At 74.7% G+C, this 57,671-nt stretch carries 46 protein-coding genes (1 of these 46 cut by a window edge); 16 read left to right on the top strand and 30 right to left on the bottom strand.

The window, feature by feature from the left end:
* Together glyA and AB0P07_RS11335 are read left to right on the top strand one after the other, a co-directional pair.
* Positions 1–782 carry the 3' portion of a serine hydroxymethyltransferase gene (gene glyA, locus AB0P07_RS11340; RefSeq protein ID WP_365548435.1) on the top strand. It extends 481 nt beyond the left edge of the window, so the window shows 782 of its 1,263 coding nt (coding positions 482–1,263); its start codon lies off the left edge, out of view; the stop codon is at positions 780–782.
* 99 nt (positions 783–881) lie between these two features.
* A complete protein-coding gene (locus AB0P07_RS11335; RefSeq protein ID WP_365548432.1) occupies positions 882–2,249 on the top strand; it encodes an L-serine ammonia-lyase in 1,368 nt (455 codons plus the stop codon).
* Between the two features lie 106 nt (positions 2,250–2,355).
* On the opposite strand, the gene trxB is transcribed toward AB0P07_RS11335, so the two are convergent.
* The 9 genes from trxB to AB0P07_RS11290 form a co-directional block, all read right to left on the bottom strand.
* The gene (gene trxB / locus AB0P07_RS11330) at positions 2,356–3,312 is read right to left on the bottom strand and encodes a thioredoxin-disulfide reductase (protein WP_365548427.1); all 957 of its coding nucleotides are present in this window, start codon (positions 3,310–3,312) and stop codon (positions 2,356–2,358) included.
* Positions 3,313–3,358: 46 nt separating this feature from the next.
* Positions 3,359–4,885, bottom strand: coding sequence for an FAD-binding oxidoreductase (locus AB0P07_RS11325; protein ID WP_365548424.1), 1,527 nt, complete (start codon positions 4,883–4,885; stop codon positions 3,359–3,361).
* A gap of 103 nt (positions 4,886–4,988) precedes the next feature.
* On the bottom strand, positions 4,989–5,681 hold the full coding sequence (locus tag AB0P07_RS11320; RefSeq protein ID WP_365548421.1) for a serine O-acetyltransferase: 693 nt from the start codon (positions 5,679–5,681) through the stop codon (positions 4,989–4,991).
* A 422-nt stretch (positions 5,682–6,103) separates the two neighbouring features.
* On the bottom strand, positions 6,104–7,048 hold the full coding sequence (locus tag AB0P07_RS11315; protein WP_365548418.1) for a 2-oxoglutarate and iron-dependent oxygenase domain-containing protein: 945 nt from the start codon (positions 7,046–7,048) through the stop codon (positions 6,104–6,106).
* An 11-nt stretch (positions 7,049–7,059) separates the two neighbouring features.
* On the bottom strand, positions 7,060–7,746 hold the full coding sequence (locus AB0P07_RS11310; protein WP_365548415.1) for a class I SAM-dependent methyltransferase: 687 nt from the start codon (positions 7,744–7,746) through the stop codon (positions 7,060–7,062).
* Complete coding sequence (locus AB0P07_RS11305; protein ID WP_365548412.1) at positions 7,730–8,839, bottom strand: pyridoxal-phosphate dependent enzyme; 1,110 nt, start codon at positions 8,837–8,839, stop codon at positions 7,730–7,732. Before AB0P07_RS11305 ends, AB0P07_RS11310 begins: the two co-directional genes overlap by 17 nt.
* Complete coding sequence (locus AB0P07_RS11300; RefSeq protein WP_365548409.1) at positions 8,836–9,804, bottom strand: SUMF1/EgtB/PvdO family nonheme iron enzyme; 969 nt, start codon at positions 9,802–9,804, stop codon at positions 8,836–8,838. Before AB0P07_RS11300 ends, AB0P07_RS11305 begins: the two co-directional genes overlap by 4 nt.
* Positions 9,801–10,433 (bottom strand): GTP cyclohydrolase II, encoded by a 633-nt coding sequence (ribA, locus tag AB0P07_RS11295; protein WP_365548406.1) that lies wholly within the window; start codon positions 10,431–10,433, stop codon positions 9,801–9,803. The genes AB0P07_RS11300 and ribA overlap by 4 nt, the downstream gene beginning before the upstream one ends.
* Positions 10,430–12,313: a WD40 repeat domain-containing protein gene (locus AB0P07_RS11290; protein WP_365548403.1), complete on the bottom strand. Its 1,884-nt coding sequence runs from the start codon at positions 12,311–12,313 to the stop codon at positions 10,430–10,432. The genes ribA and AB0P07_RS11290 overlap by 4 nt, the downstream gene beginning before the upstream one ends.
* 335 nt (positions 12,314–12,648) lie before the next feature.
* On the opposite strand from AB0P07_RS11290, the gene AB0P07_RS11285 reads away from it, so the two are divergent.
* The 4 genes from AB0P07_RS11285 to AB0P07_RS11270 all read left to right on the top strand — a co-directional run bounded on the left by AB0P07_RS11285 (position 12,649) and on the right by AB0P07_RS11270 (position 19,926).
* A complete protein-coding gene (locus AB0P07_RS11285; RefSeq protein WP_365548400.1) occupies positions 12,649–16,680 on the top strand; it encodes an ATP-grasp domain-containing protein in 4,032 nt (1,343 codons plus the stop codon).
* Positions 16,677–17,213: an NADPH-dependent FMN reductase gene (locus AB0P07_RS11280; protein ID WP_365548397.1), complete on the top strand. Its 537-nt coding sequence runs from the start codon at positions 16,677–16,679 to the stop codon at positions 17,211–17,213. Before AB0P07_RS11285 ends, AB0P07_RS11280 begins: the two co-directional genes overlap by 4 nt.
* A 162-nt stretch (positions 17,214–17,375) precedes the next feature.
* Positions 17,376–18,671: an ATP-grasp domain-containing protein gene (locus AB0P07_RS11275; RefSeq protein ID WP_365548394.1), complete on the top strand. Its 1,296-nt coding sequence runs from the start codon at positions 17,376–17,378 to the stop codon at positions 18,669–18,671.
* On the top strand, positions 18,664–19,926 hold the full coding sequence (locus AB0P07_RS11270) for an MFS transporter (RefSeq protein WP_365548391.1): 1,263 nt from the start codon (positions 18,664–18,666) through the stop codon (positions 19,924–19,926). The genes AB0P07_RS11275 and AB0P07_RS11270 overlap by 8 nt, the downstream gene beginning before the upstream one ends.
* Before the next feature lie 217 nt (positions 19,927–20,143).
* Here AB0P07_RS11270 and AB0P07_RS11265 read toward each other — a convergent pair whose 3' ends face one another.
* The 3 genes from AB0P07_RS11265 to AB0P07_RS11255 form a co-directional block, all read right to left on the bottom strand.
* On the bottom strand, positions 20,144–20,800 hold the full coding sequence (locus AB0P07_RS11265; RefSeq protein ID WP_365548388.1) for a disulfide bond formation protein DsbA: 657 nt from the start codon (positions 20,798–20,800) through the stop codon (positions 20,144–20,146).
* Positions 20,787–21,245 (bottom strand): hypothetical protein, encoded by a 459-nt coding sequence (locus tag AB0P07_RS11260; RefSeq protein ID WP_365548385.1) that lies wholly within the window; start codon positions 21,243–21,245, stop codon positions 20,787–20,789. Before AB0P07_RS11260 ends, AB0P07_RS11265 begins: the two co-directional genes overlap by 14 nt.
* Positions 21,246–21,382: 137 nt before the next feature.
* Positions 21,383–21,826 (bottom strand): GNAT family N-acetyltransferase, encoded by a 444-nt coding sequence (locus AB0P07_RS11255; RefSeq protein ID WP_365548382.1) that lies wholly within the window; start codon positions 21,824–21,826, stop codon positions 21,383–21,385.
* Positions 21,827–22,048: 222 nt separating this feature from the next.
* Here AB0P07_RS11255 and AB0P07_RS11250 point away from each other — a divergent pair, with 222 nt between their 5' ends.
* The 9 genes from AB0P07_RS11250 to AB0P07_RS11210 all read left to right on the top strand — a co-directional run bounded on the left by AB0P07_RS11250 (position 22,049) and on the right by AB0P07_RS11210 (position 35,170).
* Positions 22,049–23,026 (top strand): NADPH:quinone reductase, encoded by a 978-nt coding sequence (locus tag AB0P07_RS11250; protein WP_365548379.1) that lies wholly within the window; start codon positions 22,049–22,051, stop codon positions 23,024–23,026.
* Positions 23,027–23,311: 285 nt separating this feature from the next.
* On the top strand, positions 23,312–23,866 hold the full coding sequence (locus AB0P07_RS11245) for an SRPBCC family protein (protein WP_365548376.1): 555 nt from the start codon (positions 23,312–23,314) through the stop codon (positions 23,864–23,866).
* Between the two features lie 105 nt (positions 23,867–23,971).
* Positions 23,972–25,540, top strand: a complete 1,569-nt coding sequence (locus tag AB0P07_RS11240) for a class I adenylate-forming enzyme family protein (protein ID WP_365548373.1) — start codon at positions 23,972–23,974, stop codon at positions 25,538–25,540.
* Between the two features lie 102 nt (positions 25,541–25,642).
* Positions 25,643–27,619: an FAD/NAD(P)-binding protein gene (locus AB0P07_RS11235; protein ID WP_365548370.1), complete on the top strand. Its 1,977-nt coding sequence runs from the start codon at positions 25,643–25,645 to the stop codon at positions 27,617–27,619.
* Entirely contained in the window at positions 27,616–29,004 is a 1,389-nt protein-coding gene (gene pcaB, locus AB0P07_RS11230; RefSeq protein WP_365548367.1) for a 3-carboxy-cis,cis-muconate cycloisomerase, read from the top strand. The genes AB0P07_RS11235 and pcaB overlap by 4 nt, the downstream gene beginning before the upstream one ends.
* A 71-nt stretch (positions 29,005–29,075) precedes the next feature.
* Complete coding sequence (locus AB0P07_RS11225) at positions 29,076–30,455, top strand: nitrate/nitrite transporter (protein ID WP_365548364.1); 1,380 nt, start codon at positions 29,076–29,078, stop codon at positions 30,453–30,455.
* Positions 30,445–32,565, top strand: coding sequence for a molybdopterin oxidoreductase family protein (locus tag AB0P07_RS11220; RefSeq protein WP_365548361.1), 2,121 nt, complete (start codon positions 30,445–30,447; stop codon positions 32,563–32,565). The genes AB0P07_RS11225 and AB0P07_RS11220 overlap by 11 nt, the downstream gene beginning before the upstream one ends.
* Entirely contained in the window at positions 32,562–33,959 is a 1,398-nt protein-coding gene (locus AB0P07_RS11215) for an FAD-dependent oxidoreductase (RefSeq protein WP_365548358.1), read from the top strand. Before AB0P07_RS11220 ends, AB0P07_RS11215 begins: the two co-directional genes overlap by 4 nt.
* Positions 33,956–35,170: an FAD-dependent oxidoreductase gene (locus tag AB0P07_RS11210; protein WP_365548355.1), complete on the top strand. Its 1,215-nt coding sequence runs from the start codon at positions 33,956–33,958 to the stop codon at positions 35,168–35,170. The genes AB0P07_RS11215 and AB0P07_RS11210 overlap by 4 nt, the downstream gene beginning before the upstream one ends.
* A 413-nt stretch (positions 35,171–35,583) precedes the next feature.
* Here the strand turns inward: AB0P07_RS11210 and AB0P07_RS11205 are convergent, their stop codons facing one another.
* From AB0P07_RS11205 to AB0P07_RS11125, 17 genes are all read right to left on the bottom strand, one after another.
* Positions 35,584–36,168 carry an NAD(P)H-dependent oxidoreductase gene (locus tag AB0P07_RS11205; protein WP_365548352.1) on the bottom strand — a complete coding sequence of 195 codons (585 nt, stop codon included), beginning with the start codon at positions 36,166–36,168 and terminating at the stop codon, positions 35,584–35,586.
* Positions 36,169–36,317: 149 nt separating this feature from the next.
* Entirely contained in the window at positions 36,318–37,895 is a 1,578-nt protein-coding gene (locus AB0P07_RS11200; protein WP_365548349.1) for a class I adenylate-forming enzyme family protein, read from the bottom strand.
* 189 nt (positions 37,896–38,084) lie between these two features.
* Entirely contained in the window at positions 38,085–38,732 is a 648-nt protein-coding gene (locus AB0P07_RS11195) for an NAD(P)H-dependent oxidoreductase (RefSeq protein ID WP_365548346.1), read from the bottom strand.
* Positions 38,733–38,874: 142 nt separating this feature from the next.
* Positions 38,875–39,258 (bottom strand): DUF4440 domain-containing protein, encoded by a 384-nt coding sequence (locus tag AB0P07_RS11190; protein ID WP_365548344.1) that lies wholly within the window; start codon positions 39,256–39,258, stop codon positions 38,875–38,877.
* 27 nt (positions 39,259–39,285) lie between these two features.
* Complete coding sequence (locus tag AB0P07_RS11185; protein WP_365548343.1) at positions 39,286–39,903, bottom strand: NAD(P)H-dependent oxidoreductase; 618 nt, start codon at positions 39,901–39,903, stop codon at positions 39,286–39,288.
* A 123-nt stretch (positions 39,904–40,026) separates the two neighbouring features.
* Positions 40,027–41,220 (bottom strand): MFS transporter, encoded by a 1,194-nt coding sequence (locus AB0P07_RS11180; protein ID WP_365548342.1) that lies wholly within the window; start codon positions 41,218–41,220, stop codon positions 40,027–40,029.
* 194 nt (positions 41,221–41,414) lie between these two features.
* Entirely contained in the window at positions 41,415–42,896 is a 1,482-nt protein-coding gene (locus AB0P07_RS11175) for an MFS transporter (RefSeq protein ID WP_365548341.1), read from the bottom strand.
* Positions 42,897–42,983: 87 nt separating this feature from the next.
* On the bottom strand, positions 42,984–43,469 hold the full coding sequence (locus tag AB0P07_RS11170; protein WP_176153686.1) for an Rrf2 family transcriptional regulator: 486 nt from the start codon (positions 43,467–43,469) through the stop codon (positions 42,984–42,986).
* Positions 43,470–43,615: 146 nt separating this feature from the next.
* Complete coding sequence (locus AB0P07_RS11165; protein ID WP_365548338.1) at positions 43,616–45,202, bottom strand: FAD-dependent oxidoreductase; 1,587 nt, start codon at positions 45,200–45,202, stop codon at positions 43,616–43,618.
* A 5-nt stretch (positions 45,203–45,207) separates the two neighbouring features.
* Positions 45,208–46,011 (bottom strand): arylamine N-acetyltransferase, encoded by an 804-nt coding sequence (locus AB0P07_RS11160; RefSeq protein ID WP_125628742.1) that lies wholly within the window; start codon positions 46,009–46,011, stop codon positions 45,208–45,210.
* A gap of 10 nt (positions 46,012–46,021) precedes the next feature.
* Complete coding sequence (locus tag AB0P07_RS11155) at positions 46,022–47,101, bottom strand: ketoacyl-ACP synthase III (RefSeq protein WP_365548335.1); 1,080 nt, start codon at positions 47,099–47,101, stop codon at positions 46,022–46,024.
* Between the two features lie 167 nt (positions 47,102–47,268).
* Entirely contained in the window at positions 47,269–49,197 is a 1,929-nt protein-coding gene (locus AB0P07_RS11150; RefSeq protein ID WP_365548332.1) for an anthranilate synthase family protein, read from the bottom strand.
* Entirely contained in the window at positions 49,194–49,817 is a 624-nt protein-coding gene (locus AB0P07_RS11145; protein WP_365548329.1) for an isochorismatase family protein, read from the bottom strand. The genes AB0P07_RS11150 and AB0P07_RS11145 overlap by 4 nt, the downstream gene beginning before the upstream one ends.
* Positions 49,818–49,956: 139 nt before the next feature.
* Positions 49,957–50,772 (bottom strand): 2,3-dihydro-2,3-dihydroxybenzoate dehydrogenase, encoded by an 816-nt coding sequence (locus AB0P07_RS11140; RefSeq protein WP_365548327.1) that lies wholly within the window; start codon positions 50,770–50,772, stop codon positions 49,957–49,959.
* 53 nt (positions 50,773–50,825) lie between these two features.
* Positions 50,826–51,995, bottom strand: a complete 1,170-nt coding sequence (locus tag AB0P07_RS11135; protein WP_365548324.1) for a 3-deoxy-7-phosphoheptulonate synthase — start codon at positions 51,993–51,995, stop codon at positions 50,826–50,828.
* Positions 51,996–52,337: 342 nt separating this feature from the next.
* Positions 52,338–53,978: a carboxylesterase family protein gene (locus AB0P07_RS11130; protein ID WP_365548322.1), complete on the bottom strand. Its 1,641-nt coding sequence runs from the start codon at positions 53,976–53,978 to the stop codon at positions 52,338–52,340.
* A 216-nt stretch (positions 53,979–54,194) separates the two neighbouring features.
* Positions 54,195–55,418 (bottom strand): transposase, encoded by a 1,224-nt coding sequence (locus AB0P07_RS11125; protein WP_365548319.1) that lies wholly within the window; start codon positions 55,416–55,418, stop codon positions 54,195–54,197.
* 448 nt (positions 55,419–55,866) lie between these two features.
* Between AB0P07_RS11125 and AB0P07_RS11120 the strand changes: the two genes are divergently transcribed.
* Positions 55,867–56,859, top strand: a complete 993-nt coding sequence (locus AB0P07_RS11120) for an LLM class oxidoreductase (protein WP_365548316.1) — start codon at positions 55,867–55,869, stop codon at positions 56,857–56,859.
* 81 nt (positions 56,860–56,940) lie between these two features.
* On the opposite strand, the gene AB0P07_RS11115 is transcribed toward AB0P07_RS11120, so the two are convergent.
* Positions 56,941–57,147 carry a hypothetical protein gene (locus AB0P07_RS11115; RefSeq protein WP_365548313.1) on the bottom strand — a complete coding sequence of 69 codons (207 nt, stop codon included), beginning with the start codon at positions 57,145–57,147 and terminating at the stop codon, positions 56,941–56,943.
* Positions 57,148–57,671: the final 524 nt, after the last annotated feature.

Here is a 57,671-nt window from a genome sequence, read left to right as displayed (position 1 = left end):
TGGCCAAGGAGACCAAGCCGAAGCTGATCGTGGCCGGCTGGTCGGCCTACCCGCGTCAGCTGGACTTCGCCGCGTTCCGCAAGGTCGCGGACGAGGTCGGCGCGTACCTGATGGTCGACATGGCGCACTTCGCCGGTCTGGTCGCGGCGGGCCTGCACCCGAACCCGGTGCCGCACGCCCACGTCGTCACCACGACCACGCACAAGACGCTGGGCGGCCCGCGCGGCGGTGTGATCCTCTCCACGGCCGAGCTGGCCAAGAAGATCAACTCCGCCGTCTTCCCCGGTCAGCAGGGTGGCCCGCTGGAGCATGTGGTGGCCGCCAAGGCCGTCGCCTTCAAGGTCGCCGCGAGCGAGGACTTCAAGGAGCGCCAGGGCCGTACGCTGGAGGGTGCCCGCATCCTGGCCGAGCGCCTGGTGCGGGACGACGCGAAGGCGGCGGGCGTCTCCGTCCTGACCGGCGGCACGGACGTCCACCTGGTCCTGGTGGACCTGCGCGACTCCGAGCTGGACGGCCAACAGGCCGAGGACCGCCTCCACGAGGTCGGCATCACGGTCAACCGCAACGCCGTCCCGAACGACCCGCGTCCGCCGATGGTGACCTCCGGTCTGCGCATCGGTACGCCGGCCCTGGCGACCCGCGGCTTCACCGCCGAGGACTTCGCCGAGGTCGCGGACGTGATCGCCGAGGCGCTGAAGCCGTCCTACGACGCGGAGGCCCTCAAGGCCCGGGTGAAGGCCCTGGCCGACAAGCACCCGCTGTACCCGGGTCTGAACAAGTAGACACCGCTCCCGGGGGTGGGGTGCCGCAGCCGCCACAAGCGGCCGGGCACCCCGCCCCTCGGCACCCCCTCCGCACCACCCCCGTTCTGAGGAGTCCCCGTGGCCATCTCGGTCTTCGACCTGTTCTCGATCGGCATCGGCCCGTCGAGCTCACACACGGTCGGCCCGATGCGCGCGGCCCGCATGTTCGCCCGCCGCCTGCGCAACGAGGAGCTGCTGGACTCCGTCGCCTCGGTCCGTGCCGAGCTGTACGGCTCCCTCGGCGCCACCGGCCACGGCCACGGCACCCCCAAGGCGGTGCTGCTCGGCCTGGAGGGCGACTCACCGCGCACGGTGGACGTCGAGACGGCCGACGACCGCGTCGAGAAGATCAGGACGTCCGGCCGCATCAGTCTCCTCGGCGAGCACGAGATCGCCTTCGCCTACGACGACGACATGGTCCTGCACCGCCGCAAGGCCCTCCCTTACCACGCCAACGGCATGACGCTGTGGGCGTACGACGCCGAGGGCGCCGAGGTGCTGACCAAGACCTACTACTCGGTCGGCGGCGGCTTCGTCGTCGACGAGGACGCGGTGGGCGCGGACCGCATAGTCCTGGACGACACCGTCCTGAAGTACCCCTTCCGCACCGGCGACGAGCTGCTGCGCCTGGCCCGCGAGACGGGCCTGTCCATCTCCGCACTGATGCTGGAGAACGAACGCGCCTGGCGCGACGAGGACGAGATCCGCGAGGGTCTGCTGGAGATCTGGCGGGTGATGCGGGCGTGCGTCGAGCGCGGCATGACCCGCGAGGGCATCCTGCCGGGCGGCCTGAAGGTCCGCCGCCGCGCCGCGAACACCGCGCGCAAGCTCCGCTCCGAGGGCGACCCACAGGCCCTGGCGATGGAGTGGATCACGCTCTACGCGATGGCCGTGAACGAGGAGAACGCGGCCGGCGGCCGGGTCGTCACCGCCCCCACCAACGGCGCGGCCGGCATCATCCCCGCGGTCCTGCACTACTACGTGAACTTCGTCCCCGGCGCCGACGAGGACGGCGTGGTCCGCTTCCTCCTCGCGGCCGGCGCCATCGGCATGCTCTTCAAGGAGAACGCCTCCATCTCCGGCGCCGAGGTCGGCTGCCAGGGCGAGGTCGGCTCCGCCTGCTCGATGGCGGCCGGCGCCCTCGCCGAGGTGCTCGGCGGCTCCCCGGAGCAGGTGGAGAACGCCGCCGAGATCGGCATGGAGCACAACCTCGGCCTCACCTGCGACCCGGTCGGCGGCCTCGTCCAGATCCCCTGCATCGAGCGCAACGGCATGGCCGCGGTCAAGGCGGTGACGGCGGCCCGCATGGCCATGCGCGGCGACGGCTCCCACAAGGTCTCCCTCGACAAGGTCATCAAGACCATGAAGGACACCGGCGCCGACATGTCGGTCAAGTACAAGGAGACGGCCCGGGGCGGGCTCGCGGTGAACATCATCGAGTGCTAGGAGACGGGCCCCGGCCGGCGCGTTCGCCGGCGACGGTCCCCACCCGGCCGGTGTGCTCCGGGTGGGGTTCGGCACGCACACCGGCTGCCCCGGCCCCTTGATGTGCTCAGCGCTCGCCGGCGTCCAGTGCGGCGAGGTGCCGCTCGGCGTCGAGGGCGGCGGCGCAGCCGGTGCCGGCGGCCGTGACGGCCTGGCGGTAGGCGTGGTCGACGGCGTCGCCTGCGGCGAAGACGCCCGGGAGGCTGGTGCGGGTGGAGGGGGACGCGACCCGGATGTAGCCGTCGTCGTCCAGGGCGAGCTGTCCCTTGACGAGATCGGTGCGCGGGTCGTGGCCGATGGCCACGAACAGGCCGGTGACCGGCAGGGGGCGCAGTTCGCCGGTGCGGGTGGAACGCAGGGTCAGGCCGGTGAGGCGGTCGTCGCCGTGGAGCTCGGCGACCTCGCTGTTCCAGAGGAAGCGGATCTTCGGGTCCTGGGCGGCGCGGTTCGCCATGACCTTGGAGGCGCGCAGCCTGTCCCGGCGGTGCACGACCGTCACCGACCGGGCGAACCGGGTGAGGAATGTGGCCTCCTCCATGGCGGTGTCGCCGCCGCCGACGACGGCGATGTCCCGGTCCTTGAAGAAGAAGCCGTCGCAGGTGGCGCACGAGGAGACGCCCCGTCCGCCCAGCGCGTCCTCGCCGGGCAGGTGGAGCTTGCGGTGCTGGGAGCCGGTGGCGACGATCACGGTGCGGGCGCGGTGGACGGCGCCGGCGGTGTCGGTGACGGTCTTCACCTCGCCGGTCAGGTCCACGGCGGTGATGTCGTCGTCGACGATGTCCGCGCCGAAGCGTTCGGCCTGGGCGCGCATGTGGTCCATCAGGTCGGGTCCGAGGACGCCGTCGGGGAATCCGGGGTAGTTCTCGACCTCGGTGGTGGTGGTCAGGGCGCCGCCGACGAGGAGGGAACCGGCGAAGACGAGGGGGTGGAGCTGGGCGCGGGCGGTGTAGAGGGCGGCGGTGTAGCCGGCCGGGCCGGAGCCTATGACGATGACGTCGTGCAGAGGGTCGTCCGTGCGAGTCACGGTGGGTCCTTCGGGGTGAGGGCCGCGGTGCGGCCGGGCCGGGAGGTCAGTCGACGGACTGGGCGAAGCGGAAGAAGCGGTCCGGGTCGTAGGCGCACTTGACCGCGCGCAGGCGGCGCAGGTTGCGGCCGTAGTACGCCTGCCGCCAGTTGGTGAGGGCCGGGTCCATGTAGTTCTGGTACGACTCGTGGTTGGAGTACGCGTCCATGGTGGTGTGGGCGGTGTCCACCCAGACGCGGGCGGCTTCGCGGGCCTCCGCGGCGGGATCGGCGGTGGGCAGGGTGACCGAGAAGCCGGCGTTGAACACCGCGTCGCGGTGGACGAAGGCGGTCGCGGTCGGGGCGATCTCGTTGATCCGGCCGCCGTAGGGGAACAGCCCGAGGAAGCGGAACTGGCCGGGGCGGGGGTCGGCGGTGAGGGCGTCCAGCGCGCTGCGCGCGGCGGCCGGGGTCCAGGGCTGGGCGTAGTAGAGGTTGCGCTGGGTGGTGTGGGACTCGCGCGGCAGCTGGGCCTCGGGGGTGAAGCCGACCCGGTGGCACTCGGCGACGGTCCGCTCCCCGCAGCCGTAGACCCGCATCATCGCCTGGGTGTAGGGCAGTTCGTCGACGGCGCGGCTGGTGCCCGGGTGGCCGACGGCGGTGGTGAGACGGTCGAGGAGCCGGTCGGCATCGCTCTTGGGTCCGTGGTAGGCGCCGGTGAGGACGACGGTCGGTTCGGTGCCGGCGGGCGCGTCGGTGGAGTGCAGGAACATCAGTTCGCAGGCGAGTTCACGGGGTGCGGAGGCCATCCAGTCCTGCCAGGCCAGGATCAGCGAGTGGGCGTCCGTGTAACGGAAGTTGAGGTTGAACAGGGTCAGGGACGGGATCCGCACGGGAGTGACCTCGTAGGCGGTGACGATGCCGAGGTTGCCGCCGCCGGCGCCGCGCAGCGCCCAGAACAGGTCGGGGTGCTCGGTCGCGCTCGTCCGCACGGTGCGGCCGTCCGCGAGGACGACCCGGGCGGAGACGAGACGGTCGGATCCCATGCCGTACTTGCGGGAGGTGTAGCCGAAGCCGCCGCCCTGGAGCCAGCCGCCCATGGCGACGGTGGGACAGGTGCCGCCGGCGATCTGCACACCGTACGGAGCGAGGGCGTTCAGGGCGTCGATGCCCTGGGTGCCGGGGCCGAGGTGGACGGTGGCGCCGTCGACGCGGACGGCGGAGAGCCGGGACACGTCGATGACCAGGCCGGGGGTGGTGGAGTAGCCGGCGGCGCTGTGGCCGCCGCTGCGGACGGCGGTGGCGAGGCCGTTGTCCTGGGCGAAGCGGACGGCGGTGGTGACGTCGGCCTCGGTGGCGCAGTAGGCGACGCCCTGCGGGTGGACGGCGTCGAACTGGGCGAGCTGGAGCTGTCTCGCGGTGTCGTAGCCCGCGTCGCCGGGCAGCACCAGGCGGCCGGTGAGGGCGTCGGCCAGGGCGGCCCAGGGGACGGTGGCCGTGCCGGCGGCGAGGACGAGACCGCCGGTGCCCGTGGTCAGGGCGGCCGCGGCGCCGGTGGCCGCGGAGGCGCGTATCAGGGAGCGTCGGGTGAGCATGCGGTTTTCCCTCTCCGTCGGAGGTGGTGGGCGGGTGGAGTCGTGGTGCGGGCCAGGGGGCGGGTCGTGGGCAGGTGGAGTCGAGGTGCGGGCCAGGGGCGGGTCATGGGGCGGTCAGGTCGCGCAGTACGAGGGTGTGGGCGGCGACGCGGCAGCCGTCGGCGACCGTGATCGGGCCGAGGACGGAGGCGCCGGTGCCGATCACGACCCGGTCGCCGACGACGGGGTGCCGGCGGCCCTGCCCGGCGCCGTCGCGCAGCCAGCCCCGGGAGCCGAGGGTGACCCCGTGGTACAGCGTCACGTCGGCGCCGACGACGGCGGTCTCGCCGATGACGACGCCGAAGCCGTGGTCGATGAAGGCGCGTCGTCCGATGCGGGCACCGGGGTGGATCTCCATGCCGGTCAGCAGCCGGGCCAGCCGGGTCAACAGGGTGGCGCGCAGCCGGTGTCCGCGGACGTGGCGGCGGTGGGCCAGCCGGTACAGGGCCAGCCCCTGCCAGCCGGGGTGCAGCAGCGCCTCGCGCCGTCCGGCGCAGGAGGGGTCGCGGGCCAGGACGGCATGCAGGTCCTCCCGGATGAGACGCAGGGTCGACGGGCGGGACGCGTCACCGCCGGGTCCCGGGCGACCACGGCCCCCCTCCGAGCGGCCCGGGAGGCCGGTGACCGCGGTCGGCCGGGAGGACGCCGGGGAGCCGGGGACCACGACGCGTCGGGAGAACACCGGAGGGTCCGGGGCGGGCCGGGGCGCGTCCGCGACGGCCTCCGGGGCCTGGGGACCGGCTGCGGAACGGGACACATCCGTACCCGCCCCCGAGGCCCGCGGACCGGGCGCGGGACGAGGCACATCCGTACCCACCGCCGAGCCCCGGGGATCGGCCGCAGGACGGGACACGCCCGTACCCACCGCCGACGCCCGCGGACCGAGCACGGGACGGGACACATCCGTACCCGCCCCCGAGGCCCGCGGACCGGGCGCGGGACGAGGCACATCCGTACCCACCGCCGAGCCCCGGGGATCGGCCGCGGGACGGGACACGCCCGTACCCACCGCCGACGCCCGCGGACCGGGCACGGGACGGGACGCCTCCACCGAAGCCCGCGGACCGGCCGCAGGACGGGACACATCCGTACCCGCCCCCGACGTCCTGGGACCGGACTCCTCCGTACCGGTCGCCGAGGGCCGGGGAGCGGGCACCGGACGCGGTGTGTCCGTGCCGTTCATCGGGCCGGGACCGGGGTCGGGGCGGAGTCCAGGCGGCGGATGCGGTACATCGTGCGCTGGAACAGCTCGTCGGCGGTCAGGGTGGCGAAGCGCTGCGGGCCCTCCTCCGCGCCGGGGACGCGCAGCGGGGTGAGGGTGGTCCAGGGGGCCGGGTGGCAGAACTGGACGATGGACAGCCGCCCTTCCCGCTGTCCGGGGGGCGCCACGACGCGGTGGACGGCCGCGCGGGCCAGCCCGTTGGTGAGGCGGTCCAGGACCATGCCGACGTTGACGACGGCGTGGCCGGGCGGCGCCTCGACCGACAGCCACTCCCCGTCGACCAGGACCTCAAGTCCCGCCGAGGTGGCCCGGGGCAGCATGGTGATCAGGTCGAAGTCCTGGTGCTCGACGGCCCAGACGTGACGGTCGGAGGGCGCCTCGGCCATCGGCGGGTACCAGGTGGCGCGGTTGACGACCGGGCCGTCCTCCAGCAGGTCGGTGAAGTAGTCGGGGTGGGCGCCGAGCGCGTCGGCGAGGGTGCGGACGACGTCGTGCTGGAAGCGCAGCATGCGGGCGTGCAGCTCACGCAGGGCCGAACCGATGCCGGGGACCAGGTGGTCGGGGAAGTAGGGGTCGGGGTAGCGGTCGGGGAAACGCCGGCGCAGCGGATGGTGGGCGGGGAGGGGCTCGCCCCAGTGGAAGAGTTCCTTCCAGTCCGGTACGGCGCCCTTCTCGGCATGCTCCACCAGCGGCGGGACGTAGCCGGCCTGGCCGTTGGTGCCCGGGACGCGGCAGGACCGCTTGGCGTCGGCGTCCAGGGCGAAGAAGGCGTGCAGGAAGTCGTACGCCTCGTCCAGCAGGCTCTCCGGCACGGTGTTGCGCACCAGGAAGAACCCGTCGTGCAGAGCGGCGCGCAGGTGCGTGTGACTGCCGGGCCGGTCCAGGTCTATCGCCTTGAGCATGTGAGGTCCCTTCACGGGTGGGGCTTGCGGAAGGACAGCGCCAGGTAGGCGAGCCGGTGGCCCCGGTACGCGAAATCGCGGTCGATCACCAGGCGGTCCAGCGGCGCGAGTCCGGCCGCGGTGTACAGGTCGGTGACGGCCCGCTCGGTGAGCCACCAGTTCAGCCGGCCGTCCTGCAGGGGAAGTGCCGTGATCTCGCCGTCGGGGCTGAGGAAGACGCTGACCACGAGGGTGCCGCCGGGCCGCAGCAGTCCCGCCCCGTGGGCCGCCCAGCCGGGCCAGTCCTGACGGCGCTGGTGGTGCAGACAGCCGTTGTCGACCAGGAGGTCCAGCGGCTCGTCGACGTGGTCCAGGAAGTCGGTCCGGCGGAAGCGGACGGTGCCGCGGGCCGGTGGCGGGGCGTCCCACACGTCGAGCAGGTCGAGGCCGGTGGTGTCGGCGTCGAGGCGTTCGGCGAACGCGGTGCTCTGGTGCCCCCGGCCGCAGCCCACGTCCAGGACCCGGCGCCGGACGCCGGCCGTGGGAGCCGGGCTCTGGTCGCAGGCGAACCGGGTGACGCGCTCGTTGGTGCCGGCGGCGGTCCAGGAGTCGCGTCCCGCGCCGTACCAGGCGCGGAAGGAGTCGGCGACGACGTTCCGGTAGGCGGTGTAGGCGGCGGGACCGGCCGGGCCGGTGCCCAGGTCAGTGGTCGGCGGCATCGGTCCACTCCTCCACGGTTCCGCGGCTCGCGGCGACGGCCACGGCGTGCCGGCCGCGCGGGCCCTCGTCCAGGGCGCGGGAGGCGGTCAGCCAGGCGCCGGCGGCGCTGGCGGAGATCGCGATCCGCTGGGTGCGGCGCAGCAGCCGCATGCCGTCCAGTGCCTCCCGGTGGCCGACCTCGGCGAAGGCGAACTCGTCCTCGTAGGGGGCGAGCAGGGGCTGGCGCAGGCCGTGGCCGAGACCGCCGGTGCCGTTCATGCGGGGTGCGGCCGTGGGCGCGTGCGGGTCGCCGTAGGGCGCCTCGGCGGGGAAGACGGCGTGGGCGGCGCAGTCCGGCCTGCGCAGCCGCAGAGCCTGTGCGGTGCCCACGAGGGTGCCGGCGGAGCCGACGGAGGCGGCGAGCGCGTGCGGCCGTACGCCTTCGCCGGTGAGCCGGGCGACGATCTCCGCGCCGGTGCGTTCGCGGTGGACGGCGACCGCCTCGGGGGCGCTGTGCTGGAGCAGCAGCCGGCGGCCCTCGTCCTCGGCGATGCGGGCGGCCTCGTCCATCGCGCCGAGGAAGCCGGTGCCCTCGGGGGCGCGGGTGACCCGGGCGCCGTCGCGGCGCAGCGCGGCCACCAGCCGCTCTGGGGCGCCGTGCGGGACGGCCAGGTGCAGGTCGAGGCCGAGCAGGGCGCACATGTGGGCGAGGGCCACGGCGAGGGAGCCGCCGGAGTACTCGGCCAGCCGCACGCGTCCGGAGCCGGCCCGTGCCACGGCGCCGCAGAGCAGGGCGTAGGCGGTGCGGGCCTTGACGGTGCCGGTGAGGTTGGCGGCTTCGGCCTTCAGCCAGACGGTGCCGCGGCCGCCCCGGCTGGGCACCGGCACGAGCGGGGTGGAGCCGACGGCGGGCCGGAGCGCGGCGAGGCCGGGGTGGAGCCGGTGGGCGGTCCGCTCCAGGGACGCGAACGGGGCCTCGATGTCCGCGCGGTCGGGGCGTCGGGCGGCCAGGGCGCGCAGGATGTGCGCGAACCGCGGGTCGGGGGCGGGGGTGGCGGCCGGGGTCGTCGAAGTCGTCGGGGCGGGGGCGAGGAGGGGCGGTGAGGTGGTCATGAGGGGCGCTCACTGGTGGCGAGGCGGAAGCCGACGGGGTAGAGCGGTCCCGGGAAGGCGCCGTGGCGGCGGCGGGTGCGGGTCAGGTCGCCGAAGCGGGCGAAGCCGCCGCCGCGCGCGACCCGGTAGGTGCCCATGGACTGGGTGAGGTGGTCGTCGACGGCGACGCCGCCCGGGTAGGGCGCGTAGTCGTCGGCGGTGAACTCCTCCACGTTGCCGCCCATGTCGTGGGCGCCGAACGGGGACTGGCCGTCCGGGAAGGCACCGACCGGGGTGGTGGTGTGCACGCCCGACTCACGGGTGTTGGCGGCGTCCGGGTCGAAGCCGCCCTCCCAGGGGTAGGGGCGTCCTTCCGGACCCTTGGCGGCGTACTCCCACTCGGCCTCGGTGGGCAACCGCCAAGGGTGCCCGGTGCGCTCGCTCAGCCAGCTCGCGTAGGCGTCGGCGTGCTCGGCGCGGACGCCCGCCACGGGGTGGTTGGAGCGGTCCCACGGATAGGCGCCGAGGTACCAGGTGGTGGGCCGGTCGGTGAGGCCCGCGTCGGCGAGGAAGTCCCGCCACTCGCCGTTGGTCACCGGATAGCGGGCGATCCAGAAGTCGTCGAGGCGGACGGGGTGTTCGGGGGTCTCCTTGACGATCCAGGACTCCTCGACGCCCTTGTCGGCCCAGTGGCGGACGACGTACTCGACCTCGTCGGCGGGCAGGCCGACGGGGACGGTGGCACCGGGGACGAAGCAGGTGACCGGTACGGGGGTGAGGCGGGGGTCGCCGAGCAGGCCCAGCATGCCGCCGGCGGCGAGCCGTTCGGCCAGCGGCAGTGCGGGGTCCTCCACGGCGGCGGCCAGCCGCAGCCGGTCGGCGCTCACCGGTTGCCCGGGGCCCGGTGCCCGGTGCACCCGGGCGGGGTCGGCGAGGTCGGCGTGCTCCTGGAAGTGCGGGGAGCGGGTGATGTCGTCGAGGTTCATGCGCTCGCCTCTTCCAGCAGGGTCAGGGTGTGCCCGCTGTCGGCCTTGGCGGCGAGGTAGCGGGCGTTGTGCTCGGTCAGATGCACGGAGGTGGGCAGGACGGCGTCGACCCGGATGCCGAGGTCGCGCAACTGGGCGACCTTGTCCGGGTTGTTGGTGAGCAGCCGGACACGGGTCAGGCCGAGGGCACGGAGCATCGCGGCGGCGGCCTGGTAGTCGCGCTCGTCCTCGCCGCGGCCGATGATCCGGTTGGCCGCGAAGGTGTCGATGTCCTGGTCCTGGAGGACGTACGTGTCCAGCTTGTTGAAGAGGCCGATGCCGCGGCCCTCCTGGCGCAGGTAGAGCAGGACGCCGCCCTGGTCGGCCATCGCGGCGAGCGCCTCGTCGAGCTGGGGGCCGCAGTCGCAGCGCGCCGAGCCGAACACGTCGCCGGTCAGGCACTCGCTGTGCAGCCGGACCAGGGGGACGGTGTGCGGGGCGTGCGGCAGGACGCAGGCGAGGTGTTCCCGGGCGTCGGGAAGGTCGTGGAAGGTGACGAGTTCCGCGGTGCGTCCGGCCGCCCGGTCGAGGGTGACCGGGACGCGGGCCCGCACGGTGGCGGCGCGTTCCGGGGGCGTGAGGGTGTTCATGCGGCCCTGCCTTCCGTCGCGTCGGCGGCGGCCGGGGCGGTCGCCGCGGGGGTGTGGAGCAGTTCCTCCAGGTGCAGGGAGCGCCGGACGGCGGGGCGGCCGTCGGCGTCGAGGCCGACCTGGAGGAGGCGGCCGTCCCAGCCGGCCACGGCGACCGTGCCGTCGGTGAGCCGGAGCATGCAGGACAGGCCCTGCCCGAACTCGGCGAAGAGCCGGCCCGAGGCGAGGGTGGCGGCCGAGTCGTGCCAGTCGACCTGCCAGGCGTAGAGACCGAAGTCGTAGGAGCCGGCCAGGACGACGGGCCGGTCGGCGTCGCCCAGCAGGGCCACGCACTTCACGGACTCGTCGGGGCCGAGGAGGGTCTGCACGTCCCGCGCGCGCCAGGCGCCGTCGGGCAGGCGGACGAGCCGGCCGGCCTTGACGGTGTGGTCGCGGGAGGCGCTGGCGGCGGCCTCGGTGCCGAGGGCGGCGACCGCGTTGACGAGGTTGCCGTGCTCCCACAGGGTGGCGCGGGCGTGCGGCCCGCCGGCCCGTACGGTGCGGTCGGTGGCGGCGGACAGGAAGCCGCCGTCGACGGGTGCGAGGGACTTCACGGAGCCGTCGTGGGCGGCGATCCGCTCGCGTTCGGCGAGGGAGACGGGGTCGAGGAGGACGAACTCCCCGTTGTAGGTGCCGGCGACGAGGGTGCCGTCGTGGACGGCGAGGGAGGGTACGGGGGCGCCGAGCGGGGCGCCGGCGGTGAGGGTGTGCCCGTCGTGGCGCAGGACCTGCCCGGAGTAGGTCCCCGCGTAGAGGGTGTCGCCGTCGCTGGCGAGGGAGAGGATCGGGCCGTCGGTGAGGTCGATCAGCCGGACGGAGGGCGTGGCGGCGGCGTCGGCGGTGACGGCGACGACGAGACCGGAGTCGGTGCCGACGAGGAGTTCGTCGCCGTGCTGGACCAGGGCGTTGGGGCCGTGGGTGGCGTCCTCGGGGGCGGCGATCGGCCGGGCGGTGGTCAGGTCGTACAGGTGGGGGCCGTTCCAGAAGGAGCCGGCAGCGACGACGCCGTGGGCGACGGCGACCGAGCGGGGCCACACCCGGCGGTCCTCGACCCGGTGCAGCCGGGTGCCGACCACGTCGAACCAGTGCAGGCCGCCGTCGTAGGCGCCGACGACGAACGCGGAGTCGTCCTCCGCCCAGGCGACGGCGCGCGCCGCCGAGGTGGAGACCGGGACGGTGCGTACGACGTCGAGGCCGGCGGTGAGCAGGTCCACGGCGCCGTCGTCGCGGGCGACCGCGAGGAGGCGGCCGGAGTGCGACCAGGCGCAGCCTTCTATGGAGGAGTCGTAGCGGCGGGTGGCCGGGGCGGTGGTGCCGTCGGGGTCGGAGACGGCGACCAGGCCGTCCTCGCCGACGGTGGCGACCAGGCCGTGCGGGCCGACCGAGACCATCATGCAGTGCGCCTCGTGGGAGCCGACCTCGGCGAGGAAGGTGCCGTCGGCGGTCGACCACAGGGTGGCGCGGCCGTCCTCCGAGACGCAGATGAGGCGTTCGCCGTCGGGCAGCCAGGCGACGGAGTTGATGTCGTCGGTGTGCCGGGCGAGCACGGTGCGCAGGGTGGTGCGGCCCTCCTCGGTGACCCGCCAGATCGCCACCGTCTTGTCGGCGGAGGCGGTGGCGAGCACCTCGGGGTCGACCGGGTTCCAGGCCGAGGCGTTGACCAGGCGGCGGTGGCGCAGCCGGGCCAGCGGGGCGGGGCGGGCCCGGTCGCCGGTGTCCCAGACGATCACCGAGCCGTCGTACGAAGAGGTGGCCAGCCGTTTGCCGTCGGGCCGGAATCCCACGTGGGTGAGGGGGGCGGAGTGGCCTGATCCGTAGGCCGGAAGGTCGATGGTTCGCACGCCGTCTCGTCCCTTTCTCGGGATGTCTGTGGGGTGTTTCTCGGGTTTCTCCGCGATCTTCCGGAGATCGTTCACGGGCATGTGCCGAACGAATGCGATGTGCGCCGAAATTAGGCGGGCGGCACGGCCCGGTGCGAGCCGGAGCCAGCAATCTGGCAACTCGCGGAATTACCCGCGGCGGTGTTGACGGACCGGGAAAAGGGTGTCGTGGCTCGTCACGGGCGGGCACGCGGCGGCTACTTGACCCATTCCCCCGAGGTGCCTTGAGAGGTGTGGACGGCCGGGCGGAGGCTGGCGCGGAACGCAGGACCTATCGGGCCGGGGAGCTGAGCGGCGTGCACATTGTTCTGGTGGAGACCACGTCCGTCCGCGGGTTCGACATGGTCGCGGAGATGGCGGACGCGGGTGTCGAGGTCAGTTTCGTCACCGGGAATCTCGACTCCTATCGGGGGAATCCCGGATTCGAGCTGGCCTCGCGCGCCGCCCGCCTGGTGGAGGTGGCGAATCCCGCCGCCGGACGGCTCGCCGAGCGGCTGCGCGGCCGGCTCGGACCGACCAGGCCCGACGGGGTGATCTGCCGCGACGAGGTGCACCCCTTCGCCGTTGCCGAACTGGCCCGGGACCTCGGTCTGCCCCACGAGTCGGTGGCGGCGGCGCGGATCCTGGCCGACAAGTCCGCGGTCCGCGCCCGCCTCACCGAACACGGGGTGGGCTCGCTGCGCTGGCGGGTCGCGGCCACGCAGGCCGAGGGGCTGGCCGCGGTCGACGAGATCGGCCTGCCCGTGGTGGTCAAACCCACCGCGGGCGGCTGGTCGGTGGGGGTCACCGTCGCCTGGAGCCGGGGGGAGGCGGCCCGCGCGCTGGCGGAGCTGCTCCGGGTGCCGGCGGGCCGCGACGGCGCTCCGCCGCGCGCCCTGGTCGAGGAGTACGCCGTGGGGCGGCACGTCAGCGCCGAACTGCTGGTGGCGGACGGGCGCGCGGTGCTGCTCGGTTTCGCGGAGCGGCTCCCGGCACCGACCGGGCAGACCGCCGAACTCGGCGGGCACTTCCCGGCCCGCCTCGACCAGGACGCGGCGGCCCGCGCCTTCGTGCTGGACGCGGTCCGCGCGCTGGGCCTGCGCCGCTCCGCCGTCCACGCCGAGCTCCTGCTCACGCCGACCGGACCCGAGTTGATCGAGGTCAACGGCCGGGTCGCCGGGCACGTGGTGACCCGGCAGATGTCGTACGCGCTGGGCCGTTCGCTCACCCGGGACCTGATGGCGCTGGCCACCGGGGAGCCGGTGGAGGAGGCGGGGCCGCCCGAGTCGGTCGTCGCGCTGCACCAGTTGTACAGCCCGGTGGCGGCCGTGGTGCGGGGCGGCAAACCGGCGGACGTGCTCGGGCCCGACGTCATCGAGACCCACCTCGCCGTCGCTCCCGGGGACCGGGTACGGGCGCTGCGCACCAATCACGACCGGATCGGCTATGTGCTGGCCCGGGGCGCCACGGCCGAGGACGCGGCGCGGACCGCCGCCGAGGCCGCGGGGCGGCTCCTCGCCTCGCTGGAGCTGGCTCCGGAGGTGGGCGGCCAGGCTCCGGGAGCGGCCGGGGACGCCGGTGGCGCGGAGGGGGTGCGCGGAGCCGCCGGTTCGGCGGCCGACCCCGTGACCGCCGCCGCACCGGCCGTCTCACCGGCCGCCTCCGAGGCCTCCCCCGTGGCCGGCTTCACGGGCGGGGAGCACCTCATGGTGCTGCTGGGCGCGGGCGACCCCGTCGAGGCGACGCTGACGGCCGTGGGTGCGGTGACGTCGCGGGTCAGCGTGGTGTGGACGTCGGGTCCGGAGGGCGAGGCGGAGGCGCGGGCGCTGTGGGCCCGCAACTGCGAGGGGCAGTGGCACACCGCCGACACGGGCCCCGGGATCCGGGCCGCTGCCCGCGCGGTGCACGCCGCCGAGCCGGTGCGCGGCGTCCTCACGCTCTCCGCGACGCCGTACGCCCGGCAGTTGCGGGACGGGGGCCCCGGCCCCGGCGCACGGCCGGGCGCACCCCCGGTGCCCGGACACACGGTCGTGGTCACCGCCCACCGGGACGAGGTACGGGCGCTCACGGTGATCGACGAGGAGCCGGCTTTACGGCTCTGCCCGACGGCACTCGACGCCGAGGCCCGCGCGACGCTGACCGAACGCGCCGTACGAGCCGTACGGGACGCCGGGCTCGACGGGGTGGTGCGGTGCTTCTTCCCCGCGGGGGAGACGCCCGACGCGGGGAGTGGGGACGCGGCGGCCGAACTCGCGCCGGGCCAGGTCACGCCGGCCAAGGCTGCGGCGGCCGAAGTCGCGCCGGGCCAGGTCACGCCGACCGAGGCTGCGGCGGCCGAACTCGCACCGGGCCAGGTCACGCCGGCCAAGGCTGCGGCGGCCCAGGTCGCGCCGGGCCAGGTCACGCCGACCGAGGCTGCGGCGGGCGGCGTGGAGACCGGCCGCACGGGGGCCGACGGCGGGGAGGAAGGCGTCACAGGGACCGGCGCCACGACGGACGACGGCACGGCAAAGGGCGGAGCAGAGGCCGGCGCCATGGCGGCCGACGGCACGGCGGACACCGAGACCGCGACCAGCCCCGCCGCACACCACGGCACGGCGGACAGCCACACCGGGCCCGGCACCACGGCGGGCCGGGGCACAGGAGCCCGTGTCGTGGCGGGCCGGGGCGCGGCGGACCGGGGCGCGGCGGACCGGGGCGCGAAGACCGATGTCGGAGCGGGCGGTGGGCCGGAGGGCGGCCGGACCGGGCAGGGCTCGGCCGGGCCCCTCGTGCTTCCCGGGCTCGACGAGGCCGTCATCGATCTCTACGACGCCGTGCACACCCGCGGTCTGGTCGCCGCGGTCGCCGAGGCCGCGCTCGGCCGGGTGCCGCGCGGCAGGGTCCGCGACCGGGTCGCCGTGCAGCGCGCCCTGGCGCTGCCCGCCGGGCCGCTGCGGGTGGTGGAAGCGAGCACCGCCGCCGAACTGGGCGCCCGGCCCGACGTGTTCCGGGCACGGGTCCTCACCGGCGCCGGACACGTCGCCGGGGCGGGCGGGCCCGGCACCTGGCTGCGCCACACCGTGGTGGCCGACGGGCGCGACGCGGCGCGGGCCGCGGCGGACCGGCTGGCGGACTCCGTGGTCCTGCGCACCGCGCCGCACGACCGCACCCACGTGCTGCTGCTGGACCGGCTCGGCGCGGACGCCTGGACCGGCGCCGACGGCTCCTCCCCGGTGCTGCCCGCGGACCGCTTCCGGCTGTCCGTCCTGACCTCGGCGCAGGACGCCTCCGGGCCCGCCGACCTGGTCGTCCGCACCGACCTGTACGACGACTTCGCCCTCGGCCACCTCGCCCGGGCCGTGCGGGCGGCCCACCCCGTGCACCGGGTCGCCGCGCTCTCGGAGCGGCTGTTGGAGCCGGCCGCCCGGCTGCGTCGGCTGCTGGGCGTGCCGGGCGAGGGCCCCGAGGCGGTGAGCCGGTTCATCGACAAGGCGGTGATGAAGCGTCTGGCGCGGCGCCACGGCATCCGCCACGCGGACGGGCTCCTCGCCCACACCGCCGAGGACGTGACCACCCTGTTCGGCCGGCACGGCCGGATCGTCGTCAAGCCGCGCGCCGCCTCCGGCTCGCAGGGCGTCGCCGTCCTGTCCACCCGGGCGGAGCTGGAACGCTGGCTGGGCGCGCACTTCGTGCCGGGCGCCTTCCTGTGCGAGGAATTCGTGGACGCGCCGATGTGCCACATCGACGCGGTCGTGCACGACGGCGAACCGGTGTGGAACGTCTCCGCCTACGTCCGCGACACCATGGCGCTGCGGCGCGGCCGGCCCCTGTCGTCGGCCACGGTCGCCGACCCGGCGGTGCGCGCGGCGGCCGGGCGGCTGCTCGCCCAGGTCGTGGACGCCTGGCGGGTGCGCTCGGGCGTCCTGCACCTGGAGGCGTTTCTCACCGCGGGCGGCCCGACCTTCTGCGAGGTGGCCGCCCGACCGGGGGGCGGCGGTGTCGTCGAGGCCTTCCTGGCCACCGACGGCGTGGACCTGCGCCACGCGAAGATCCTCGCGGACGCCGGCGAGAACCCCCTCGCCGGGCGCCGCGAACCGGTCGCCCCGTACGCCGGGTGGACGGTGCACTACTGCGGCGGCGGCCGGCTGCTGGAGTACGACGACTCGGCGGTGGCCGGTGACGCACACGCCCGCACGGTGCGGGCGCGGGTCGGGGCCGCCGTCCCCGCGTCGACGTTCTCCGGCACCGGGATCAGCACCCACGTCTTCGTGCACGACACCCCCGAGGGGCTGGCGGCGCTGGTGGACCGGGCCGAGCGCGAGGTGCGGATCGTGACCGGGCCCGCGGCGAGGGAGGCGGGGTCGTGATTCTCGGCATCCTCGGCAGCGCGGCGAAGGGCTCGGTGTCCCGCGAGATCCTGCTGCGGGCGGGCGAGCGGCTGACGCGGGGCGGGTCCCGGTTCCGGCTGGTGGACCTGGCGGTGGAGTTCCCCGAGGCGCACCGCCTGGAGGAGTACGACGAGCCGCCGCCCGGCAGCCAGACCGCGCAACTGCGGGCGCTCGCCGCCGGGTGCGAGGCGGTGGTGCTGGCGACGCCGGTCTACCACGGCTCGTACAGCGCGCTGTTGAAGAACGCCCTGGACCACCTGACCGGTGACGCACTGGCCGGCCGTCCGGTCGGCCTGATCGCCGCGGGCGGCGGTCCGCGCGGCGCGGGCACCGCCTGCGACCAGTTGCGCACGGTGGTGCGGGCGCTGGGCGGCTGGGCCGCTCCGACCCATGTGGCCACCACCGCGGCCGACCTGGTGTCCGGACCGCCGCTGGACTTCCTCGACGCGCGGCTCGACGCGCTCGCCGCCGAGCTCCTGTCCTTCCCGGCGCGTGCGCCGGACTCGTCCTGACCCGCCCGACCGCGCCCCGTCACCCCGTCCGCCGCGTCATCCCGTGTCCCCGTCCGCCCCGTCGTCCACCGTCACCCGTCACCCCGCGTCCGCCCTGTCCTGCCCCTTCGGCGGCTCGTCCGTCGGCCCCTTCGGTGGCCCCTTCGTGAAAGGTCTCCTCCCATGGCTTCCCCCCACCTCCTGCTCCTCGCCGGGATCGGCGGCCTCGCCCCCGACGAGGCCATCGACTCACTGTCCACCCTGACCGACACCGTCAGCGTCGTGTACGTCACCGCCTGGCGGCCCTCCGATCCCGTGCGGGCCTCCTGGGAGGAGCGCGGGCTGCGGGGCGAGTTCCTGGACGCGGCCGATCTGCCGGCCGCCGTCGAGGCCGCCGCCGCGCTGCACGGCCGGCTGCCGCTGGACGGCGTGGTCACCTACTCCGAGCTGCTGCTGCGCCCGCAGGCCGAGATCGCCGCCCGGCTGGGCCTGCCGGGCAACTCGCCCGAGGCGGTGACCGTCGCCCAGTCCAAGGCGCGCCAACGGCTGCTCTTCGCCGAAAGCGGCGTCCCCTCCCCCGGGTTCGAGGTGATCACCAGCGAACGCGACCTGGCGGCGGCCGCCGCCCGGGTCGGCCTGCCCGGCGTGTTCAAGCCCTCGCTGGGTGCGGGCAGCCAGAACGTGCGGCGGGTCTCCACGTACGCCGAACTGATCCACGCGTTCACGGCGGCCCGCGCCGAGAAGACCGCCTTCCTCCAGTCCGACGAGGCGTACCTGCTGGAGGAGCGGATGGAGCTGGAGGCGGACGGCGACAGCGGTTACGCCGCCTACTGCAGCGTGGAGTCGCTGCTGGTCTCCGGAACGGCGTACCATCTCGCCGTCTCCGACCGGCTGCCGCTGGAGCACGGTTACGCCGAGGAGGGCGTGGTGCTGCCCAGCCGGCTGGCCCCCGCCACGAGGGCGGCCGTCACCGACGTCGCCGACCGGGCGATCCGGGCGATCGGACTGACCTCGGGCGCGGTGCACACCGAGATCGCGCTGACCGACGAGGGACCGAAGATCATAGAGGTCAACGCGCGGGCGGGCGGCCCGCTGCCGGTGATGTTCGAGGCGGCGGCCGGGTACGACTACGCCGCCCAGATCGGGCGCAGCGCGCTCGGGCTGGCGCCCAGCGCGCTGCCGGAGTTCGACGGCGTCGCCCTGCTCCGGTTCCTGCCGATCCCCGTCGGCGTGTGGCGGATCGCCGCGCAGACGCCCGTCGAACGGGTGCTGGAGGCGTTCCCCGAACTGGTCTACGTCGCCCCGCGCTTCTCGCCCGGCCAGCGGGTGAGCCGGCACGGCACGCTGCACCTGGTCAGCTTCCTGGTGAAGGCGCCGGACGTGGCCACCGCCCGCGCGGTGACCCGGCGGGTCGAGGAGGCCCTGGACATCCGGCTGGTGCCGGGGTTCGACGCGCCCACCGGAGCCGACCGTGAGTGAGGCGGCCGTCCCCGGGTCCGCGCCGTCCGCCGCGCCCAAGGGCGGTACCGGGCGCGGGCTGTACGCCGTCGGGCTGTTCGACGCGGTCGGGCTCGGCATGTACCTCTCGCTGTCGGTGCTCTTCCTCGACCAGGCGGCCGGCCTGACCAACCACCAGGTCGGCGTGGTGCTGGGCACCTCGGGGGTGACCTCGCTGCTCGGTGCCATGCCCATCGCGCGGGCCGCCGAACGGTTCGGGGTGCGCGCCGTACTGGGCGTGCTCTTCGCGGTCCGGTGCGCGGCCTTCGTGGCGCTGGCCGCGGTCGCCTCCTTCGGGCAGGCGTTGCTGGCCGCCGCGGTCGCCGGGCTGCTCAGCCGCGGCATCGGTCCGCTGATCGAGTCGGGGCTGATCAGCCGGGTCCCGGACGGGCAGGCGGTGGGGGCGCTGGCGCGGCTGCGGACGCTGCGCAACGCCGGGATGGCGGCCGGGGCGTTGCCCGCGGGCGTCGCGATCGCCGCCGGGGAGGCCTGGGTGTACCGGGCGGTGCTGCTGGGGTCCGCGGTGCTGTTCCTGTGCTGCGCGGTGATCTGCCGGAGCTTCCCCGCCGAGGCGGTGGCGCCCGAGCGCCGGGCCGGCGACCGGCGGGCCGGGATCCTGCGCAACCGGGCGTTCCTCGGGATCACCGCCCTGTACGGTGCGTTCACGCTGTCGGCGCTGCTGCTGGGCATCGGCCTGCCGCTCTGGATCGTGCAGCGCACCCAGGCGCCGCCGTGGAGCGTGACGGTGGTGCAGTTGCTGAACACGGTGCTGGTCGTGGCGCTCCAGGTACGGCTGAGCCGGGGGTCGGAGCGGCTGCCGCGGGCCCGGGGTCTGATGTGCCGCGGCGGCCTGCTGGCCGGGCTCGGCGCGGCGGTGGTGCCGCTGACCGTGCTGGGCGGGAGGTGGCCGGACCTGGCCGTGGTGATCGCGGCGGCGGTGCTGCTGTCGCTGGGCGAGTTGCTGATCGTCGCCGGGTCCACGGGGGCGGCGCTGCTGCACATTCCGAAGGGCCGGCGCACCGCTCATCTCGCCGCCTTCAACATGGGGTTCGCCGCCACCACGGTGGTGGGCCCGCCGCTGATCAGCGTGGGGGTGGGCGGGAACTGGACGGCCTGGGCGGGGTGGGCGCTGTTCTTCGCCGTGCTCGGCCTGGTCGCCCTGCGGGTTCCGGCGCCGCCCGCGTCCGAGCCGGAGGCGGAACGCCGGCCGGCCGCGGCCGCGCCGGCCGGCGCATGAGACGCGCGCCCCGGTAGTGGAGGCCGGGGCGCGTCAGGCGGTCCGCGCCGCCCGGTACGGGGTCGGGGCGGCGCGGGCCGTGGGGGGCGGCTGCGGAGCCTTGGCTCGGGGCCCGTGGTCCGGGGCGGAGGCCCCGAGCCGCGTCGGCTGCGCTCCGCCGTCAACGGTCGGCCGGTCGGCGATGTGCGGTGGGCGGTCAACGCCCACGTGCCGCCGTTCAGTCGAAGACCGGCCCCTGGGTGCGGGTGCGCTTGAGTTCGTGGAAGCCCGGTGTGGCGGCCAGGAGCAGCAGGCCGTCCCAGAGCCGGGTGGCCGCCTCGCCGCGCGGGGCGGGGGTGACGACCGGGCCGAAGAACGCCCTGCGGGTGCCGTCGGGTCCGGGCAGCGCGATCACGGGGGTGCCCACCTCCTCCCCCACGTGGTCGATGCCCTCCTGGTGGGAGGCGCGCACGTCCGCGTCCCAGGTGTCGGCACCGGTCTCGTCGAGGAGATCCGGGGGCAGCCCGATGTCCTGGAGGGCCCCCGCGAGCGCCTCCCGGGTGGGGCCGAGGCCCTGGACGTGGATACGGGTGCCGAGCGCGGTGTAGAGCCGGCCGGTGACCTCGTCGCCGTACTTGCGCTGTGCGGCGGCGACCAGGCGGACCGGCGCCCAGCCCTCCGTCAGCAGGCGCCGGTACCGCTCCGGGAGGTCCTCGCGGCCCTCGTTGAGCACCGCCAGGCTCATGAGGCGCCAGCGGATGTCCAGGGGGCGCCGCTCGGCGACCTCCAGCAGCCAGCGCGAGGTCATCCACGCCCAGGGGCATACGGGGTCGAACCAGAAGTCGACGGCGACGGGGCGGCTCGGGGGACCGGTCGGGGTCTCAGTCACGGACACGGGTGTCGGTTCCTTCCTCGGCGAGGCGTTCGATCAGGGCGAGGGCGCTGACGCGGGCGTTCTCGCGGGCGTCTTCGGCCGCCTCGGCCGCGGTCCCGGGCACGGGCGGCGCGACGGGCGGGGGCGGCGCCGCGAGCGGGGGCCGCCCGCCGGGCGAGGGCGGGGTCGTGGAGGCCGCGAGCCGGGCGAAGAGGGTCGCCAGGCGGCCCTCCCCGGCGTGGGTGAGGGCGATGTCGCCCTCCCAGAGGACGGCGCGGAGACGCTCGGCGGTCAGGGCGCCGTCGCCCGCGCAGGCGTCGAGCAGGCGCCGGGCGAGCCGGCGCTCTAGGGGGCCGGGCAGCCAGGTGCCGGTGGTGAGGTCCCGCGCCAGCGAGGCCGTCAGCTCGGGGAGCCCGTCGGGGGCGGACTGCCCCGGCCGGCGCGGGGTGGTGGTGGGGTCGTTCATCGGGAGAGTCTTCCGCTTCCTGGTTCGAGTCCGGTGGGCCGGCAGCGCGGCTCGCTGCGGCGCGCGTACGGCGGCGGTGTGCCGTGCCGACGATCGGCGCGAGTGGTCGAGGTCCGGCCAAGGCGCGGCAAAGGCGCTCATCCGTCGGCGACCTCCAGGGCGAGGTGCAGGGCCGTGATGCGCATGCGGCGGGCGTGGTAGAAGCGGTGGGCGACGTGGTTGGTGACGCCGGAGTCCAGCTCCACGCGTGCGCAGTGGGCGTCGCGGGCGCGGGCGGCGAGGTGGGCGAACAGGCGGGCTCCGACGCCGGCAGAGCGGTGGGCGGGGTCGGTGACGAGGTCGTCGACGAAGAGGACGCGGCCCCGGCTGGTCGCCAGGACGCGGTGGGTGGCCGCCGCCACGCAGTGGCCGTGCTCGTCGTACGCGGCGGTGAAGACCAGGCCCTGTGCGTGCGCCTCGACGGCGAACCGGTCGAACTCGGCCTCGGTGAGCGCGGGCCGCAGGGCCAGGACCAGCGGCCGTACATGGGCGGCCATCCGCGGGTCGCCCGGCGTGACGTCCGTGGGCGGGGGGAGAGACATGGGCGGCAGCGTAGGAGCGCGGGGGCCGCCGGACGGTGCGGAGTTGACACACCGCCGGGCACGGGCAGCGCCCGCGGCGTTCCACGTCGACCGCACCGCGGGCCGCGGCCGGCCGCGGCCGCACGCCGAGTTGACACACCGGGGCCCCGACCTGACACACCCCGGCCCCCGTTCGCCGCCGTCCCGTCCGCCGGGGTCGCCCGGGTGCCAGACTCCGTGAACATGCGTGCCGCCTACATCACCCAGCTCGGCTCCCCCGACCTCATACGGTTCGGGGAGCTGCCGCCGCCCGCGCCGGGCCCGCACGATGTGCTGGTCGACGTCGAGGTGAGTGCCGTCAACCATGTCGACACCTTCGTGCGCTCAGGCGCCTGGCGCACCCCCGTGGAGTTCCCCTTCGTCATCGGCCGCGACCTGGTCGGGACCGTCGTCGCGGCCGGTGCCGCGGCCACCCGCTTCCGCGTCGGCGACCGGGTCTGGTCCAACAGCCTCGGCCACGACGGCCGCCAGGGCGCCGCCGCCGAGCGGGCGGTGGTCCCCGTGGACCGGCTCTACCACCTGCCCGACGGTGTCGATCCGGTCGACGCCGTGGCCCTCGCCCACCCGGCCGCGACCGCGCACCTGGCGCTGTTCACGCACGGCGGGCTCCGGGCCGGGGAGACCGTCGCGGTGCTCGGCGCCGCCGGCAACGTGGGCAGCGCCCTGGTGACGATGGCGGTCCACGCCGGTGCGCGCGTCGTCGCGGTCGCCGCCGCACGCGACGCGGAGTACGTCCGCTCCCTGGGCGCCGACACGGTCGTGGACTATCGCGCGGACGACGTCCCCGGACTGATCCGGGCCGCCGCCCCGGACGGTGTGGACGTCCATGTGGACACCTCCGGACGCAACGACCTGGAGACGGCGGTGGAGTTGCTGGCCGGCCGGGGCCGGATCGTGGTCCTGGCCGGTCTGCGCACCCGGCCGGTGCTGCCGGTGGGCGCCCTGTACCTGAGGGACCGCTCGGTGCGCGGCTTCGCCATCTCGCACGCGGACACCGCACAGCTCGCCGACGCGGCCCGCGGCATCGGCGGTCTGCTGGCGGCGGGGCGGCTGCGGCCCCGCACCACCGAGGTGCTGCCGCTCGCCGAGGCGGCCGAGGCGCACCGCCGGCTGGACGGGGGCAAGGTCACGGGCAAACTCGTGCTGCGTGTACGCGACTGAGAGCTTGTCGCCACGCCCGTACGCGACGCCACGCCCGTACGCGACGTCAGCACCGTACGCGACGCCGGGGCGGGCTCCGTGAGGCAGGACGTCTCGCGGAGCCCGCCCCGGCGCGCACCCCTTTCCGCCCGGGACTCGATTACCCGGCATTCGCCCCCCCCGAATTCCTCCGGCGCACCCGGCCGGCGCCCGGTGCGAAAACCGTCGCCGGGGCCGGAATTGAACTTGACGTACCCCGAGCGGCTCGATTGCAGGCTTTCCCGGCGCGTCGGCAGTATTGCCGCCATGACCGCCAACACAGAAACCATCATCGACAATTCCCCGCTCTTCGAACTCGACGCCCGCATTCGCGTCGCGGCGTCCCCGGGAAAGATCTACTCCGTCGTCAGCGACCTGGCCCGCTCCAAGGAGTGGAGCCCCGAGTGCATGGGCGGCGAGTGGATCGAGGGCGCGCCCTCGGCCGTCGGTTCGGTCTTCCGCGGCGAGAACCTGCGCAGCGAGGACGTCGTCGGCTGGGCCCCGCTGGTGCGCGGCACCTGGTACACCGAGGCCCGCGTGGTGGCCGCCGAACCCGGCCGGACCTTCCGCTGGATGATGCTCACCCACGCCCGTGAGGACCAGGAATCCGTGTGGGGCTTCGACATCGAGGACGCCGGCGACGGCACCTCCTGGCTCATCCACCACTTCCGGATGGGCAAGGCAACGGCCGGCATCCACAAGATCGTCGCGGACCTCGACGAGGACGGCCGCAAGCGGTTCGTCGTGGACTGGACCGCCAAGCTCGCCCAGGACCTCGACGACACGCTGGCCCGGATCAAGGCCGTCATCGAGGCCGGCTGACCCGCGTTTTGGGCCCCGCCCGGCACGGTCCGCCCGCACCGGCGTGAAGTTGAGCACTTCGCACTCCCCTCAGGATTCCGCAGCCATGGACGAGAGATCGGTTACATGTTTCTCCAGCGAATAGGAAGCAAGGGAATTCGACTCGGCACGCTTTTCGACCGGGCCGCCGCCAGGCATCCGGCGAATCTCGTGATCCTCGACCACGACCTCGACATCGCCCCGCAGCTCGGACGGCGCGCGACGCTGACCGAACTGGCCGACCTGGTGGACGACTTCGCCTCCCGCCTGTGGTCGGTCGGCGCGCGGCCCGGCGACCACGTGGTGGTGCACAAGAGCGACGGCTTCGACATCTCCCTCCTCGCCTGTGCCGTCGCCCGCACCGGCGCCATCCCGGTGCTGCTGTCCCCGAAGCTGGACGGCGCCACCGTCGCCGAGCTGCTCCGCCGGGTCGGCCGCCCGTTCCTGGTCACCGACCGGGACAAGCTCGACCACCACCTGCCCGCCGAGGTCTTCGACCTCTCCCGCGAGGTGCTCCTCGCCTCCGGCGAGCACGAGGGGGCCGTCTCGTTCGCCTCGCTGGCCGGTGTCGAGCGGGTGCCGGCGGTGTCGATGCCCATCGACCACCCCACGCTCATCACCCACACCTCGGGCACCACCGGCACGCCGAAGCTGGCCGTGCACACCGGCATGAGCTTCCAGGCCCGCTACCGCCCCCAGGCCACCGTCGTGAAGAGCGCGGTGCGCCGCAGCGAACCCGTCGCGGTGCACGTGTCGTTCGTGCACTCGCGGATGTTCACGGCGATGCCCATCTCGATCCTCCAGGGGCATCCGCTGATCGTGCTGCGGGACGACGACCCGGCGACCGTCGGTGACCTCTTCGCGCAGGTCCCGCCCGGGTTCATCGAGGCCCACCCGAACACGTTCCTGCGCTGGGAGGTGCTGGCCGACGACCCGCGCGGGCCGCTGGCCAACGTGAAGTACTTCTCCAGCACCTTCGACGCCATCCACCCGCGCACGGTGAACACCCTGCTGAAGGGGTCCCGCCGCAAGGGCCGGCGGTTCGCGCAGGCGTACGGCCAGAGCGAGGTGGGCCCGATCGCCGCGCGCACCTACTCGCTGAAGGACGGCACCGACTTCAACGGCCGCTGCGTGGGTGTGCCGTTCCCCGGCATGACCGGGGTGCGGGTGGTCAGCCGCAACGGCGCGCCGGTCTCCAAGGAGAACCCCGGCTTCATCGAGGTCCGCAGCGACGGGCGGATCGTCACCTACCTCGGGGAGCACGGCCGCTGGCAGAAGCAGGTCAACGACGGCTGGTGGCGCATGGGCGACCTGGGCTTCCGGACCCGGTTCGGCTGCCTGCACCTGCTGGACCGCGAGGTGGACGAGATCCCCGGGGTGCAGTCCACCCTGGAGATCGAGGACAAGCTGTTCACCCGGCTGCCGGAGCTGGTCGAGGTCATCATCATCCCCGGCCCGGACGGCCGCGCGGTGCCCGTGGTGTGCACGCGCGACGACGCGCCACTGGACGAACTGGCCTGGAAGTCCGCGGTCGTGGACCTGCCGACACTCGGCGCGCCCGTGCAGTGGCGGCTGGAGGACCTCCCGCAGACCGCCACCACCAAGATCAAGCGCCTGGAGCTGGCGCGTCTGGTCGCGGACGCCCCGGCCGGCTGACCTCCACCGCCGCACCCGTTCCCGCCCCCTTCCCGCCCCGGGACCGGCGGCCGCCCCCTTACCCGGCCGCCGGCCCCCCGCCCAGAAATGGATTCCACCCAGATGAACAGCACCCTCGAGGTCTGCATCATCGGTGCCGGCCCCCGCGGGCTGTCGGTGCTTGAGCGTCTGCTGGCCAACGAGCGCCGCTCCCCCGCCCACAGCAAGGTCACGGTCCACGTCGTCGACCCCTCGGCGCCCGGCGCGGGCACCGTGTGGCGCGCGGAGCAGTCGCAGCACCTGCTGATGAACACCGTGGCCTCGCAGATCACCGTCTTCACCGACGACAGCGCGGGCATCGACGGCCCCATCGAGCCGGGTCCGAGCCTCTACGAGTGGGCGCAGACGCTGGCGCTGCTCGGGGACCCCGCGCGGCACGACGCCACCACCCTGGCCGAGGCCGGGCGGCTGGGCCCCGACTCCTACCCGACGCGCGCCTTCTACGGCCGCTACCTGAAGGACTGCTTCGAGCGCATCACCGGGTCCGCGCCCGCCCACGTCGAGGTGCTGGTGCACCGTTCGCGCGCGGTCGCGGCAGCCGACACCCACGGCGTGCCGGGCGGCCCGCAGGGCATCCGCCTGGAGAACGGCACCCGGCTCAACGACCTGGACGCCATCATCATGGCGCAGGGCCACGTGCCCGCCCGGCTGTCGGCGCGCGAGGCCCGCACCGCGAGCCTGGCCCGCATCCACCACCTGACCTACGTCACCCCGGCCAACCCCGCCGACCTGGACCTCAGCGGCATCCAACCGGGCCAGAACGTGCTGCTGCGCGGTCTGGGCCTCAACTTCTTCGACCACATGGCCCTGTTCACGCTGGGCCGCGGCGGCCGGTTCGAGCGCCGTGCCGAGGGCGGGCTGGTGTACCGGCGCTCGGGCAGCGAGCCGAAGCTGTTCGCGTTCTCCCGCCGCGGCGTCCCCTACCACGCGCGCGGCGAGAACGAGAAGGGCGCCACCGGGCGGTACTTCCCGCGGCTGCTGACCCCCGAGTACATCGCCACGCTCCGCGAGCGCGCGGCCGCCGGCGCTCCGGTGAACTTCGGCACCGACCTGTGGCCGCTGATCTCCCGCGAGGTGCAGAGCGTCTACTACCGGGCGCTGCTGGCCGCGCGCGGCGAGCGGGAGCGCGGCGAGGAACTGGCCGAGCGGTACCTGGCGGCGGGCGCCGACACGGCGGCGGTGCTGGACTCGTTCGGCATCGCGGCCGACGAGCGCTGGGACTGGGAGCGGCTGTCGCGGCCCTACGGCGACCGCGTCTTCGCCGATCGCGCCGACTTCACCGGGTGGCTGCTGGACTATCTGCGCAAGGACGTCGCCGAGTCCCGGCGGGGCAATGTCAGCGGTCCGCTGAAGGCGGCCCTGGACGTGCTGCGCGACCTGCGCAACGAGATCCGGCTCGCGGTCGACCACGGCGGTCTGGAGGGCGGTTCGCACCGCGACGACCTGGAGGGCTGGTACACGCCGCTCAACGCGTTCCTGTCGATCGGACCGCCGGCCTCCCGGATCGAGGAGATGATCGCGCTGATCGAGGCCGGTGTGCTGACGGTGACGGGTCCGGGCACCCAGGTGCGCATCGACACCACGGCGCAGTTGTTCCTCGCGCACTCGGCCTCGGTGCCGGGCGAACCGGTGGCGGCCTCCGCGCTGGTGGAGGCTCGGCTGCCGGAGCCGGACCTGCGGCGCACCGACGACCCGCTGCTGCGGCACCTGCTCGACACCGACCAGGCCGCGCCGTTCCGGATCGCGGGCGCGGGCGGCGGTGACTACGAGACCGGCGGTCTGGCGGTCACCGAGCGCCCCTACCGGCTCCTCGACGGCCGGGGGCGGGCCCACCCGCGGCGCTTCGCCTACGGGGTGCCGACGGAGTCGGTGCACTGGGTGACCGCGGCCGGTATCCGCCCCGGGGTGGACTCGGTGACCCTGGGCGACTCCGACGCCATCGCCCGCACGGTGCTGGAGCTGCCGCCGGTGGCCCGGGTGCCTGACGGGGTACGGCCGGTGGACGCGGGCACCGGCCTGCCCGCCGGGGTGATCGTGTGAGCCCCTCGCCGTCCTGGGCCGACGACGGGCTGCTGTCGCCGGTGCGGGCCGGGTCGCCGGTCGAGGCGGCCACCGGCGACCGGGCCTGGCTCCAGGCCATGCTGGACGCGGAGGCGGCGCTGGCCCGGGCCCAGGCGTCGCTGGGGAGAGTGCCGAAGGAGGCGGCCGAGGCCATCACCCGGGCCGCCGACGCCGATCGCCTCGACGCTCGTGCTCTGGCGCTCGCCGCCCGGGAGACCGCCAACCCGGTGGTGGGCCTGGTGAAGGCGTTCACGGCGGTGGTGGCCGAGGCGGACCCGTCGGCGGCGGAGTACGTGCACCGGGGCTCCACCAGCCAGGACGTCTTCGACACCGGCGCCATGCTGGTGGCCCGCCGGGCCCTCGCGCTGGTGCGGGCGGACCTCGCGCGCACGGCCGGGGCGCTGGCGGCGCTGGCCGGGCGGCACCGGGACACCCTCGCGGTGGCCCGGACCCTGGCCCTGCACGCGGTCCCGACGACGTTCGGGCTGCGGGCGGCGGGCTGGCGGGCACTGGTCCTGGACGCCGACGCCCGGCTGGCCCGGATCCAGGAGGGCGGGCTCCCCGTCTCCCTGGGCGGGGCGGCCGGCACCCTGGCCGGGTATCTGGAGTACGCGGCGGACGGGCCGCGACCCGCCCCGGACGGGTACGCCGCGGAGCTGGCCGAGGCGTTCGCCGCCGAGACGGGGCTCGCCGTGCCGGTGCTGCCCTGGCACGCGCTGCGCACCCCGGTCGCCGACCTGGCGTCCGCGCTCGCCTTCACGGCGGGCGCGCTCGGCAAGTTCGCGGTCGACGTGCAGTCGCTGGCGCGTACCGAGGTCGGGGAGGTCGCGGAGCCGGGCGGTCCGGGACGCGGCGGTTCCTCGGCGATGCCGCACAAGCGCAATCCGGTGCTGGCGACCATGGTGCGTGCCGCGGCGCTCCAGGTGCCGGCGCTCGCCGCGGCGCTGACGGGGTGCCTGGTCTCCGAGGACGAACGGTCCGCGGGGGCGTGGCACGCCGAGTGGCAGTTGCTGCGGGAGTGCCTGCGGCTGTCCGGCGGCGCGGCCCGCACCGCGGCCGAACTCGCCGAGGGCCTGCAGGTCCGTACCGGGCGCGTGCGCGCCAATCTCGATCTGTCGTCCAGTCAGGTCGTCTCGGAGCGGGTGGCCGCGCGGCTCGCCCCGGTGCTCGGCAGAGCCCGCGCCCGCGCTCTGCTGACGGAGGCCGCGCGGGAGGCCGCGGAGACCGGCCGCCCGCTGGCCGAGGTGCTGGGCGAGCTGCCCGGACTGCCGCCCGAGGTGGCGGGCGCACTGCCCGCGCTGTGCGACCCGGCAGGGTACACCGGCGCCGCGACCGCCCTGGTGGACCGTGCCCTGCGGTCCTGACCCCCCTCCCCGCAAGCCGTCGCCCCAACCCGCCGGGCGACGGCTCGACGCCCCGGAAAGCCGAGGAGAAGATGACCCGCGCAGGTGCCGCCCGAGGGCGGTGGATCGAGAACTGGGATCCCGAGCACGAGCAGCGGTGGGAGCGCGGTGGACGCCGCGTCGCCCGGCGCAACCTCGTGCTGTCGATGGCCGCCGAGCACATCGGTATCTCGGTGTGGAGCATGTGGTCGGTCCTGGTGCTGTTCATGTCGCCGAGGATCGGGCTGGACTTCGCACCGGACGAGAAGTTCCTCCTGGTGGTGGTGCCCACGCTGTCGGGCGCGCTGCTGCGGCTGCCCTACAGCCAGGCGGTGACCCGCTTCGGGGGCCGCAACTGGACCGTGTTCGCCTCGCTGGTGCTGCTGGTGCCGACCGGGCTGACGACGTACTTCGTGCAGCGGCCCGGCACCCCGCTGTGGGTGTTCCTGGTGATCGGCGCGCTGGCCGGGGCGGGCGGCGGCAACTTCGCCTCCTCGATGAGGAACATCACCGCCTTCTACCCGCAGCGCCACCAGGGTTGGGCGCTCGGCCTGAACGCGGGCGGCGGCAACCTGGGCGTGGCCGCGGTGCAGCTGCTCGGTCTGCTGGTGATCTCCGCGTTCGGCGACACCCACCCCGCCTACGTGGCCGCCTGCTACCTGCCGTTGATCGCGCTGGTGTCGGTGCTGGCCGCGCTGCGGATGGACAACGTGGCCGTGATCCGCACCGAGCCGGGCGCGCAGCGCGAGGCCGTCGCCAATCCCCACACCTGGTGGATCTCGCTGCTGTACATCGGCACCTTCGGCTCCTTCATCGGTTTCGGGTTCGCCTTCGGCCTGGTGCTGCAGAACCAGTTCGGCTCCACGCCCCTCGAGGCGGCCTCGTTCACCTTCCTCGGGCCGCTGCTCGGCTCGGTGGCACGTCCGCTGGGCGGCCGGGTCGCCGACCGGTGGGGCGGGGCGCGGGTGACGCTGTGGGCGTTCGCCGGGATGGCGGGCGGGACCGGGGTGCTGCTGGTCGCCACCCGCAGCGATTCCTTCGCGCTGTTCGTGGCCGGTTTCACCGCGCTGTTCGTGATGAGCGGGGTCGGCAACGGCTCGACGTACAAGATGATTCCCGCGGTGTTCGCCCGGCAGGCGGAGGAGGCCGTCACCTCCGGGCGGGACGCCGCCGCGGCCTTCGCCCGCTCGCGCCGGCTGACCGGGGCGGTCATCGGCATCGCGGGGGCGGTGGGCGCGCTCGGCGGCGTCGCCATCAACCTGGCGTTCCGCTCCTCGTACGGCGAACTGGGCACCGGGGAGCCCGCGTTCTACGCCTTCCTCGGCTTCTACGGGCTCTGCGCGGTGCTGATCCGCGTGATGTACCTGCGCGGCGCGGGCGCGGCCGGTGCCCTGCCGGGCTCGGAACGAGTGCGGTCCTCCCATGTCCGGTGAGGCGGGCGGGCGCGGCCCGCGAACCCCGGCGGACCTGCCCGAGACGACGACGCACTGCCCGTACTGCGCGCTCCAGTGCTCCACCGAGCTGTCCGGCGGACCGGGCCGGGTGGGGGTGCGTCCCTCGCCGGACTTCCCCGTCAACCGGGGCGGTCTGTGCCAGAAGGGGTGGACCGCGCCCGCCCTGCTCGGCACCCCGGGGCGGCTGCTGACCCCGCTGGTGCGCGGCGCCGACGGCGTCCTCGCGCCGGCCTCCTGGGAGGCCGCGCTCGACCTGGTCGCCGGGCGGCTGCGCCGGACCCGGGAGCGGTACGGCGCCGACGCGGTCGCGGTGTTCGGCGGCGGCGGGCTGACCAACGAGAAGGCGTACACGCTGGGCAAGTTCGCGCGGGTCGCGCTGGGCACCAGCCGGATCGACTACAACGGCCGCTTCTGCATGTCCTCCGCCGCCGCCGCGACGGTCGCGGCCTTCGGCCTGGACCGGGGGCTGCCGTTCCCGGTGACCGACCTGGACGACTCCGACGTGGTGCTGCTGGCCGGTGCCAACCCGGCGGAGACCATGCCACCGCTGATGCGCCACCTGGAGCGGGCGGACCTCGTCGTCGTCGACCCGCGCCGCACCCGGACCGCCGAGCGCGCCGCGCTGCACCTCCAGCCGGTCCCCGGCTCCGACCTCGCCCTCGCCCTCGGCCTGCTGCACCTGGCGGTCACCGAGGGGCTGGTGGACAAGGAGTACGTGGACGCCCGCACCACCGGCTTCGAGGCGGCCTGGGAAAGCTGCGCCGCCTGGTGGCCGGAGCGCGTCGAGGCGGTCACCGGCGTGCCGGTGGCGGAGATGCGCCAAGCGGTGCGGATGCTCGCCGGGGCCCGCCGCGCCCACGTCCTGACCGGGCGGGGCGCGGAACAGCACAGCAAGGGCTCCGACACCGTCGCCGCCTTCATCGGCCTGGCGCTGGCGCTCGGTCTGCCGGGCCGGGCGGGCAGCGGCTTCGGCACCCTGACCGGGCAGGGCAACGGTCAGGGCGGCCGGGAGATGGGCCAGAAGGCCGACCAGCTCCCCGGCTACCGTTCGCTGACCGACCCCGCGGACCGCGCGCACGTGGCGTCCGTGTGGGGCGTCGACCCGGACGCGTTGCCGGGGCCCGGGCCCAGCGCCTACGAACTCCTGGACTCCCTCGGCACCCCCGAGGGACCGCGCGCGCTGCTGGTGTTCGGCTCGAACCCGGTGGTCTCCGCACCCCGGGCCGCCCATGTCACCGAGCGTCTGTCCGCGCTGGACCTGCTGGTGGTGGCCGACTTCGTGCCGTCCGAGACGGCGGCGCTGGCGGATGTGGTGCTGCCGGTGGCGCAGTGGGCCGAGGAGGAGGGCACGCTGACCGGGCTGGAGGGCAGGGTGCTGCGCCGGCGCGCCCACCTGAGCCCGCCGCCGGGGGTCCGCACGGACCTGGAGCTGCTGCACGCCCTCGCGGTCCGGCTCGGCCAGCCCCCCGAGCGCTTCCCGGTGCGCCCCCGGGAGGTCTTCGACGAGCTGCGCCGGGCCTCGGCGGGCGCCCCGGCGGACTACTCCGGGATCAGCTACGCGCGGCTCGACGCCGGGGAGGCGCTGCACTGGCCGTGCCCGGCCGTGCCCGGCGGCGACCATCCGGGCACGCCCAGGGCGTTCCTGGACCGGTTCGCCCATCCGGACGGCCGGGCCCGGTTCGCGGCCCTCGAGCACCGGCCGCCCGCCCGCGAGCCCGACGCCCGGTTCCCGCTGTACGGGACGACCGGCCGGGTGCTCGCCCAGTACCAGTCGGGCGCGCAGACCCGCCGGGTGCCCGAGCTGGCCGAGGCGGCGCCCGAGGCGTTCGTCGAGGTCCACCCCGACACCGCCCGGCGCCTCGGCCTGGCCGACGGGGCGCCGGCCGAGGTGGCGTCGGTGCACGGAAGCACCCGGGCCCGGGTCCGGGTGACCCGCACCGCGCGCGAGGACACGGTGTTCGTGCCGTTCCACTATCCGGGCGCGGCCCGGGCCAACCTGTTCACCGGGGACGCGCTCGACCCGCGCAGCCGCATGCCGGAGTTCAAGGTGTCCGCGGTGCGCGTGACGCCGGTGGGTGAGCGGTCGTGAGCCGGGTACTGATCGTGGGCGGCGGCCCGGCCGCGCACCGGCTGGCCGAGCGCCTGGTCCACCACGGCCACGGTGGCGGGATCACCGTGGTCGGCGCCGAACCGCGTGCCCCGTACCACCGGGCGCTGCTGGGCTCGGTGCTGGACGGTTCGCTGGAGAGCGGACGGCTCGCGCTGCCGGCGCTGCCGGGTCCGGTGCGGCTGCTGACCGGGGTGCGGGTGACCGGCGTCGACCGGGCGCTGCGCACGGTGCGCACCGCGGACGGCCGCGAACTGCCCTACGACACCCTCGTCCTGGCCACCGGTGCCCGGGCTCGGGTGCCCGCGGTGCCGGGGCTCACCGACCGGCACGGCCGGCTCGCGGAGGGGGTGCGCGTCCTGCGCGCGGCGGCCGACTGCCGGCCGCTGTCCGAGGGGCCGGTCGTGGTCGTCGGCGGCGGGACGCGCGGGGTGGAGGCGGCGCTCGCGCTGCGCCGGGCCGGGCGCGAGGTGGTGCTGGCGCATCCCGCGGCACACCCGATGGACCGGCACCTGGACGCGGCCGGCGGTGCCGTCGTGGCTCAGTGGCTGGCCGAACGGGGGGTCACCCTGCGGCTGGGCCGGCGGGCCGCCGAGTACGTGCCGGGCAAGGTCGTTCTGGACGACGGCGAGGTCCTGGCGGCGGGCACCGTGCTGGTGTGCACCGGCACCGCGCCGCAGACGCGGCTGGCGCGGGCCGCCGGGCTGCCGGTGGCCGAGGGGGTCCTCGTGGACGCCCGGCTGCGGACCGCCGACCCGCGCGTCCACGCCATCGGCGACTGCGCCGAACAGGACGGCACTCCCGGCACGACCGTGCTCGGGGCCTGGGAACAGGCGGACACGCTGGCCCGGATCCTCACGGGCGAGGACACCGTCCACCGGGCCGGACGGCACGCGCTGCGCCCGCGCCTGCCCGGCAAGGACCTCGTCGTGCTGCCGTCCGGCCGGGACGGCGCGGAGGGCGACAGGACCGTGACGCTGCGGGACCCGGCGCGGGGCCGGTACGCCCGGCTGGTGCTGCGCGAGGGCCGGATCCGCCACGGGGTGGTGGCCGGCTCGGCGCGGGCGGTCGCCGCGGTGACCCTGCTGCACGCCCGGGACGCCCCCGTCCCGGCCGACCTGCTGGCCCTGCTGACCGGCGCCGACGGCACCTACACGGGTGGCGGGGAACCGCCGGACGACGCCGTGGTCTGCCACTGCAACAACGTCACCAGGAAGCGGCTGAAGGACGCCTGGCACGGCGGCGCCCGGGACGCGGCGGCACTGGCCGCGGCCACGCGCGCGACGACGGGGTGCGGCAGTTGCGGCCCCGTCGTGCGGGAGCTGTGCGCGGCGCTCGGCCGGCCGGCCGACCCGGCCGAGGGAGGGACACGGTGAGGACACGCACGTTGGTGGTGGCCGGCTACGGCATGGCGGCGGCCCGGCTGGTCGAGGAGATGCTGGCCGGGGACCCCGAGGGGCGCTGGCGGCTGATCGTGGTCGGCGAGGAACCCCGGGCCGCCTACGACCGGGTGGCACTCTCCTCGCTGCTCGGCGGCGCCACGCCCGAGGACCTGGCCCTGGCCGGGCCGGAGGTGACGGCCGACCCGCGCCTTGAGCTGCGGCCCGGCACCACGGTCACCGGCGTGAACCGGGCGGCGCGGACCGTGACCTGCGACGACGGCACGGTGATCGGCTACGACGCGCTGGTGTTCGCCACCGGCTCGCGGCCGTTCGTACCGCCGGTGGACGGCCACGACCTGCCGGGGTGCTTCGTCTACCGGACGGTGGAGGACGTCGACGCGATCCGCGCGGCGGCCGTGCCGGGGCGGCCCGCGGTCGTGGTCGGCGGCGGGCTGCTCGGCCTGGAGGCGGCCGGCGGCCTGCGGTCGCTCGGGATGCGGCCCCGCGTGGTGGAACTGGCGCCGTGGCTGATGGCCCAGCAGATCGACGAGGGCGGTGGCCGGTTCCTGGCCGAGGCGGTCGGCCGGCTCGGTGTGGGGGTGCACTGCTCGTCCCGGCTCGACGCGGTCGGCGCGGGGCCGGACGGCCGGGTGGACCGGGTCGAGCTGGCCGACGGCACGGCCCTGGAGGCCGCCCTCGTCGTCTTCGCCGCCGGGGTCCGGCCGCGCGACGAACTGGCCGGGCCGGCCGGTCTGGCACGCGGCGAGCGGGGTGGTTTCCTCGTCGACGCGTGGTGCCGCACGGCGGACGAGCGGGTGTACGCCGTCGGTGAGTGCGCGGCCGTCGAGGGCCGCTGCCACGGGCTGGCGGCCCCCGGCTTCCGGATGGCCGAGACCGTGGCCGGGCAGTTGCTCGGCACCGCGGCCGGTCCGTTTCCGGGCGCGGACGCCTCCGCCGAACTCAAGTTGCTGGGTGTGCGGGTGGCCGGTTTCGGCGACGCCCACGCCCGCGAGCCGGGGGCGGTGGAGTACGTCCACGAGGACCGGCGGGCCGGGGTCTACGCCAAGGTGGTGCTGGCCGCGGACGGCCGGACCGTGCTCGGCGGCGTCCTGGCCGGCGACACCAGCGCCTACCCGACGCTGCGGTCGCTGACCGGCCGCGAACTGCCCGCCTCTCCCGAGGAGCTGCTGACACCGCAGAGTTGAGTGGACGGCCTGCGGCCGGACGGTTCGTCGCCTGTGCGGGCGTGGCCGTCCGGCCGCGGCCGGTTGAGCGGGGCCCGGCAACCCGTCCCTGTCGTGCCGGACCCCGCTGCTGTCGTGCACCGGCGTGCGAGCCCTCGTTCGGTGCGCCGGTGCACGCGTCCCGAGTGGTGCGCCCCCAAGACCTCGCCGGGCTCCGGGTGCGTGGGGGGCCGGGAGCCCGGCGGGGTCCTGCGCGGACCGCGCGAGGGGTGGAACGCGGTCCGCGGTACGGGGGTGGTCGGGCGGCCGGCCGGGGCCGCGCCGGGGATGGGGCGCGGACGGACGGCGGGTACGGCGGCGCCCCGGGATGGGGAGCGCGGCGCGCGCGGCGGTGGCCGGAGCGGGCGGGGCCCGGTGCGTGCCGGGCCGGCCCGTCAGCTGTCGTACGGGCGCTTGGCCCGCGCCTCCTTCGTGGCCTGCGCCCACCAGGTCAGCTTGTCCCAGAGGACCTTGGCCGCGGCCTCGGCGTCGGCGCCGTCGTTGAGGTTGCCCTCCGCGTCGAACTGCCCCCAGGGGCCGTGGAAGCTGACGGCGTCCCGGACGGTGACGGCGTGCAGCTCGTTGAAGATGTGGCGCAGCTGCTGGACGGCGCGCAGGCCGCCGGCGAGACCGCCGTAGCCGACGAAGCCGACCGGCTTGGCGTGCCACTCGTTCTGGGTCCAGTCCACGGCGGCCTTCAGCGAGGCCGGGAAGCTGTGGTTGTACTCCGGGGTCACGACCACGAAGCCGTCGGCGGCGTGCAGGCGGGCCGAGAAGGCGGCGAGCACCTCGGCGACCTCGGGCGAGGGCTCGTCGGTCAGAGCGGTGGGCAGGGGGAAGTTCGCCAGGTCGATCAGGTCGACCTCGACGTCGTCGCGCTGGTCGGCCGTGCCGACGAACCAGTTCGCGATCGTGGGCCCGAAGCGGCCCTTGCGTACGCTCGTCAGGATCACAGCCACACGGATGCGGTCACTCGGCATGTCAGCCCTTTCAACAGCGGTCGGTCCGTCCTCCCTCACCAGGAGAACAAACCCGCATGCGGGTTTCCAAGCCGTATCGAGAAAATCGATGCGACACACCTCCGCCGGACCCGCTCCAGGGCGGGTCCGGCGGACGGAATACGCGCGGGTCACTGGGCGGGGGCGAGTTCCTCCGCGAGCTGACGGGCCAGCTCCAGGCGCCGGATCTTCGCGGTGGCGGTGCGCGGCAGCTCGGACAGCCGGCGCTGGACGGGCTCGCCCAGGGTCGGCTGGTCGGCGACCGCGGCCCGCCAGCGCGCGGCGTCCAGCGGCTTGTCGCCGCGGGTGCAGACCACCGGCACCGGCTTCTTGTCCGGGCCCGGCACGACGACCAGCTCGGTCAGCTCGTCCAGCCGGTGGAGGACCGCGTCCTCGACCTCCAGGGTGGACTCGACGCCGGGGATCACGTCGACCTCGCGGTCGAGCAGGTGCAGGCAGCCCCACTTGGTGCGGTAGCCGACGTCTCCCCCGCGCCACCACTCGCCGCCGACGACCTGCTTGTCGAACCGCTCCTGCTCGCCGAAGTAGGTCAGGGCCCGCCCGGCGGTCGCCACGTCGATGTAACCGGGGTTCTCCTTGGTGGGGCGCTGCCCGCCGCGGGAGACCAGCCGGTACCTGGTCATGAACGGCGTGGGGTAGCCCTGGCATCGGCCGTCGGCCTTCAGGGCGTTGCGGCGCCGGTAGGTGCGGGCGGCCAGCGGCCCGCACTCGCTCTGCCCGTACACCTGGAGGAAGACGGGGCTGCGGCGGTCGGAGGCGTGCAGGAACTTGTGCATGGTGCTGGGGTGGATGGCGTCGAAGGTGCTGTTGAAGTACTTGACGTTGGAGATCGGCCGGCGCGGGTCGTCCAGCATCTCCTCCCACTCCAGGAACGAGTTGGGGTGGGTCTCCAGCACACCCGGCCGGTGCTCGGCGAGGACGTCGGCCACGTGGGCCGGGGTGGCGTCGTTCATGAACACCATCGGCATGCCGCGCGACTGGAGCACGGCGAGACCCAGGTACATCCGCGAGTGCACGTAGGAGACGTGCATGGCGACCGTCTCGCGCTTGCGGATGAAGGAGACGACCTTGTCCTGCCAGTTGCCGCGGGCGCCCAGCGAACGCGCCGAGTGCACCACCAGCTTGGGGACGCCGGTGGTCCCGGAGGTGTGGGTCATGAGGGCGGGCTGGTCGGGGGCGAGCAGCACCGGCCGCCGCACGGGCGCGCCGGCGAGGTCGGCGAGGGCGACGGCGTCCGGGTGGGAGCCGGTCGCGGTGACGACCCGCGTGGTCAAGTCGCCCAGCGGCAGCCCCGCGAGCGTGCCGGTCAGCTTCGCCTCGTCGGTGAGCAGGGTGGGCCGCTCCAGCCGCTCCAGGAGCTTGCCCACGGTCTCCCCGTCCAGGTGCGGGGAGAGCATCGCCGGCACGGCCCCTATGCGGGCCACGGCGCACGCCAGCACGGTGATGTCGAAGCTGGAGTTCTTGTGTACGGCCACGGCTTCGCTGGGGCGCACCCCGGCCGCCCACAGCCGGTCGGCGGTGCCGGCCACCAGGGTGGCGAATTCCGAGACGGTGAACTTCCGGCCCGTGCCGGGAAAGGCGTCCATCTCGTGGTCGAGGGTGATCGGAGTGTCGCCGTACTTCTTCGCGGCCTGCTCGGACACCACCCCGAGATAGAGGAACTTCTTGCTTTTCGGGACCATAAACATCAGGACTCTTCCTCCGAGAACCGTCACATGGAACAGGAATGAACAGGAATTCCCCTCTCTAAGTTCACACGTTCCGGACGACCCCGGAAAGACGGGAAAGGGAAATGCGTCATCTTGGATTCGCGCCACGAAAAAAAGGGGCCGGACCGTGCCGGTGCGGCGCGGTCCGGCCCCTGGGGGGCAGAGGGGTCAGCCCTGGGCCAGGCCCTTCCTCAGCGCCTCGGCGACCTTCAGGGTGCGGACGGTCTGGTAGCCGACCGCGGCGAGGTTGTCGTCGGTGACGTTCTGCGCGAGATGCCCCGGGATGGCCTGGAGGCCCGACGTGGCGCTCACCCCGTAGGGGTTGCCGTTGCTCGGCGTGAGCAGGATGTCGTCGGTCACGCCGGGCGGCACGATGACGGCTCCCCAGTGGTAGAACACGTTGCTCAGCGACAGGAGGGTGGACTCCTGGCCGCCGTGCGGCGTGCCGGTCGAGGTGAACGCGGACATCGCCTTGTTCATCAGGCCGCGCCGGGCGTGCAGCTCGAAGGTCTGGTCGATGAAGTGCTTGAGCGGGCCGGCGAGCAGACCGTAGCGGCCCGGGGTGCCCCAGACCACGGCATCGGCCCAGTCGAGGTCGTCGATGGCGGCGACGGGCACGTCCCGGCTGGCCGAGAAATGTTCCCGGTTGGCGTCGGACCACTCGGTGTAGTTCGGGGCGAGCGGCTCGTCCGTGATCTCCGCGACCCGGCGCAGCCGGACCTCGGCGCCCGCCTTCTCCGCCGCCTCGGCCGCGGCGACAGCCAGCTTGTGGATGTTCCCGGTGGCCGAGTAATAGACGATGGCGACATTGGTCATGGCCGTACCGCTCCCTCATGGATTGGGTGCTCAGATGCCGTTACCGGCGTTGTGCTGCCCATCCTGGCGCGGGCGCGGCGGAAGCGGCCAGCGGTATTCAATAGTCCGTCAGGTGACCTCCTCACCGAGGCTGCAGGGGTGTTCAGCCGCCGGCCTTCTCCACGCCGGGCGGGTTGTCGATGATGTAGCGCCACAGACCGTCGGGGCCGCGCCGGGCCACGTCGGTGGCGGTGCCCTCGATGTGCACCCGCTCGCCGTCCGGCTTGGTGCCGTCGATGACGAAGTCACCGATCAGCAGCGCGGTGTCGTCGTAGACGTAGGCGTGGCGCAGGCTGATCTCGATCGGCACGCCGAGCGCCAGGAAGCTGCTGGTCGCCGCGCGGCGGCCGTCGCCGACGACCACCTCGCCGGGCCGCAGCACCCGGACCGCCCCGGGTTCGAAGAGCCGGTCGATGGCGGTGAGGTCCTTGGCGTTGAAGGCCGCGACGAACGTGTCCGGCAGGAGGGCCGGGTCGATGACTGCCATGGGGGCTCCCTTCTCGCGCGGGCTCGGTCAGGCGGCGGCCACGGACGCCGAGCGGGCGGCCTTGAGCGCGGCGGCGACGTGGATGGTGCGGCGGGTCTGGTAGGCGATGGCGCCGGCGTTCTCCTCGTGGATGAAGCCGATCCGGTCGCCCGCGACGGTGCTGGCGCCGTACGGGTTGCCGTTGTTCTTCTCGTACAGCACCGGGTCGGCGGAGCCGGTGGCGACGACGACCGCGCCCCAGTGGCAGATGGCGTTGTGCAGGGCGAGGATCGCGGTCACCTGGCCGCCGTGCTCGGCGGAGCCCGAGGCGAAGGCCGAGACGGCCTTGTCGAGGAGCTTGCCGTGGATGGAGAGCGACGAGGTCGTGTTGATCCACTGCATCAGCTGCGGGGCGGCGAGCCCGAAGTGGACCGGCGAGCCCAGCAGCACGGCGTCGGCCCACTCCAGGTCCTCCAGGGTGGCCTCGGGGACCCCGGCGGCCTCCGCGGCGTGCTCCTGGGAGCCGGGACGGCCGGTGGCGGCGATCTCGGGCACCCGGCGCAGCCGCACCTCGGCGCCCTGCTCCGCCGCCGCCGACGCGGCGGCCTGGGCGAGACGGTGGGTGGAACCGGTGGACGAGTAGTAGATGACGGCGACGTTGGTCATGGTCGGGCGCTCCCTGGGCGTACGGGTGTGAGGATCGGTGGCTGTCGAAGCGGGACGTTCGGATGACTGTCCGCATCGTGGTCCGCGGCGCGGGGGCCGGACAACGCGTCGCCGCGGAGTGCATCAGGTCGTGCGGGGCCTGCGGGCGACGCCCAGGGTGGCGACCGCCAGGGCGAGCGCCAGGAACAGGGCGAGGTCGCCGAACCGGTCGAAGAGGGCGGCGATTTGGGCACCGGCTCCGGCGCCCACGTTCAGGGTGAAGCCGTACAGGGCGATGGCGGTGGTCTGGGCGGCGGCGCCGGCGCGCGCGCCGACCGACTGGATGAGCGCGGGGCCGAGGGTGGAGAAGCCCGCCATGAAGGCGAACAGGGCGGCGCCGAGGGTCACGGCGTCGTCGCCGCCCAGGGCCGCGGCCAGCATCGCCGCGGCGGTCACCGCGAGCGCGGCCACGGCCCGGCGGGGGGCGGGGACCCGGGCCAGGGCCGGGGCGATCAGCACGGCGCCCAGCAGGGCGGGCAGGGCGCTGGCGCGCAGGGCCAGCAGGGGTGCGCCACCGCCTGCCACGTCGGCGGGCCCGTAGAGCTGGACGCCGGTGTAGGCGGCGGTGAGACTGCCTGCTCCCACGAGGATGACCAGGTACAGCGGGATCACGCGCGGGCTCAGCGCGGCCCTGAGCGGGGAGCGGCTCCGCTCCCCCGCCGGGCCGGTCTCCCGCCGCCCCTCGGGAAGCAGGACCCGCCAGGAGACGGCGGCTCCGGCGAGCAGCAGGGGTACGGTCCCCCAGAACACCCAGACCCAGCCGGCCAGTGAGGCGACGAGCTGGGCCTCGACCTGGCCGATCACCACGGTGGCGCCCATGCAGGCGGATACGACGGTGAGCGCCAGTGAGGCGCGGCGGGGCTCGAAGCGGGCGTTGAGGTAGGCGTAGGCCATGGGGATGAAGGAGCCCGCGAACAGGCCCTGGAGCGCCCGCAGGCAGACGCCGGGGGCCAGCGAGCCCACCAGGGGCAGTACGGCGGTCACGACGGCCATGGCGAGGACGCTGGTGACCATCACCGTGCGCCGCCCGAAGCGGGTGGAGAGCGGGCCGCTGACGAGCGAGCCGACCGCGTGGGCGAAGGCGAACGCCGTGGTGGAGGCGGCGGCCGAGCCGGTGGACACGCTCCAGGCGTCGGCGAGCTGCGGCATGAGCGGGATGGTCACGTACATCTGGCCGACCACGAGCACGCCCATGACGGACACGGTCGCGACGGTGGCGGCGAACGGTGCGTTTCCCGACGTGGCCGAGGGCGCCTCGACCACCGATGAATTCGACATACATCGATGCTGCGAGCGCGGGGACCGCCGAGCCAAACGGCACGCGTCAATGCGTCAAGTCGACTGCACGCAGGGTTGTTTGACGGTGCCGCAAAGGGCGGAGAAAAGCCGGAACCCCCGCGCCGGCGGGGGATGTGCGGCGCGGGGGTCCGGTGACCGGCGCGCCCGTCGGGGGCGCGCCGGGGTCCTGCGGGTCAGACCTGGGCGGTCTGGGGCTCGTCGGTCGCGGCGGTGGCACCTCCCTGGGCGACCGGCTCGGGCTTGCCGGGCTTGCGCAGGCCGAGGGCGACCAGGGCGGTCAGCGCGATGCCGGCCGCGGCGATGAAGACCGCGGTGCGCAGGCCGTCCGTGGTGGCGGAGCGCAGCGCCTCGCCCTGGACACCCTCCAGGCCGGAGTTGGCGATGGCGACCAGGATGGCGAGGCCGACCGCGCCGCCGATCTGCTGGGTGGTGGAGGCCCAGCCGGAGGCGATGCCCTGCTCCATCGGGTCGACGCCGACCGTGGCGGCGCCGAACATCAGGGTGTAGCCGGCGCCCTGGCCGAGGCCCATGACGACCATGCCCGGGATCAGGGCGACGTAGGAGGCGTCGGTGGCCAGGGAGAAGCCGAGGATGACGGTGCCGACGAGACCCACGAGGAGGCTGGCGACCATGATGGCGCGCAGGCCGTACTTGGTGGCCAGCCGGCCGGCCGTCTGGGCGCCGATGGCGATGGCGACCATCGGGACGAGGAAGGCGAGGCCGGTCTCCAGCGCGCTGTAGCCGTGCACGCCCTGGAAGTAGACGGTCAGGAAGTACAGCAGGGTGCCGAAGGTCGCCATGTAGAAGAAGGTGACGCCGGCGCCGGTGCTGAGGTTGCGGTTGCGGAACAGGCGCAGCGGCATCAGCGGGTCGCTGCTGCGCTTCTCGATGAGCAGGAAGGCGACGAGCAGCGCCGCGCCGAAGAGGAAGGCGCCGACGATCTCGGCCGAGCCCCAGCCCGACTCCGGGCCCTGGACCAGGGCGAAGACGACGGAGGTGGTGCCGATCGTGGAGGTGAGCGCACCGGCCAGGTCGAAGGAGCGGCGGGAGCCGCCCAGCTGGTCGCGGGCGATCAGCGGGATGGCGACGGCGATGGCGACGGCGGCGAGCGGGACGTTGACGTAGAAGACCGACTCCCAGCCGAACGCCTCGGTGAGGACGCCGCCGAGCAGCGAGCCGAGGATCATGCCGGAGCCGCCCGCGGTGCCCCACACGGCGAAGGCCCGGTTGCGCTCCTTGCCCTCGGCGAACTTGGTGGAGACCAGGGTGAGCGTGGCCGGGAAGAGGAAGGCACCGCCGACGCCCTGCACCGCGCGGGCCGCGATCAGCACGCCCGGGTCGGTGGCCAGGCCGCCGACCAGGGAGGACACCCCGTACAGGGCGAGTCCGAGGATGAAGATGCGGCGTGGTCCGAACAGGTCGCAGGCCCGGCCGCCGAGCAGCAGGAACCCGCCGAAGGCCACCGCGTATGCGCTGACCACCCACTGGAGGCTCTGGGCGGAGAAGCCGAGTCCGTCGCCGATCTCGGGCAGTGCGACGTAGACGATGTTGTAGTCGATGGAGATGATGAGCTGGGCGAACGCCAGCAGCGCCAGGAGGAGTCCGGTGCGCCGGCGGGGCGTCTCGGTGGCGACGCCTGTGGCCGAAGACGGCATGACTGTGCCTTTCCCTACGGGGTCCGAAGGTCGGGAGGTTCCGGAACGGGGTTCCGGGAGCGGTGCGGGATCAGTGCGGTAGGTGGTTCAGGGTTGGTCGAACCAGCGGCGTACCTGGTCCGGGGCGGCCGGGTTGGCCCGCCGTACGGTGTCGGCGAGCTCGGCGATGGAACGGTCGGCGAGCTGTCGCCGCCAGGCCAGTTCAGCGGTGGAGAAGGCCTGGGCCACGGTGCAGGTGGTGCGGTCGGCGGCCGGTCCGGTGATGGTGCCGGCCGGGCCGTGGTGGCGGATGCCCGTGCACAGGAAGGCCTGTGCCGAGCCGTCTATCGCCGTCGCCACGTCCATCAGCGTGATGCGTTCGGGTTCCCGGCCGAGGCGGAAGCCGCCGCGGGGGCCGGAGCGGGAGGCGACGATGCCGACGCGTCCCAGGGCGTTCATCTGCTTGTTGAGGTAGGCCGTGGGCAGGTCGTGGAACGCGGCCAGTCTGGCCGCCGGCACCGCCCGGTCCGGGGAGATCCAGGACAGGTTGATGCAGCAGTGCACCGCCCACTCCACGCCCTCTCTCAGCTTCATGTCCTGGACATTACGCATCCGGGATGTCCGCCGGGAGGACTCGCTCCGTTATCCGTCAAGTCGGCGCAGGCGTAGATGTGTTCGCAGGTCGGAGGGGTTGTGCGGGGTGGTCGCGGCCCGTCCGCCGGGCGGGCCGCGACCGGCCGTCAGGAGCTGTGGGGCTCCGCCAGCAGCGCCACCCTCAGCTCGGCCTCCAGACGGCCGAGGTCGGCCCGGTGGCCGTGGGCGGCGATGTGCCCGTCCGGGCGCACCAGCCAGTAGCCGGCGCTGCGGCAGCCGGTGGCGAAGGCGGCCTCGCGGCGCCGCAGTTCCACCGTGCGCAGCCGCTCGCCGTAGCGGGCGGCGACGTGCCCGGCCTCGGCGCGCCAGGCGTCCGAGGCGGGCGCCAGGACCAGGGTCCAGGCGTGCGGGTCGGTGCCCGGTCCGCTGATGCCGTGCGCGAGGGCGTGGCGCCGCGGGAAGACGGCGCCCTCCTTGAGTCCGCCCGGGACGCGGCCCCGCACCCGGCAGGCGGCGAACCCGGAGGGGCGCTGGGTCTCGCGCTGCGGCGGATAGGCCAGCCGCCGTCCGGCCATGACCGGTGTGTAGTACCGCGAGACGGCGCCGGTGCGGTCGAGCAGTTTGAACGCGGCGTCCCGGGCCGCGACCTTGGCCCGGCTGTTCGCGACCCAGGCCCGGGTCTGCAGGTCGGTGTCACGGACGATCTGCCGGGTGGCCTCCGAACGTTCCGCGCCGTAGGTGGCGAGGAGGGAGGCGGGCGAGGTGCCGTGCACGACGGCGGCCAGCTTCCAGGCCAGGTTCTGGGCGTCCTGGAGACCGTTGTTCATGCCCTGGCCGCCGGCCGGGCTGTGCACGTGGGCGGCGTCACCGGCCAGGAAGACCCGGCCGACGGCGAAGTCGGAGGCGTGCCGGGCGTGCACCCGGAACACCGCCTGCCACACCGCCTCGGTCAGCCGCACCCCGCGCGGGCCCCGCTCGTCCACGATCTCCCGCATCATCTCCAGGGAGACCTCGCGGCGGCCCTGGGGCATGACGGAGAGGAAGCGGTGGACGCCGCCCGGCATCGGTACGACCACCAGTGCCCCGCTGGGCGCCTGGTAGAACAGGCACTCGTCGTCGGGCAGGTCGCCCTCGGTCCGGGCGTCGACGAGCGCGAAGGCCATCTCGTACGTACTGCCCTGGAAGCCGATGCCGAGCTGGCCGCGGACCGCGCTGCCGGCGCCGTCGGCACCGACCACGTAGGGGGCGTGGACGCGGTCGAGGCCGCCGTCGGAGGTCTCGACGACGGCGGTGACACCGTCGCCCGAGCCGACGCCGCCCGCGAAGTCGACCCCTTCCAGGGCCAGCAGCCGCACCCCGCGCTCGACCTTGCCGCCGAGCCCGGCGAACCGCTCGGCGAGCAACCGTTCGGTCACGTGCTGGGGCAGCACCCGGCAGGCGGTGTCCTCGCTCAGCGCGAAGGAGGCGAGCGGGGTGCGTTCGGAGAAGTAACTGAGCCGGTCGATCCGGGCGGACTCGCGGCGCACCGCGTCGGCGAGTCCGGCGTCCTCCAGGATGTCCAGGGCGCGGGGCCACACGGACAGTGCCTTGGGAGTGGTCGACGGTTCCAGGTTGCGGTCGATCACCCGCACCCGTACGCCGCGGCGCATCAGTTCCACCGCGGTCAGCAGTCCGGTCGGCCCGGCGCCGACGACGAGCACGTCGACGTCGGCGCCGGTGAGGTTCTCGCTCATCGTGCTCATTCCGTCCGCACGCCGGCGGTGACGCCCCCGGCGGGCTCCTCGGGCAGCTTGTCCAGGCTGATGCCGAAGTGGGTCCGGTACGCCTCGAACGACTCCTCCTCGCTCGCCAGCGTGTGCTTGGACCGCTCGCTCCCGGCGACCCTGCTCATCTGGGTGTTGCCCTTGAGGGTGACCAGGCCGTCGGGGGTGCGGATGGAGCAGAACAGGGCCTGGAGGAACGAGGAGTCGGGCGAGGTGCGGTACCACCACAGGGTCGGCGCGAAGTCCTCGATGCGCACCGGCCGGTCGGAGACCCGGTAGAGCGGGTTGCCGTTGAGGTACACGTCGACGGCCCCGTCTCCGGCGTCCTGGAGGCGGTACTCGCCGTGCGGGTCCTGCTGGGTCTCGCGGGAGGACAGGTCCAGCGGGAAGCGGCTGTTGCGGCCGAAGCCGACGTCGACCAGCCAGTCGCGGCCGTCGGCCTTGACGCGCAGCGCCAGATGGCCCTGGAAGGGGCCCAGGAGCCCGCCGGGCCGGTGCACCCAGCCGGGCAGGATGTCGACCTCGTATCCGAGCGAGGTCAGCAGGAAAGACAGGGCGGGGTTGACCTCGTAGCAGCCGCCGCCGCGGTTCTTGGTGACGATCTTCTCCAGGACCCGTTCGTCCATGAAGATGTCCTCGCCCAGGTGGTAGTCGAGGTTCTCGAAGGGCACCGACAGCAGGTGTCGCTCCATCAGGTGACGGAGGCCCGCCAGGTCGGGGCGGTCGGGGCGGGTGGCGCCGATCCGGTCGAGGTACGCGTCCATGATGCCGTCCTGCATCGCCGTCTCCTCAGCAGAAGGGGGTGGTGTGGGTGTAACCGGTGGGTGCGGTGTGGGTGGGCAGGGGGTGCTGCCAGCGCAGCAGCGACAGGCCCATGGCCATGCCGCCGCCGAATCCGGCGAGCAGCACCAGGTCGCCGTCGGCCAGCCGCCCGGAGCGGGCCGCGTGGTCGAGGGTGACGGGGACCGAGGCGGATCCGGTGTTGCCGAAGTCCTCGTAGGTGAAGTGGGTGCGGCCGGCGCCGATGCCGAGCGTGGCCGACAGGTCGTCGAGCATCCGCCCGTTGGCCTGGTGCGGCACGAAGTGGTCGATGTCGGCGGGGGTGAAACCGGCGTCGTCGACGAAGGTGCCGATGGCGGGGGTGACGACCTCGGTGACGAAGTCGCGTACGCCGCGCCCGTTCATGTGGAAGTACTGGAGCCCGGCCGCCAGGGTCTCGGGGGTGGTGGGCCGGCGGCTGCCGCCGGCGGGGACCTCGATGAGGTCGCGTTCGGCGCCGAAGCCGGCCAGCCGGGAGGCCAGCAGACCGCGCCCGGGGCGGGCGGGGCCGAGGACGACGGCGCCGGCGCCGTCCCCGAAGAGGATGGCGGTGCGCCGGTCGGCCGGGTCGAGGATGCGGGAGTAGACGTCCGCGCCGATGACCAGCGCGTAGGGCGAGTCGGAACCCGCCAGCACGTGCTGGGCGGTGTTCAGGGCGAACACGAAGCCGCTGCACACCGCGTTGACGTCGAAGGCGGCGGCGCCGTGCCCGGCGCCCAGGCCGTCGGCGACGATGCTGGCGGTGGGAGGTTGCGGCTGGTCGGGCGTCGAGGTGGCGACGACGATCAGCGAGAGGTCGGCGGCGGTGATGCCGGCGGCCTCCATCGCGGCCCGCCCGGCGGCGACGGCGAGGTCCGAGGTGGCCTCGTCGGGCTTGGCCCGGCGCCTGGCGGCTATCCCGGTCTTGCGCCGTATCCATTCGTCGCTGACCCCGGCTGCGGCTCCCACCTCGTCGTTGCCGACGACGTGGGAGGGCAGGCAGGAGCCCGTGCCCAGGACGGCGATGGAGCCGGACGTCCGGCCGTGCCTGGCGGTACCCGTACTGATCATGATCGTGCCCCTTCCGTGAAGGTGTCGGGCCTCCCCGCGCAAACCGATGCTCCCGAGGGCACGGGCCGGCGACAAAGGCCGCCGGCCGAACCCGTCAGGTCGCCGGGGAGTGCGTCAGATGGCGGCCGGTCCGGGGCGGGCGTCCGCCCCGGACCGGCCGCCGGGTGTCATGCGGCGGGCGCGAGCGGCAGGCCGGTCAGCAGTCCGCGGACCAGGCCGCCGGTGATCCCGACGCCGTTCTGGGTGAGCACGGACTCGGGGTGGAACTGCATCGACGCGAAGTGGGCCCCGCGCAGCGCGTGCACCTCCCGGCTCTCCTCGTCCCGGGCGATCTCCACCACCCCGGCGGCCTCCGTCTCCGCCTTGTCCTCGCCGCTGGCGGCGGCGAACGTGTTGTAGAAGCCGACGCGTTCGCGCCGCCCGAACAGGTCGATGTCGCGCTGGACGCCCTGGTTGGGGAAGGGGCGCCGCACCAGCTCGAGGCCGAAGCGGCGGCTGAGGACCTGGTGGCTGAGGCAGATCGCCAGAAAGGGGCGCCGCTCCCGCAGCAGCCGCGCGATCGCCGCGTCCAGGTGGGCGATCTTCGGGTGGGACAGGTCGCGCGGGTCACCGGGGCCGGGGCCCATGACCACCAGGTCGTGGCCGGCGACCGTGTAGGGCTCGTCGAACCGCCGGACCGTCACCTCCAGGCCGAGCGCGCCGAGCTGGTGGCCGATCATCGAGGTGAAGGTGTCCTCGGCGTCCACCACCAGGACCCGGCGGCCGGCCGGCAGGGCGGCCGGCCCGGCGGCGGGCACCTGCGGCCGGTCGGCCAGCCAGAACCCGGCGATGGTGTCGTTGCGCCGCTCCAGCGCCCGCCGCACCTCGGGGTGGGCCGCGAACCGTGCCGCCCCCTCCCCCTCCAGCGCGGAGAGCAGACCGGCCGCCTTGGCCCGGGTCTCGGCCACCTCCGAACGCGGGTCGGAGTGGCGTACGAGGGTGGCGCCGACGCCGATGCGGACCGTGCCGCCGCGGTCGATGTCGGCGGTGCGGATGCAGATCGCGGAGTCGAGCGCGGCACCGCCGTTCGCGTCCCGGCCCATCAGGGCGAGGACCCCGCTGTAGTAGCCGCGGCCCTGCTGCTCGTAGCGGCCGATGACGCGGCAGGCGCTCTCCAGCGGGGAGCCGGTGACGGTCGGCGCGAAGAGGGTCTCGCGGAGGATGACGCGCGGGTCGCTGGTGGTGCGGCCCTCGATGAAGTACTCGGTGTGGGCGAGGCGGGCCATCTCCTTCAGGAAGGGTCCGGTGACCCGGCCGCCGCCGGGACAGATCCGGGCCATCATCTTCAGTTCCTCGTCCACCACCATGTACAGCTCGTCGGCCTCCTTGCGGTCGGCGAGGAAGTCCATGACCTCGGGGAGGGTGGGGCCGGAGGCGGGGTAGCGGTAGGTGCCCGAGATCGGGTTCATCACCGCGGTGCCCTCGTCCACGCTGATGTGCCGCTCGGGGGTGGCGCCGACCAGGGTGCGCTCGCCGGTGTGCACGACGAACGTCCAGTACGCGCCCTTCTCGCGCTCCAGGAGCCGCTTGAAGAAGGTCAGGGCGCTGTGCGGGGTGTAGTCGGTGATGTCGACGGTGAAGGTGCGCTTGATGACGAAGTTGGCGCCCTCGCCGGTGCCGATCTCGTCGGTGACGATGCGGCGCACGGTCTCGGCGTAGGCGTCGTCGTCCACGTCGAAGCGGGCGCCGGTGGTGCGGATCGGCACGTCGGGCAGGCGTTGCAGGACGGCGGCGAGGGGGGCGGTCTCCTGCCGGGTGACGGTGAGCGCCACCAGGGGGGTGCCGTCGTCGTGTCCGGCGAAGCCGCGTTCGGCGATCTGCCGGTAGGGGACGAGGGCGAGGACCTCGTGGCGGGGCGCGCCGGGGGTGCCGGACGGCTCGTCGAGGGGGATGCCGGCCAGTGTCCCGGGAAGGGAGACGTCGCCGACCAGGATGTCGAGGACGCCGGGCCCGGTGGCCTCCGGGCGGTGCAGCAGGGCGAACGGCGGAGGCGTGGGGCCGAGGATCTCCTGGAGCAGGTCGGACCCGGGGGCGCGCCCGGCGCGGGTGCCGGTCATGCCAGGACCTCCTTGGCGGTGGTGACGACGGCGCAGCGCGCGGCGGCGTACTCGACGGCCATCCGGTGCCGGTCCTGGTCGAAGTCGGCGACGGCGTCCGCGACGAAGAACGTCTCGATGTCGTGGCTGAACGCCTCGACGGCGGTGATCAGCACCCCGACGTGGGCGTAGACCCCGCAGACGATGAGCTGGTCGCGCTGGTGGAAACGCATCCGGGTGAGCAGGTCGGTGTGGTGGAAGGCGCTGTAGCGCCACTTGGTCACCAGCCAGTCGCCGTCCCGGGGCGCGAGGTCGTCGACGACGGCCCGGTCGGCGGGGGCGGGGCGCATGCCCGGTCCCCAGAAGTCCTTGAGCAGACCGCGCTGGTGCGTGGTCATGCCGCCGGGCTGGGCGGTGTAGGCGACGGGGACGCCGAGGGCGGCGCAGCGGTCGCGCAGCTCGGCGGCGTTGGCGACGAGCTGGCCGCGCAGCGGCTCGGGGAAGGGCTCCAGGAAGTAGCGCTGCATGTCGTGTACGAGGAGGACCGCGCGGTCGGGGTCCACGGTCCAGGGCGCCGTGTTCGCCGGCAGGTCCGGCGAGGTCGGCAGCGGGTACGACTCGATGGTCGGAAGACCGGCCATGGTGGGGAGTGTCCTTTCTCGGCAGTCCGCTCTCGGCGGTGACCGCCGGGTGCGGGTGGGTCGGCGTGGGGGAGTTCGGGCGGGGCTGAGTGCTCTGCGCGGGGGCGGGCGAGGAGTGGGGGACCCGGACGGCCGCCGCTCAGGCCGCTCCGAGGGCCGCGCCGCCGTCGACGGTCAGGGTGTGCAGGGTGATGTGGGAGGCCCGGTCCGACAGGAGGAAGGCGACGGCCTCCGCGACGTCGGCGGGGCGGGCCAGCTTGCCCAGCGGGATGCCCACCCGGAACGCCTCCGGGTTGCCGGCGAGGGTGGCGCGGGGCCCCGACTCGTCGTGCCACATGGAGCTGAGCATCGGGGTGTCGGTGGAACCGGGGGCGACGATGTTGCACCGGATGCCGTGCCGGGCCACCTCCAGGCCGAGGCTCTTGGTGAACATCTCCGCCGCCGCCTTGGACGCGGCGTACGCGGCCATCCCCGAGCGGGGCGTGGCGGCGGCGTTGGAGGCGACGGTGACGACGGCACCGCGGCCCCGGCGGACCATGCGGCTCACCACGGCGCGCGAGAGGTGGAAGACGCCGGTGGTGTTGACGGCGAAGGTGCTGGTCCAGTCGTCGTCGGTGAAGGCGGTCACCTCGCCGAGCCGCAGGACGCCGGCGGCGTTGACGAGCCGGTCGACGGACCCGAGGGTCGCCTCGATCTCGTCGACGACCGCCTCCACTGCGGCGCTGTCGGTGACGTCGGCGGCGTGCGCGGTCACCGGCAGCCCGTCGGCGGCCAGTTTGGCGACCTCCTCGCCGAGCCGGCCGACGTGCCGGTCGACGGCGGCGACCCGCAGGCCGCGTTCGGCCAGGGTGCGGACGACGGCGGCTCCGATACCGCCGGCCGCCCCGGTGACCAGGGCCAGTCCGCTCGCGGTGTCGTCGCGGGTGTCGCCTTCGCTTGCGTGTGCGCTGTGCATGTGGTGCCTCTCCTTCGCGGTCGCGGGGGTGGTGCCGGGACGTGCGGGGCGGCTCACCCGTGCCAGGCCGAGACCACGGAGATGGCCTGGCCGACGTTGAGTCGCGGGTCGCAGAAGCTCTCGTAGGCGTCGCCGACGAGGTGGGCCGAGCGGGCGTCGGGGACGCACTCGGTGACCGCGTCCGGGGTGGTCTCCAGGTGCAGGCCGCCGGCGACGCCGCCGTGGTCGACGACCGCCCTGCGGAAGGCGGCCACCTCCCTCTCGGCGGCCTCCACGTAACGGGTCTTGAAGCCGTTCGGGGTGGTGACGGTGTTGGCGTGCAGCGGGTCGGTGAGCCAGATGACCGGATGGCCGGCCGCGCGGACCGCCTCCACCAGCGGCGGCAGCACGTCCGCGGCCTTGTCGGCGCCCATCCGGGCGATGAGGGTGAGCCGGCCCGGTTCGCACCGGGGGTCCAGGCGCCGGCACAGGTCCAGCACCTCCTCCACGGTGGTGGTCGGACCGACCTTGCAGGACACCGGGTTGACGACACCGGCGAGCAGGGCCACGTGCGCGCCCTCGGACCGTCTGGTGCGCTCGCCGATCCAGGGCCAGTGCGTGGAGGACAGCAGCAGGCCGTCGTCCTCGCGGCGCAGCAGCGGAACCTCGTAGTCGAGCAGGAGCGCCTCGTGGCTGGTCCAGACGGTGGGGTCGAGGCGGACTTCGGGGCCGGTCCCCCGCCAGCCGAGGTGGCCCATGATGTCGTCGGCCGCCATGTAACCGGTCAGCAGGCGCAGCGGGTCGGGGCGGCGCCCCTCGGGGGTGGGTACCGGGTCGTTGACCATGTGGCCGCGGTAGACGGGCAGTTCGAGGTCGCCGACCCGCTCGGTGTTCTGCGAGCGGGGTTTGGTGAACTGTCCGGCGATGCGGCCGACCCGGATCACCGGCTTGCTGGTGATCAGCTTCAGCGCCCCGGCGAGCAGGTCGAGCACGGCCGCCTTGCGGGCGACGTGCCCGCCGGTGCACTCCAGGGGATCCTCGGCGCAGTCCCCGGCCTGCACGACGAATGCCTCGCCGGCGGCGACCTCGGCCAGGGCGCGGCGCAGGGAGCGTACGTCCTCGGCGCGGACCAGCGCGGGCCGGCCCGCAAGGTCGGTGCGCACCCGGCGCACCTGGGCCGGGTCGTCCCACTCGGGCTGCTGCGGGGCGATCTTCAGTTCGATGTCGACAAGGGAGTCGTCCACAGATTTCTCCAGACAGGGACGGTGGGCGGCACGGCACGGCCGCGTTCGGACATGGGTGGGTAGGGCGTCGGCGGTGCGGAGAGGGTGGCGGCGGCAGAAGGGCCGGCGAGGGTTCGCGGGACCGACGGGGTCGGCGCGGGACCCGCCGGGTCGGGGCACCCGGGAGGGGCCGGGAAGGGTCGGTGGGACGTCCGGGAGGGTTGGGAAGGGGCCGGTGGGACGGACGGGCGCGAGGGCCGGTCCGTCGTGGAGGGGCGGGGCGGTGGCTGGTGGGGCCGTGGGCGGTGGGCGGTGGGCGGTGGGCCGGCTGTACCCAGGTGCCGTGGGCGGTGGGCCGACGGGTCAGGGGGCCGGTGACCAGCCCACCGTGTCCCAGAAGCCGAGCTGGGCGAGTTTCGGGGTGCGGGTGACCTCCACGACGCCGGGGCCGCCGAGGACGAGCGTGCTGGGCTCGTCGGGCGTGTACGCGGGCCAGTCGGCGGTGTTGGGGGTGTGCGGCACCGAGGTGCGGGCGAACGCGGCGACGAGGTCCACGAACACGTCGGAGAGCAGCCGCTGCACGGGCCCGTCCCCGAACACCTCGGCGAACTGCGGGAGCCGGTGGGTGCCGAACAGGAAGGGCGAGGTCGCCTCGTGGGGGGTGCCGAAGTGCGGCGGCAGCGCCGGGTGGGCGAACTCCATCATGTACAGCGGACTCGTGCCCCGGCGGGCGTGCCGGTCGGCGAAGCGGACGATCTGGTGGCGGAAGAAGGCGTCGCCCCAGATCTCCGTCCACAGCGACCGGGGATCGCCGGGCAGTCCGGCGTCCCGTGCGGCCGCCCGGTAGGCGGCGGCGCAGGCGCGGGCGAGGGCGTCGTCGGCGTCCGGGACCGCCAGCCGCAGCACCTGCCGCACCGCGCCGACCAGTGCCGCGTCGTCCCGGGGGCAGGGCTGCGGATACGGGGAGCCGGGCCCGGTGTAGAAGGAGCCCTCGGTGCTGGTGTGGACGGAGAGCACGGGCACGTCGGGGGTGGGCAGGAGGTGGTCGGGGGCCGGCATCGTGCGGCCGTCGACGACCGGCCCGCGGTACCACCGTCCGCTGGCGACCACCCGGTCCTGCGGCGGGGGCGCGAACAGGTCCTCCCAGGCGTCCGTGAGCGTCGCGACGGGCACCTCGCGCAGCCCGGCCATGGTGGTGCCCAGCCGGCGGGCCACGGTGGCGTAGGCGGTACGGGAGTCCTCTGCGGTCAGCGCGGTGCCGGGCGCGGTGACGTGGCTGGGGCTGACGCAGACCAGGCGCCGGATCAGGCCGCGCAGCGCGGGCAGCAGGGAGAGCTGCCAGGCGGCGGCGCCGCCCGCGGAGGTGCCGCACACGGTGATGTTCTCGGGGTCGCCGCCGAAGGCCGCGGCGTTGTCGTGGACCCAGCGCAGCAGCGCCACCTGGTCCTGGAGCCCCCAGTTGGCGGCGTGGCCGGTGGTGGGGTCGGTCAGTTCCTCGTGGAGGCCGAACCCGAGGACGCCGAGGCGGTAGTTGAAGGTGACCACGACGAGGTCTCCGCGTTCGGCGAGCCGGGTGCCGTCGTAGGCGGGCATGCTGCCGGCGCCCGCCTGCCAGCCGCCGCCGTGGACGTACACCAGGACGGGCCGGGCGCCGGTCGTCGCAGGAGTGAAGACGTTGGCGTGGAGCGAGTCCTCACTGCCGGGCGGCACGGGCCGGTTCGGGATGGCGGGCTGGTGCGAGACGGGGCCGAAGCGGACCGCCTCCCGGACGCCGGACCAGGGCACCGGCGGGCGCGGGGAGGCGAAACGCAGCGGGCCGACCGGGGGCCGGGCATAGGGCACGCCGCGGAAGGCGGTGACGCCGGCGGCGCGTTCTCCGGCCACCGGCCCGCCCGTGGTACGCACCACGACCCGGGAGCCGGTGGCGGCGCGGGGGCGGGGCGGACTCGGGACGACGGCGGGGGCGCCTCGCCGTTCTCGGGCGGCCTGCGGCTGGCTGGCCATGGTGGGCTCCTAGGCACTCGGAGGACTGGTCCGCCGATCGTGTGCCGCCGGTTCCGGGGTCGCCAAAGAGGGCCCGCGCAATACGTCAGCTGCCGAACAGAGTCCGTCAGCTCCCGGGCCGGGCCGGCCGGGGAGCTGACGGAGGGGGTGCGAGGGCGGCTGACAGCCGCCGCCGGCGCCTCTACACTCCGCGCCCGTCCCGCGGGCGCGGTGCGCTCACGCGGACACCTTCGCGGGGGGTGCGGCGGGGCCGTCCGTGCCCGAGAGGACGGCTACCGCGTGCGCGGCGGAGGCGAGGGTGGCGTGGCGGTGCCAGCCGTTGAAGGAGCGGCCGGAGAAGTCCTTGATGCCGACCCGCTCGGCGATGCCGGCGAAGTCCCGGTCGACGCGGCGGGTCAGCCGGCTCAGCCGGAGCAGCTGTGCGGGGTGCAGGTCGGTCAGGTCGGTCAGCCAGAGTTCGGCGGGCCAGCGCCCGCCGCTCTCGCCGACGCCGAGCAGCACCAGGTCGCGGCACCAGGACGGGCGGCGGCCGGCGCGCCGGGGCAGCCGCACCCGGACGGCGGCGGTCAGCGCGGCGTGCGCGGCGCCCCGGCCGTCGGGGCGGCGCTGGATGACCGGCTGGCGCAACGGCCGGGCCATCTGCATGAGCTGATGTGCCGTCAGCTCCGTCTCGGCGACGGAGCGGGGCAGTCCGGGGTCGGTCGCGGAGAGCCGCAGGTTGGCGCTGACCCGCAGCAGCAGCGGCGCGCCCGCCGCCTGGAGGCGGCGCACCGTGCTGGGCACGTCGGACTCGCGGGCGTCCATGACCACCGGACGCACCGGCAGGCCCCAGTCGCGGGTGATGCAGAGGTAGGCCTCGACGCCGCACTGGTCCATGGTCTCGGGCACGGCGCTCTCCGGGATGGAGGCCTGCCGGCGCCGGGTCTCGTCGTCCAGCCAGGTCTCGGGCAGGTAGAGCCGCCAGTTGACGGGGGTGCTGTGCTCCTCGGAGACGGCCCAGACGCCCACCGCGTGCTGGGCGTTCGTCATCTGGCCCCGGCCGGGGTCGAAGCGGCGGTCCACGCCGACGGAGCTGTCGCCCGCCTTGGGGATGATCATCGGCCGCAGTACGTAGGCGCGGGCCGGGGACAGCTCCTCCAGGTGCCGGGCGAGGGCGCGGCGGACGGGACCCCAGTCCCAGGTGGAACCGCTGATGAAGTGGTGCAGGCTCTGTTCGGCCGCCTCGCCGCCGAAGAGCGACGAGATGTTCCGTATGGACTTGCGGCCCTGCACGCCGAGCAGTCCCTGGACGTACTCCATGCCGCGGCGCCGCTGGTCGCTGCGGGGCAGGGACTCGAAGACCACTCCGACCAGTTCCTCCAGCACGCCGTCCCGGGCCGTCGTCCGCGCCGGACCGGTCGGCTCCATGCCCCTGGCGCGCTCCTGCAACCTCGTCTGCATCACGTCCCCCATCGCCATTCGGTCGACCGGTCCCGGTGATCCGGCCGCGGTCCGTGTCTGTGCGGTTGACTCCTGCGTGGCGGTGGTCCGCGGGCCGGTGGGCCACGGTCCTGCCGCCGGGTAGGAGCCTCCGGCGACCCGTCCAAGGCGAGGCCAAGGCCCGGGAAACGCGCAGGCGGGAGGGGAGGGGGTGGGGGCGGCGCGTGCGGAGGGGGTGGAGCGGCGCGTGCGGGAGCGGGCGGGTCGGGGCCGGGCGGGGAACCCGCCCCCCGCCGGCGCGCCGGCGGGGGGCGGTGCGCGGACGGGCCAGGTGCGGTGCGCGGATCGGGCAGGGGCGCGGTCGGCCGGTGCCTAGGTTGGCTCGCGGAGATGGTGTCGGTACGTCCGCTCACCGCGGCGGAAGGGCTGGTGTCCCGTCGCGGTGGGCGGACCTCGATGTGGAGGCCGTATGTCCTGCTTCGACCCCCGGTTCGCCTCGCGCCCCGGGTACGCGCGCGTGTTCCGCCCCGGCGGGCTGACGCTGGGCCTGTTCTTCCCGATGGAGTCCTACGACGGTCCGGTGCCCCGGATGGACGTCACCGAGCAGAGCGCCCGCGCCCTCCAGGCGGAACGCGCCGGCTTCGCGGCGCTGTGGGTGCGGGACATCCCGCTGCTGGACCCGTCGTTCGGCGACGCCGGCCAGTTGTACGACCCGTGGGTGTGGCTCTCCCACATCGCCGCGCGTACCACCCGGATCGCGCTCGCCACCGGCTCCACGGTGCTGCCGCTGCGCAACCCCATCGATACGGCGAAGTCGGCCGCCTCGGTGGACCTGCTCAGCGGCGGCCGGCTGGTGCTGGGCGCGGCGACCGGGGACCGGGGGGTGGAGTTCCCCGCGTACGGGCTCGACCGGGACGACAGCCCGGAGTTGTTTCGCACCGCGGTGACCACGCTGCGCCGGCTGTGGTCGGAGGACTTCCCGGCCGTCGACTCGCGGTACGGGACACTGCGGGACGCCGGGGTGCTGCCCAAGCCGGACGGCGGGCGCATCCCGTTGCTGGTGACGGGGCACAGCCGGCAGAGCATGCCGTGGATCGCCGAGCACGCCGACGGCTGGCTGATGTATCCGCGTCCGCTGATCCAGCAGCGCCGGACCACGGCGATGTGGCGGAAGGCGGTGGCGGAGGCGGGCGGCGCGGCCAAGCCCTTCTCCCAGTCCCTCTACCTCGACCTGGTCGAGCGCGCGGACGCCCGCCCGAGCGCCATCCATCTCGGCTACCGCACCGGCCGGCGCTACCTCCGCACCCACCTGGAGGGGCTGCGCGAGGCGGGCGTGCACCACGTCGTCCTCAACCTGAAGTACGGCCGCCGGCCCGCCGGCGAAGTGGTCCAGGAACTCGCGGAGTACATCCTGCCGCACTTCCCCGCGCACGAGCGGGTGGCGGTGGCCTCCGCGGCCTGAGGACGGCGGAGGGGCGCCGAGGAGGCCCGGGTCGCCCCGGGCCTCCTCGGCGTGTCAGGGGCTGGACACGGTGCGGTTCGGTCAGGCCGCCGGGAGCTCCTCGGCCGGGTCGCCCCCGGCGCCGGGTGCCCCGCAATGGCGGCAGGCCGCCGGGTGGGCCGCGAAGCCGTCGCCGGTCCGGCGGTGGGGCGTCCCGTGCGCCGGGGGCGGCGGGGCCAACTCCAGCTCCACGCCGGCCGGCACCATCAGCCAGCGGGCCGGTATCCCTTCGTGCTCGTCGAGCGGCATGCCGCCTCCTCGGTCCGGGCCGCGCCGGTCCGGCTGCTCCGTCCGGCACCGCCTCACCGCCAGCGTCGACCGGCCCGGTCCAGCCCGGGTGAAGGCCCGACCAACGCGTGACGTCGGCGCGCGAGCGCGTGCCGGCGGGGACCGACCGGGGCAGCCCCGTGCCGAGGGGAGGGGGTCCGCCGGGGCCCGCGTCGGCCCAGGACCCGGCCCGCCGGTCCCGGCCGACGCCGGTCCCGCACGGACGACCGACGAAGCCGCCCACCAGCCGAAGGACGGGGACAGCGTCGACCCAAGGACCGCCCCGCCGGGTACCGGCCCACGCCACTCCCGCACGAACGACCCGCCAAGCCGCCCACCAGCCGAAAGACCGGAACAACACCAGCCAAGGACCGCCCCACCAGGCACCGACCCACACCACCCCCACACGAACGACCCGCCAAGCCGCCCACCAGCCGAAAGACCGGAACAACACCAGCCAAGGACCGCCCCACCAGGCACCGACCCACACCACCCCCACACGAACG

This window comes from Streptomyces sp. NPDC085944, assembly GCF_040686295.1.
Lineage (GTDB): Bacteria > Actinomycetota > Actinomycetes > Streptomycetales > Streptomycetaceae > Streptomyces > Streptomyces salinarius.
The sequence above is the reverse complement of the archived record's forward strand: the minus strand, read 5'-3'. Positions and strand labels throughout refer to the sequence as shown.

What these genes read in the sequence shown, in the direction of transcription:
- AB0P07_RS11325 (WP_365548424.1), bottom strand. Translation starts at nt 4,885, where the DNA reads ATGCTCACCCGACGCTCCCTGATACGCGCCTCCGCGGCCACCGGCGCC.
- AB0P07_RS11315 (WP_365548418.1), bottom strand. Translation starts at nt 7,048, where the DNA reads ATGCTCAAGGCGATAGACCTGGACCGGCCCGGCAGTCACACGCACCTG.
- AB0P07_RS11310 (WP_365548415.1), bottom strand. Translation starts at nt 7,746, where the DNA reads ATGCCGCCGACCACTGACCTGGGCACCGGCCCGGCCGGTCCCGCCGCC.
- AB0P07_RS11305 (WP_365548412.1), bottom strand. Translation starts at nt 8,839, where the DNA reads ATGACCACCTCACCGCCCCTCCTCGCCCCCGCCCCGACGACTTCGACG.
- AB0P07_RS11300 (WP_365548409.1), bottom strand. Translation starts at nt 9,804, where the DNA reads ATGAACCTCGACGACATCACCCGCTCCCCGCACTTCCAGGAGCACGCC.
- ribA (WP_365548406.1), bottom strand. Translation starts at nt 10,433, where the DNA reads ATGAACACCCTCACGCCCCCGGAACGCGCCGCCACCGTGCGGGCCCGC.
- AB0P07_RS11275 (WP_365548394.1), top strand. Translation starts at nt 17,376, where the DNA reads ATGGCTTCCCCCCACCTCCTGCTCCTCGCCGGGATCGGCGGCCTCGCC.
- AB0P07_RS11260 (WP_365548385.1), bottom strand. Translation starts at nt 21,245, where the DNA reads ATGAACGACCCCACCACCACCCCGCGCCGGCCGGGGCAGTCCGCCCCC.
- AB0P07_RS11255 (WP_365548382.1), bottom strand. Translation starts at nt 21,826, where the DNA reads ATGTCTCTCCCCCCGCCCACGGACGTCACGCCGGGCGACCCGCGGATG.
- AB0P07_RS11250 (WP_365548379.1), top strand. Translation starts at nt 22,049, where the DNA reads ATGCGTGCCGCCTACATCACCCAGCTCGGCTCCCCCGACCTCATACGG.
- AB0P07_RS11245 (WP_365548376.1), top strand. Translation starts at nt 23,312, where the DNA reads ATGACCGCCAACACAGAAACCATCATCGACAATTCCCCGCTCTTCGAA.
- AB0P07_RS11240 (WP_365548373.1), top strand. Translation starts at nt 23,972, where the DNA reads ATGTTTCTCCAGCGAATAGGAAGCAAGGGAATTCGACTCGGCACGCTT.
- AB0P07_RS11235 (WP_365548370.1), top strand. Translation starts at nt 25,643, where the DNA reads ATGAACAGCACCCTCGAGGTCTGCATCATCGGTGCCGGCCCCCGCGGG.
- AB0P07_RS11225 (WP_365548364.1), top strand. Translation starts at nt 29,076, where the DNA reads ATGACCCGCGCAGGTGCCGCCCGAGGGCGGTGGATCGAGAACTGGGAT.
- AB0P07_RS11220 (WP_365548361.1), top strand. Translation starts at nt 30,445, where the DNA reads ATGTCCGGTGAGGCGGGCGGGCGCGGCCCGCGAACCCCGGCGGACCTG.
- AB0P07_RS11205 (WP_365548352.1), bottom strand. Translation starts at nt 36,168, where the DNA reads ATGCCGAGTGACCGCATCCGTGTGGCTGTGATCCTGACGAGCGTACGC.
- AB0P07_RS11200 (WP_365548349.1), bottom strand. Translation starts at nt 37,895, where the DNA reads ATGTTTATGGTCCCGAAAAGCAAGAAGTTCCTCTATCTCGGGGTGGTG.
- AB0P07_RS11195 (WP_365548346.1), bottom strand. Translation starts at nt 38,732, where the DNA reads ATGACCAATGTCGCCATCGTCTATTACTCGGCCACCGGGAACATCCAC.
- AB0P07_RS11190 (WP_365548344.1), bottom strand. Translation starts at nt 39,258, where the DNA reads ATGGCAGTCATCGACCCGGCCCTCCTGCCGGACACGTTCGTCGCGGCC.
- AB0P07_RS11185 (WP_365548343.1), bottom strand. Translation starts at nt 39,903, where the DNA reads ATGACCAACGTCGCCGTCATCTACTACTCGTCCACCGGTTCCACCCAC.
- AB0P07_RS11180 (WP_365548342.1), bottom strand. Translation starts at nt 41,220, where the DNA reads ATGTCGAATTCATCGGTGGTCGAGGCGCCCTCGGCCACGTCGGGAAAC.
- AB0P07_RS11175 (WP_365548341.1), bottom strand. Translation starts at nt 42,896, where the DNA reads ATGCCGTCTTCGGCCACAGGCGTCGCCACCGAGACGCCCCGCCGGCGC.
- AB0P07_RS11170 (WP_176153686.1), bottom strand. Translation starts at nt 43,469, where the DNA reads ATGAAGCTGAGAGAGGGCGTGGAGTGGGCGGTGCACTGCTGCATCAAC.
- AB0P07_RS11165 (WP_365548338.1), bottom strand. Translation starts at nt 45,202, where the DNA reads ATGAGCGAGAACCTCACCGGCGCCGACGTCGACGTGCTCGTCGTCGGC.
- AB0P07_RS11160 (WP_125628742.1), bottom strand. Translation starts at nt 46,011, where the DNA reads ATGCAGGACGGCATCATGGACGCGTACCTCGACCGGATCGGCGCCACC.
- AB0P07_RS11155 (WP_365548335.1), bottom strand. Translation starts at nt 47,101, where the DNA reads ATGATCAGTACGGGTACCGCCAGGCACGGCCGGACGTCCGGCTCCATC.
- AB0P07_RS11150 (WP_365548332.1), bottom strand. Translation starts at nt 49,197, where the DNA reads ATGACCGGCACCCGCGCCGGGCGCGCCCCCGGGTCCGACCTGCTCCAG.
- AB0P07_RS11145 (WP_365548329.1), bottom strand. Translation starts at nt 49,817, where the DNA reads ATGGCCGGTCTTCCGACCATCGAGTCGTACCCGCTGCCGACCTCGCCG.
- AB0P07_RS11140 (WP_365548327.1), bottom strand. Translation starts at nt 50,772, where the DNA reads ATGCACAGCGCACACGCAAGCGAAGGCGACACCCGCGACGACACCGCG.
- AB0P07_RS11130 (WP_365548322.1), bottom strand. Translation starts at nt 53,978, where the DNA reads ATGGCCAGCCAGCCGCAGGCCGCCCGAGAACGGCGAGGCGCCCCCGCC.
- AB0P07_RS11125 (WP_365548319.1), bottom strand. Translation starts at nt 55,418, where the DNA reads ATGCAGACGAGGTTGCAGGAGCGCGCCAGGGGCATGGAGCCGACCGGT.
- AB0P07_RS11120 (WP_365548316.1), top strand. Translation starts at nt 55,867, where the DNA reads ATGTCCTGCTTCGACCCCCGGTTCGCCTCGCGCCCCGGGTACGCGCGC.
- AB0P07_RS11115 (WP_365548313.1), bottom strand. Translation starts at nt 57,147, where the DNA reads ATGCCGCTCGACGAGCACGAAGGGATACCGGCCCGCTGGCTGATGGTG.